General features: G+C 71.9%; 51 protein-coding genes and 2 pseudogenes (1 of these 53 running past the window's edge). 29 read left to right on the forward strand and 24 right to left on the reverse strand.

What is annotated here, in order from left to right:
• Nucleotides 1–131: 131 nt before the first annotated feature.
• Nucleotides 132–749, reverse strand: coding sequence for a hypothetical protein (locus ACZ6C1_RS00005; RefSeq protein WP_469236316.1), 618 nt, complete (start codon nt 747–749; stop codon nt 132–134).
• A 111-nt stretch (nt 750–860) separates the two neighbouring features.
• On the opposite strand from ACZ6C1_RS00005, the gene ACZ6C1_RS00010 reads away from it, so the two are divergent.
• From ACZ6C1_RS00010 to ACZ6C1_RS00025, 4 genes are all read left to right on the forward strand, one after another.
• On the forward strand, nt 861–2,993 hold the full coding sequence (locus tag ACZ6C1_RS00010) for a Tox-REase-5 domain-containing protein (protein WP_469236317.1): 2,133 nt from the start codon (nt 861–863) through the stop codon (nt 2,991–2,993).
• Between the two features lie 50 nt (nt 2,994–3,043).
• Complete coding sequence (locus tag ACZ6C1_RS00015) at nt 3,044–3,727, forward strand: Imm52 family immunity protein (RefSeq protein ID WP_469236318.1); 684 nt, start codon at nt 3,044–3,046, stop codon at nt 3,725–3,727.
• A complete protein-coding gene (locus ACZ6C1_RS00020) occupies nt 3,724–4,260 on the forward strand; it encodes a hypothetical protein (protein ID WP_469236319.1) in 537 nt (178 codons plus the stop codon). Before ACZ6C1_RS00015 ends, ACZ6C1_RS00020 begins: the two co-directional genes overlap by 4 nt.
• Before the next feature lie 267 nt (nt 4,261–4,527).
• The gene (locus ACZ6C1_RS00025; protein WP_469236320.1) at nt 4,528–5,643 is read left to right on the forward strand and encodes a hypothetical protein; all 1,116 of its coding nucleotides are present in this window, start codon (nt 4,528–4,530) and stop codon (nt 5,641–5,643) included.
• On the opposite strand, the gene ACZ6C1_RS00030 is transcribed toward ACZ6C1_RS00025, so the two are convergent.
• On the reverse strand, nt 5,615–5,995 hold the full coding sequence (locus ACZ6C1_RS00030) for a DUF192 domain-containing protein (RefSeq protein WP_469236321.1): 381 nt from the start codon (nt 5,993–5,995) through the stop codon (nt 5,615–5,617). The two genes, ACZ6C1_RS00025 and ACZ6C1_RS00030, sit on opposite strands and share 29 nt — an antisense overlap.
• Before the next feature lie 89 nt (nt 5,996–6,084).
• Between ACZ6C1_RS00030 and ACZ6C1_RS00035 the strand changes: the two genes are divergently transcribed.
• The 4 genes from ACZ6C1_RS00035 to ACZ6C1_RS00050 all read left to right on the forward strand — a co-directional run bounded on the left by ACZ6C1_RS00035 (nt 6,085) and on the right by ACZ6C1_RS00050 (nt 9,758).
• Entirely contained in the window at nt 6,085–6,870 is a 786-nt protein-coding gene (locus ACZ6C1_RS00035; RefSeq protein WP_469236322.1) for a prepilin peptidase, read from the forward strand.
• A gap of 56 nt (nt 6,871–6,926) precedes the next feature.
• The gene (locus tag ACZ6C1_RS00040) at nt 6,927–7,325 is read left to right on the forward strand and encodes a cupin domain-containing protein (RefSeq protein WP_469236323.1); all 399 of its coding nucleotides are present in this window, start codon (nt 6,927–6,929) and stop codon (nt 7,323–7,325) included.
• A gap of 577 nt (nt 7,326–7,902) precedes the next feature.
• Entirely contained in the window at nt 7,903–9,345 is a 1,443-nt protein-coding gene (locus ACZ6C1_RS00045; RefSeq protein ID WP_469236324.1) for a DUF2079 domain-containing protein, read from the forward strand.
• A gap of 53 nt (nt 9,346–9,398) precedes the next feature.
• The gene (locus ACZ6C1_RS00050) at nt 9,399–9,758 is read left to right on the forward strand and encodes a winged helix-turn-helix transcriptional regulator (protein ID WP_469236325.1); all 360 of its coding nucleotides are present in this window, start codon (nt 9,399–9,401) and stop codon (nt 9,756–9,758) included.
• A 412-nt stretch (nt 9,759–10,170) separates the two neighbouring features.
• Here the strand turns inward: ACZ6C1_RS00050 and mgrA are convergent, their stop codons facing one another.
• Nucleotides 10,171–11,208, reverse strand: coding sequence for an L-glyceraldehyde 3-phosphate reductase (mgrA, locus tag ACZ6C1_RS00055; RefSeq protein WP_469236326.1), 1,038 nt, complete (start codon nt 11,206–11,208; stop codon nt 10,171–10,173).
• Between the two features lie 176 nt (nt 11,209–11,384).
• On the opposite strand from mgrA, the gene ACZ6C1_RS00060 reads away from it, so the two are divergent.
• The 5 genes from ACZ6C1_RS00060 (at nt 11,385) to ACZ6C1_RS00080 (ending at nt 17,015) form a co-directional block, all read left to right on the forward strand.
• Entirely contained in the window at nt 11,385–12,146 is a 762-nt protein-coding gene (locus ACZ6C1_RS00060) for an isoprenyl transferase (RefSeq protein WP_469236327.1), read from the forward strand.
• A 311-nt stretch (nt 12,147–12,457) separates the two neighbouring features.
• Nucleotides 12,458–13,780: a PhoH family protein gene (locus ACZ6C1_RS00065; RefSeq protein ID WP_469236328.1), complete on the forward strand. Its 1,323-nt coding sequence runs from the start codon at nt 12,458–12,460 to the stop codon at nt 13,778–13,780.
• A 383-nt stretch (nt 13,781–14,163) separates the two neighbouring features.
• Nucleotides 14,164–14,880: an aggregation-promoting factor C-terminal-like domain-containing protein gene (locus ACZ6C1_RS00070; RefSeq protein WP_469236329.1), complete on the forward strand. Its 717-nt coding sequence runs from the start codon at nt 14,164–14,166 to the stop codon at nt 14,878–14,880.
• 120 nt (nt 14,881–15,000) lie between these two features.
• Nucleotides 15,001–16,323 (forward strand): AI-2E family transporter, encoded by a 1,323-nt coding sequence (locus ACZ6C1_RS00075; protein ID WP_469236330.1) that lies wholly within the window; start codon nt 15,001–15,003, stop codon nt 16,321–16,323.
• The gene (locus ACZ6C1_RS00080; protein WP_469236331.1) at nt 16,320–17,015 is read left to right on the forward strand and encodes a hypothetical protein; all 696 of its coding nucleotides are present in this window, start codon (nt 16,320–16,322) and stop codon (nt 17,013–17,015) included. The genes ACZ6C1_RS00075 and ACZ6C1_RS00080 overlap by 4 nt, the downstream gene beginning before the upstream one ends.
• Nucleotides 17,016–17,084: 69 nt before the next feature.
• Here ACZ6C1_RS00080 and ACZ6C1_RS00085 read toward each other — a convergent pair whose 3' ends face one another.
• Complete coding sequence (locus tag ACZ6C1_RS00085) at nt 17,085–17,618, reverse strand: alkyl hydroperoxide reductase (protein ID WP_469236332.1); 534 nt, start codon at nt 17,616–17,618, stop codon at nt 17,085–17,087.
• Between the two features lie 18 nt (nt 17,619–17,636).
• On the reverse strand, nt 17,637–18,191 hold the full coding sequence (locus ACZ6C1_RS00090) for a peroxiredoxin (protein ID WP_469236333.1): 555 nt from the start codon (nt 18,189–18,191) through the stop codon (nt 17,637–17,639).
• Between the two features lie 131 nt (nt 18,192–18,322).
• Here ACZ6C1_RS00090 and ACZ6C1_RS00095 point away from each other — a divergent pair, with 131 nt between their 5' ends.
• Entirely contained in the window at nt 18,323–19,276 is a 954-nt protein-coding gene (locus ACZ6C1_RS00095) for a LysR substrate-binding domain-containing protein (RefSeq protein WP_469236334.1), read from the forward strand.
• Between the two features lie 6 nt (nt 19,277–19,282).
• Here ACZ6C1_RS00095 and ACZ6C1_RS00100 read toward each other — a convergent pair whose 3' ends face one another.
• The 5 genes from ACZ6C1_RS00100 to ACZ6C1_RS00120 all read right to left on the reverse strand — a co-directional run bounded on the left by ACZ6C1_RS00100 (nt 19,283) and on the right by ACZ6C1_RS00120 (nt 24,049).
• Nucleotides 19,283–21,601 (reverse strand): ABC transporter permease, encoded by a 2,319-nt coding sequence (locus ACZ6C1_RS00100; RefSeq protein ID WP_469236335.1) that lies wholly within the window; start codon nt 21,599–21,601, stop codon nt 19,283–19,285.
• Nucleotides 21,598–22,275: an ABC transporter ATP-binding protein gene (locus tag ACZ6C1_RS00105; RefSeq protein WP_469236336.1), complete on the reverse strand. Its 678-nt coding sequence runs from the start codon at nt 22,273–22,275 to the stop codon at nt 21,598–21,600. Before ACZ6C1_RS00105 ends, ACZ6C1_RS00100 begins: the two co-directional genes overlap by 4 nt.
• Nucleotides 22,272–22,796 carry a PadR family transcriptional regulator gene (locus ACZ6C1_RS00110; RefSeq protein WP_469236337.1) on the reverse strand — a complete coding sequence of 175 codons (525 nt, stop codon included), beginning with the start codon at nt 22,794–22,796 and terminating at the stop codon, nt 22,272–22,274. Before ACZ6C1_RS00110 ends, ACZ6C1_RS00105 begins: the two co-directional genes overlap by 4 nt.
• A gap of 90 nt (nt 22,797–22,886) precedes the next feature.
• Complete coding sequence (locus tag ACZ6C1_RS00115; protein ID WP_469236338.1) at nt 22,887–23,114, reverse strand: type II toxin-antitoxin system antitoxin; 228 nt, start codon at nt 23,112–23,114, stop codon at nt 22,887–22,889.
• On the reverse strand, nt 23,111–24,049 hold the full coding sequence (locus ACZ6C1_RS00120) for an SPFH domain-containing protein (protein WP_469236339.1): 939 nt from the start codon (nt 24,047–24,049) through the stop codon (nt 23,111–23,113). Before ACZ6C1_RS00120 ends, ACZ6C1_RS00115 begins: the two co-directional genes overlap by 4 nt.
• 219 nt (nt 24,050–24,268) lie before the next feature.
• Between ACZ6C1_RS00120 and ACZ6C1_RS00125 the strand changes: the two genes are divergently transcribed.
• The gene (locus ACZ6C1_RS00125; RefSeq protein ID WP_469236340.1) at nt 24,269–26,542 is read left to right on the forward strand and encodes a transglycosylase domain-containing protein; all 2,274 of its coding nucleotides are present in this window, start codon (nt 24,269–24,271) and stop codon (nt 26,540–26,542) included.
• Between the two features lie 74 nt (nt 26,543–26,616).
• Here the strand turns inward: ACZ6C1_RS00125 and ACZ6C1_RS00130 are convergent, their stop codons facing one another.
• From ACZ6C1_RS00130 to ACZ6C1_RS00140, 3 genes are all read right to left on the reverse strand, one after another.
• Nucleotides 26,617–28,815, reverse strand: coding sequence for a SpoIIE family protein phosphatase (locus ACZ6C1_RS00130; protein WP_469236341.1), 2,199 nt, complete (start codon nt 28,813–28,815; stop codon nt 26,617–26,619).
• A gap of 233 nt (nt 28,816–29,048) precedes the next feature.
• Entirely contained in the window at nt 29,049–29,738 is a 690-nt protein-coding gene (gene fomD / locus ACZ6C1_RS00135; protein WP_469236342.1) for a cytidylyl-2-hydroxypropylphosphonate hydrolase, read from the reverse strand.
• 82 nt (nt 29,739–29,820) lie between these two features.
• Nucleotides 29,821–31,221 (reverse strand): class II fumarate hydratase, encoded by a 1,401-nt coding sequence (locus ACZ6C1_RS00140; RefSeq protein WP_469236343.1) that lies wholly within the window; start codon nt 31,219–31,221, stop codon nt 29,821–29,823.
• 138 nt (nt 31,222–31,359) lie between these two features.
• Here ACZ6C1_RS00140 and ACZ6C1_RS00145 point away from each other — a divergent pair, with 138 nt between their 5' ends.
• On the forward strand, nt 31,360–32,889 hold the full coding sequence (locus ACZ6C1_RS00145) for a ricin-type beta-trefoil lectin domain protein (RefSeq protein ID WP_469236344.1): 1,530 nt from the start codon (nt 31,360–31,362) through the stop codon (nt 32,887–32,889).
• A 60-nt stretch (nt 32,890–32,949) separates the two neighbouring features.
• Here the strand turns inward: ACZ6C1_RS00145 and ACZ6C1_RS00150 are convergent, their stop codons facing one another.
• Nucleotides 32,950–34,617: a fumarate hydratase gene (locus ACZ6C1_RS00150; RefSeq protein ID WP_469236345.1), complete on the reverse strand. Its 1,668-nt coding sequence runs from the start codon at nt 34,615–34,617 to the stop codon at nt 32,950–32,952.
• Between the two features lie 183 nt (nt 34,618–34,800).
• Between ACZ6C1_RS00150 and ACZ6C1_RS00155 the strand changes: the two genes are divergently transcribed.
• Together ACZ6C1_RS00155 and ACZ6C1_RS00160 are read left to right on the forward strand one after the other, a co-directional pair.
• On the forward strand, nt 34,801–35,469 hold the full coding sequence (locus ACZ6C1_RS00155) for a DUF1707 SHOCT-like domain-containing protein (RefSeq protein ID WP_469236346.1): 669 nt from the start codon (nt 34,801–34,803) through the stop codon (nt 35,467–35,469).
• 135 nt (nt 35,470–35,604) lie between these two features.
• Nucleotides 35,605–35,979 carry a WhiB family transcriptional regulator gene (locus ACZ6C1_RS00160; RefSeq protein WP_469236347.1) on the forward strand — a complete coding sequence of 125 codons (375 nt, stop codon included), beginning with the start codon at nt 35,605–35,607 and terminating at the stop codon, nt 35,977–35,979.
• Between the two features lie 135 nt (nt 35,980–36,114).
• Here the strand turns inward: ACZ6C1_RS00160 and glpX are convergent, their stop codons facing one another.
• Entirely contained in the window at nt 36,115–37,146 is a 1,032-nt protein-coding gene (glpX, locus tag ACZ6C1_RS00165; protein WP_064068324.1) for a class II fructose-bisphosphatase, read from the reverse strand.
• Nucleotides 37,147–37,273: 127 nt separating this feature from the next.
• Between glpX and ACZ6C1_RS00170 the strand changes: the two genes are divergently transcribed.
• Nucleotides 37,274–37,801, forward strand: coding sequence for a DUF4245 domain-containing protein (locus ACZ6C1_RS00170; protein ID WP_469236348.1), 528 nt, complete (start codon nt 37,274–37,276; stop codon nt 37,799–37,801).
• Nucleotides 37,802–38,325: 524 nt separating this feature from the next.
• Here the strand turns inward: ACZ6C1_RS00170 and ACZ6C1_RS00175 are convergent.
• From ACZ6C1_RS00175 to ACZ6C1_RS00190, 4 genes and pseudogenes are all read right to left on the reverse strand, one after another.
• Nucleotides 38,326–38,916, reverse strand: a complete 591-nt coding sequence (locus tag ACZ6C1_RS00175; RefSeq protein ID WP_469236349.1) for a malonic semialdehyde reductase — start codon at nt 38,914–38,916, stop codon at nt 38,326–38,328.
• 127 nt (nt 38,917–39,043) lie between these two features.
• On the reverse strand, nt 39,044–39,274 hold the full coding sequence (locus ACZ6C1_RS00180) for an exodeoxyribonuclease VII small subunit (RefSeq protein WP_073754070.1): 231 nt from the start codon (nt 39,272–39,274) through the stop codon (nt 39,044–39,046).
• Nucleotides 39,275–39,284: 10 nt separating this feature from the next.
• Nucleotides 39,285–40,514, reverse strand: coding sequence for an exodeoxyribonuclease VII large subunit (gene xseA / locus ACZ6C1_RS00185; RefSeq protein WP_469236350.1), 1,230 nt, complete (start codon nt 40,512–40,514; stop codon nt 39,285–39,287).
• Nucleotides 40,515–40,654: 140 nt separating this feature from the next.
• Nucleotides 40,655–40,850 (reverse strand): annotated as a pseudogene (locus ACZ6C1_RS00190) (amino acid permease); the annotation flags it as partial.
• Nucleotides 40,851–40,989: 139 nt separating this feature from the next.
• Here ACZ6C1_RS00190 and ACZ6C1_RS00195 point away from each other — a divergent pair.
• Together ACZ6C1_RS00195 and ppgK are read left to right on the forward strand one after the other, a co-directional pair.
• Nucleotides 40,990–41,988: a 4-hydroxy-3-methylbut-2-enyl diphosphate reductase gene (locus ACZ6C1_RS00195; RefSeq protein ID WP_469236351.1), complete on the forward strand. Its 999-nt coding sequence runs from the start codon at nt 40,990–40,992 to the stop codon at nt 41,986–41,988.
• A gap of 44 nt (nt 41,989–42,032) precedes the next feature.
• The gene (gene ppgK, locus ACZ6C1_RS00200) at nt 42,033–42,773 is read left to right on the forward strand and encodes a polyphosphate--glucose phosphotransferase (protein ID WP_469236352.1); all 741 of its coding nucleotides are present in this window, start codon (nt 42,033–42,035) and stop codon (nt 42,771–42,773) included.
• Between the two features lie 117 nt (nt 42,774–42,890).
• On the opposite strand, the gene ACZ6C1_RS00205 is transcribed toward ppgK, so the two are convergent.
• Nucleotides 42,891–43,325 carry a DUF6542 domain-containing protein gene (locus ACZ6C1_RS00205; RefSeq protein WP_469236353.1) on the reverse strand — a complete coding sequence of 145 codons (435 nt, stop codon included), beginning with the start codon at nt 43,323–43,325 and terminating at the stop codon, nt 42,891–42,893.
• A 497-nt stretch (nt 43,326–43,822) separates the two neighbouring features.
• Between ACZ6C1_RS00205 and ychF the strand changes: the two genes are divergently transcribed.
• Nucleotides 43,823–44,911 (forward strand): redox-regulated ATPase YchF, encoded by a 1,089-nt coding sequence (gene ychF / locus ACZ6C1_RS00210; RefSeq protein WP_469236354.1) that lies wholly within the window; start codon nt 43,823–43,825, stop codon nt 44,909–44,911.
• A gap of 353 nt (nt 44,912–45,264) precedes the next feature.
• Here the strand turns inward: ychF and ACZ6C1_RS00215 are convergent, their stop codons facing one another.
• Entirely contained in the window at nt 45,265–45,513 is a 249-nt protein-coding gene (locus tag ACZ6C1_RS00215; RefSeq protein ID WP_469236355.1) for an SCO4226 family nickel-binding protein, read from the reverse strand.
• A gap of 64 nt (nt 45,514–45,577) precedes the next feature.
• The gene (locus ACZ6C1_RS00220; RefSeq protein ID WP_469236356.1) at nt 45,578–46,690 is read right to left on the reverse strand and encodes a threonine synthase; all 1,113 of its coding nucleotides are present in this window, start codon (nt 46,688–46,690) and stop codon (nt 45,578–45,580) included.
• 190 nt (nt 46,691–46,880) lie between these two features.
• On the opposite strand from ACZ6C1_RS00220, the gene ACZ6C1_RS00225 reads away from it, so the two are divergent.
• The 7 genes from ACZ6C1_RS00225 to ACZ6C1_RS00255 all read left to right on the forward strand — a co-directional run bounded on the left by ACZ6C1_RS00225 (nt 46,881) and on the right by ACZ6C1_RS00255 (nt 55,301).
• Nucleotides 46,881–48,458, forward strand: coding sequence for a S8 family peptidase (locus tag ACZ6C1_RS00225; RefSeq protein WP_469236357.1), 1,578 nt, complete (start codon nt 46,881–46,883; stop codon nt 48,456–48,458).
• 286 nt (nt 48,459–48,744) lie between these two features.
• Entirely contained in the window at nt 48,745–49,779 is a 1,035-nt protein-coding gene (locus ACZ6C1_RS00230; RefSeq protein WP_469236358.1) for a DUF4190 domain-containing protein, read from the forward strand.
• Between the two features lie 200 nt (nt 49,780–49,979).
• Entirely contained in the window at nt 49,980–50,732 is a 753-nt protein-coding gene (locus ACZ6C1_RS00235; protein WP_469236359.1) for a GntR family transcriptional regulator, read from the forward strand.
• Between the two features lie 221 nt (nt 50,733–50,953).
• The gene (locus tag ACZ6C1_RS00240) at nt 50,954–51,133 is read left to right on the forward strand and encodes a hypothetical protein (RefSeq protein ID WP_073754082.1); all 180 of its coding nucleotides are present in this window, start codon (nt 50,954–50,956) and stop codon (nt 51,131–51,133) included.
• A gap of 44 nt (nt 51,134–51,177) precedes the next feature.
• Nucleotides 51,178–51,603 (forward strand): (deoxy)nucleoside triphosphate pyrophosphohydrolase, encoded by a 426-nt coding sequence (locus tag ACZ6C1_RS00245; protein ID WP_469236360.1) that lies wholly within the window; start codon nt 51,178–51,180, stop codon nt 51,601–51,603.
• A 580-nt stretch (nt 51,604–52,183) separates the two neighbouring features.
• Nucleotides 52,184–52,612 (forward strand): ATP-binding protein, encoded by a 429-nt coding sequence (locus ACZ6C1_RS00250; protein ID WP_469236361.1) that lies wholly within the window; start codon nt 52,184–52,186, stop codon nt 52,610–52,612.
• A gap of 148 nt (nt 52,613–52,760) precedes the next feature.
• On the forward strand, nt 52,761–55,301 hold the full coding sequence (locus tag ACZ6C1_RS00255; protein ID WP_469236362.1) for a SpoIIE family protein phosphatase: 2,541 nt from the start codon (nt 52,761–52,763) through the stop codon (nt 55,299–55,301).
• 89 nt (nt 55,302–55,390) lie between these two features.
• Here ACZ6C1_RS00255 and ACZ6C1_RS00260 read toward each other — a convergent pair.
• Nucleotides 55,391–55,504: pseudogene (locus tag ACZ6C1_RS00260) on the reverse strand (PspA/IM30 family protein); the annotation flags it as partial.
• Between the two features lie 38 nt (nt 55,505–55,542).
• Nucleotides 55,543–56,657, reverse strand: partial view of a TPM domain-containing protein gene (locus tag ACZ6C1_RS00265; protein ID WP_469236363.1) — the 3' portion only. Its footprint extends 1,012 nt past the window's final position; 1,115 of the gene's 2,127 nt are visible here — the last part of the coding sequence; its start codon lies beyond the right edge, outside the window — the gene reads right to left on this strand; its stop codon occupies nt 55,543–55,545.

The following is a 56,657-nucleotide window of genomic DNA, read 5'->3' on the forward strand; positions in this document are numbered from 1 at the left end:
CCCCCCCCCCCCCCCCCCCCCCCCCCCCCCCCCCCCCCCCCCCCCCCCCCCCCCCCCCCCCCCCCCCCCCCCCCCCCCCCCCCCCCCCCCCCACCGGGCGTCAGGCGCCAGGCGGCGTCGCTGTCGTCGCCTCAGCTCTTGACCGGCCACTCCAGCGGTTCCTTGTAGAAGCCCCGCGTGAGCTCCACCGCGGCGGCCTTCTGGCCCGCCGGGATGAGGAAGGCGGTGCAGATCTTCTCCGACTGGCCCGCGTTCAGCTTCTTCTGGCTGTCCGTCGCCGGGCAGTTGGGCCACTTCGCCTCGCCCATGAGGACGAGGAGGGCGCGGGTGCGCTGGCCCTTGTCGGTCCGGATGACCAGGTCGTCGTCCATGTCGCCGACCTCCATGGTCTTACCGCTCTTGTGAGTGAGCGTCGACCACACGTAGACGGGGATCTGCGGACCGTCCTCCTTGTCCTCCTCCAGGCCGGAGTTGTCCATGTCGGCCTTGGTGCCGGTCTGCACCTTCGTCGGGGTGACCGTGTACTTGGCACCCGACGAGGCCTTCATGTCGCTCTCCTGCTCGGGACTGGCCTCACCCAGGCGGAAGGTCTGCTTGTCGTCGTCCGACGTGCCGGAACCGGACGCGTGGGAGCCGGAGCTGCCGCGGCTCTTCCCCGAACTCGACCCCGAGTCGTTGCAGCCGGTCAGTGCCAAGGCGAGAGCCAGGACACCTGCCGCAGCCGGCGCGGTGCGAGTGAACGTACGCATTTCTTTCTCACTTTCCCCGTTGCAAGGTTGGGCCCTGGGGCCCAAGACCGTGGCGGTGGATCACCCTAGCGTCGTGGTATGTCCACGACCGGGGTAAGTGGTGGAGGAGTTGTGCCCCAGCGGCGGCCGATGCCGCGGGCGCTGGGGGCCGTGCTGGTCCTGGTGCGGCTGGTGTTCGGGATCACGCTCCTCGGTGGGTCCGGGGTGCTCCTGCTGGCCGTGTCGCTGGACGGCGTGGACGGTGAGCTGCTCGCGTGGGTGCTGTACGGGGCGTTGCCCGGTACGGCGGGGTTCCTGGTGAGCCGGCGGGTGTGGACGGGCGGCGTATGGGTGTGGCGCGGGCTGCTCGCCGTACAGGGGTGGTTCGTCGTCGGCGCCCTGGGCACCCTGGCGGACGGCAACGGGCGTGGCGTACCGCAGTTGGTGATCCCCGTCGTCGTCACCGTGCTGCTGTGCCGGCGGTCGTCCCGTACGTGGTTCCTGCTGTCGGCCCGGGAGCGTGCGGCGCACCGGCCGTTCCGGTGGGCCCGCATGGTCATGTGGCGTACGCAGGGCGGTCAGACGACGACCGAGTACGTGGGCCTCGTCCTGCTCGTCGCGGCGATCGTCGCAGCGCTGGTGCTGTCCGGTGTGGGCGGGCAGGTGGGGGGAGGGCTCCGGTCGGCGGTGTGCGCGGTTGTCGGCGCCGGCTGTGAGGCGGATGGAGGCGGCGTACAGGACGGGACCGGGCAGGACGGTACGGCCGCACAGGACGGGACCGGGCAGGACGAGCCCGCCACGACCGAACACGAAGAGAAAGAAGAGAAAGAAGAGAAAGAAGAGAAAGAAGGGAAGGAAGAGGGGAACGAGGACGAGGGCGAGAGCTGCACCTCGGGTGTCGGCGCGTTCCTCTCCTGCGGGGCACGCCAGGTCGGCGGGTTCTTCGAAGGCGTGTTCAAGGACGGCCTGTGGGGTGACATCACCGGCACGTTCGACACCGTCCTGCACCCCGCGAAGGCCTGGGAGGGCATCAAGGAGTACGGCAAGGGCCTCGGCGAGCAGTGGCTGAAGGACGCCGGGGGCGCCCTCGACAAGTGGGCGCGGGGCGACTACCTGGGTGCGGTCCTCGACGTGGGCCAGGCGTCCGTGGGGACGGGCGTGAAGGTCCTCGACGACGTGTTCGTCGGGGACGAGGTCCGCGACATGTGGGACACCGGTGACCAGGGCCAGGCCATCGGCACCGTGCTGTGGAACGTCGGGTCCTTGTTCATCCCCGGCTACGGCGAGGCCAAGCTCGTCGGGAAGCTCGGCAAACTGGGCAAGCTCGGGAAGCTCGGCGAGGTCGGCGAACTCGCCCAGAAGGCGTCCGAGGCGGCGGGCAAGGCCCGCAAGGCCGCCGACGCCGGGGACGTGGACGCCGCCGAGGCGGCCGCCCGCGAGGCGCGCCGCCACGCCGACGCGGCGGCAGAGAAGGCGGGCCTGAAGGGCTGTGTGTTCAGCCGAGGCGGCCCAGGCGTCCCGGGCGGCGGCACCGGCCTCCTCGCCTCCGCCCCGCCCGCCGCCGTCCCCGTACGGCTGCTCACCGAGCCGGCCTGCGGCGAGGGTGACGACCCGGCGAGGACGGAGGCCGCCCGGCAGGCCGACCGGGACGCGGACGCGGCCGAGCAGGCGGTTCAGGACGCCAAGAAGAAGCGGAACGGGCCCAAGGAGTGGCCGCCGCCCACACCCGGCGACAGGAACGACCCGCGCAACTACGCACCGCCCGGGTGGGCCGAGGACCTCAGGGACCCCGAGCTGGGGGACGCGGACAAGGGCGACGGTACCTGGCGCAGCCGTAACCGCAACCCCGAACCGACGTGGTTCAACGAGGCGTGGCTGCGCTACCAGGAGCAGGTCAGCGGCAGCGTGCGCGGCAAGGAGTACGTCGTACCGCATCCCGACGCGGGCAGGCGGCCGGTCGAGTTCGACGGCTGGGACGCCGACCGGCAGACGTTCCTGGAGGCCAAGCTCGGCTACACCGGTTACCTCGCCAAGCAGGACGGCAAGCCGATCGCGCAGCTGACGGAGTCGGGGAAGGCGAGGTTCCTGGAGGAGGCGCGGGGGCAGGTGGCCGCCTCCGGGGGCCGGGCCGTCGAGTGGCACTTCTCCGACCCGATGGTCGCCCGCGCGGCGCGGCTCGCGTTCCTCGACGAGGACCTGCCGATCAAGGTGGTCCATACGCCGCAGAAACAGCCGATCTCCGGGCCGATGAAGCCCGGCGGGTGAGAACCGGTCCCTAGGATGCGGAAAAGGGCAGGCTGCGGAGAGGACAGACCATGAGGCGCGTCGTACGGGGCTTCTGGGGGCCCAGGCCCGAGTCGGAACAGGAGCTGGCCGTCCGCTGGAGCACCTTCCTCACCCGGCTGTACGAGATCGCACCGGCCGTCTTCGGCACCTGGGAGCCGATCGGGGACACGACCGGCCCCGACGCCCTGGCGGCCCATCTGCGTGAGCGCAACGCCGGTGACGACTGGTCGGACCGCAAGGGGTACGCCATGGCGCTGTCGACGCCCGCCACGAACCCGGTGAAGGTGACCGTCAGCGGTACCGGGGGAGGGGTCTCGGACCACCTGGCCATGAGCGTGGTGGTCACGATCACCACCACGGACGACCACGGGTCCCTTCCGTACGCGGAGGTCCTCCGCGCCCTCGCGGAGACGTGGGACGTCGACTGGGGCGAGGTGACGGAGACGGAACTGCAGCTCGCCCTGGAGGACGAGGGCCGCGAGCCGGGCCAGGCGTGTGTCGGCTGGGCGGGCTACCTGTCGCGGCGGCGCGCCGCCCTCCTCGCGTCCGGGGACCTGCCGGGCAAGGCGGAGCCGACCGAGCGCGGCGGGCTGCTGCTGGACCTGTCCGGAAGTGCCTCGGGCATCGACGACATCGTCGCCGTCAACCGCGACGTCCGCGCCACCGGTGCCCTGGAGGCGCTTCCCCGGCCCATGGACAGGGCCAAGCTGTGAGGGCCACGGGAGCACCGTTCGAGGTGGCCGAAGCCGTCGCCGCCGTCGACGCGCTGCTCGGCCGGCCCGTGCCGGAGGACGGGCCCACGCGGTGGGAGCCGTCCGGGGAGCCGTCCAAGGGCGAGGGCTGGAGCGGCAGCTATGGCGCCGGTTTCCGGTTGAAACTCCTGTGGGAGAGCCGTGCCTATTTCGGCGTCCCCGGCCCGGAGTGGGACGCCGCGCAGGAGGAGGCCGAGGCGTACCTCTCCGCCCTGACGAGCATGCTGGAGAAGCGGTGGGGCCCGCACCGGCAGGTGAGCATGCGGGCGTTCCTCCTCGGGGAGGTCGACGACGAGTCGGTGCCGCCGCTCTTCGCCGAGCTGCGGGCCTTCGACCTGTACGGGGAACTGAGAGTGTGGGGCCCGGTCGGGTCCACGCACGGGCCGCGCTGGGTGGCGGTAAGCCTCGGGCAGTGCGACGAGGACGCCCCGCACATGATGGTCGCGGCCGTCTGCGACGCACCGGTCGAGGAGCTCGACGAGCCCGGCCGCTGACCGTCGGCACTGACCGTCGCGCTGCCGTCGGCGCCGAACGTCGCGCCGGCCGTCGGCGCTGTTTGTCGCACTGACCGTCGGCGCCGAACGTCGCGCCGGCCGTCGGCATTGACCGCCGCGCTGCCGTCAGCGTGTACCGTCGCGCGCTGACTGTCCGTGCTGACTGTCCGTGCTGACCGTCGCGCTGCCGTCGGCGCTGGCCGTCGAGCCGGCTGCCGGACCGGCTGCCGGCGCCGACTGTCGGTGCCGGCCGCCATAATCGAGCGCATGTCCCAGCCAGCAGACCGAAGAGCCTCCGCCGCGCCCGCCCTCTGGGGCTATGCCGCGGTCCGGGCGGTGGGGCTGGCCGTTCTCGCGGTTGCCGCCGCTGTGGTCGGCGAGGACGGCCTGCACCGGCTGAAGGGCCGCTGGGACTCCGTCTGGTACGCGCGGATCGCCGAGCACGGGTACGGCCACGAGGTCACGCTCCCCGACGGCAGCGTCCACTCCGACCTGGCGTTCTTCCCGCTGCTGCCCATTCTGGAGCGGGGTTTGTCCGCCGTCCTGCCGGTCGGTGCCGCGACGGCCGGGCTGGTGGTGTCGTGGACGGCTTCCCTCGCCGCCGCGTGGGGCATCTACGCGGTCGGTGAGCGGGTCGCCGGCCGGCGCGCCGGGGTGGTGCTGGCCGTGCTGTGGGGCGTGTACCCGACGGCGTTCGTGCAGTCGATGGCGTACACGGAGACGCTGTTCACGGCTTTCGCCGCCTGGTCGTTGTACGCGGTGCTGCGCGACCGGTGGCTGTGGGCGGGGGCGTTGTGCGTGTGCGCGGGGCTGACCCGGCCGTCGGCGGCCGCGCTCGTGGCGGCGCTCGGCATCACGGCGCTCGTGACCGTCGTCAGGGAGCGCCGGCTGGGCGTGCGGATGGCCGCCGGGGTGCTGCTCGCGCCGCTGGGCTGGCTCGGGTACGTGGTGTTCGTCGCGGTGCGGGAAGGCAGCGCGACCGCGTACTTCGAGGTGCAGGCGGCGTGGGGCAACAGCATCGACGGGGGCGTGGCGCTGGCCCGGTTCGTGTGGGCGAACCTGACCGGCCCGGTGCCGCTCGCCGGGGTGGCGCTGTGCGCGGCGCTCGCGCTGGTGGGCTGGGTGGTGTGGCTGTGCGTCAGGCAGCGGCAGCCGCTGCCGGTGCTGGTGTACACCGTCGGGATGGTCGTCGTCTCGCTGGTCGGCGCCGCGTACTTCGGTTCCCGGCCCCGCCTGATGATGCCGGCGTTCCCGCTGCTGCTTCCGGCGGCGGTGGCCCTGGCGCGGCTGCGGGACCGGACGCTGGTCGTGGTGCTGGCGGGGCTGGCCCTGGCGTCGGCGGCGTACGGGGCGTTCACCCTGCTGGGGGCGGGCCCGCCGTGATCGTCAGCCGGGTGCCGGGCCGGACGCCCCACCGTGCCATCGCCCCGGCCTCCGCCTCCAGGACGTGACGGGCCCGCGGGCGGGGCAGGCCCAGGCGGCCGGGCGCCATGGTGACCAGGTCGACGACCCGCAAGTCCCGGTCCAGGTACGCCACGTCGATGGCGAACCGCATCCGGAAGGTGTGGACGCTGTTGCAGGGGCTGAGCAGCAGCGCGCCCCCGATGCCGTCCCGCCCCAGCAGGCCCCGCCTCCGGGTGCCGTAGGAGGCGGCGATCTCGACGGGGACGGACTCGTCCCGGCCGGGCAGGGACAACAGGCCGGTTCCGTTGCGCCATTTCCGTCGGCTCCGCATGAGTGAGGACCGTAGCGTGGGCCCGGGTGCGGCGGCAGTGGGCCCGTGGGCCCATGACCGGGTGGCCGGCCCGTCCTAGGGTCGGGTGCGTGTACGCCACGCTGATCGCCGTCGCCGCCCTGTGGGGCGCCGCCACCGGCCTGCTCCTGCCGCGCGCCGCGTACCGCCTGTCCGTCGAGCCGGACGAGCCGTGGCGGGACGCCTGCCCCGCCGGCCACCCGTTCACCGGGCCCGCGCGCGGCTGGCTCGGGGCGCCGCGCTGCGTGGTGTGCACGGTGGCCGTCCCGGTGGGCGCCGGCCGGCCCGCGACCGCCTCCGCGTCCACCCCCGCGACCGCCACGGTGCCGGTCGTCACCGCCCTCGTCTGCGGGGCGCTCGCCGCGGCGACGGGGCCCCGGCCCGAACTGGTGGTGTGGGTGTCGGCCGCCCCCGTCGCGGTCCTGCTGGCCTTGGTCGACCGGGCCGTGCACCGGCTGCCGGACCGGCTGACGCTGCCGCTCGCCGCCGGGACGGCCGCCTTGCTGGGGGTCGCCGCGCTGCTGCCGGGGAACGCGGGGACGTGGCCGTCGGCGTTGCTCGGCGGTCTCGCGCTGGGCGCCGGGTATTTCGTGCTGTTCCTGGTGAACCCGAGCGGCATGGGTTTCGGTGATGTGAAGCTCGCCCTCGCGCTGGGTGTCGCCCTCGGCTGGTACGGCTGGGGCGTGCTGTTCGTGGGGGCCTTCGCGGGGTTCCTGTTCGGGGCGGTGTACGGGTTCGGCCTGGTCGTGCTGCGGCGGGCGAGCCGCAAGAGCACGATCCCGTTCGGGCCGTTCATGATCGGCGGGGCTCTGGTGGGCGTGCTGCTGGGCGCGTTCACGGCGGTGCCGCTCGCCTGAACGGTGACGCATGTATGTACGAGACACCGCGCCGGGAGCCGAGCAGTATGGGTGTCATGGATATGAAGCCGGTCAACCTCACCGAAGCCCTCGCCACCTTCGACGACGTGTACAGCCCCCGCATCGTGGCCCGCATGAACGATTACGACGTGCGGATCGCGCACGCCGCGGGCGACCACGTGTGGCACGTCCACGAGGACACGGACGAGTTCTTCCTGATCCTTGACGGGCAGTTCGACATCTCGCTGCGCGCGGCCGACGGCAGCGAGCGCACGGTCGAGCTGCGGCGCGGCGACACCTTCGTCGTACCGAAGGGCACCGAGCACAAGCCGTCCTCGCCGAACGGGGCGTCGATTCTGATGTTCGAACCGTCCGGGACGCCGACGACCGGTGACCGCCATGAGGGGGAGATTCCGCACAACGTCGACAGCACCACGGGCCACGACCTGAGCTGAGCCCCCCGCCCGCGTCCTAGCATGCGGGCGCATGCGGACATCTCCTGACAATAGGCCCCGCTCCGAGGGTGACGGCCCGCCCGTCACCCTCCCCGACCCCACAGCGTCACCCCCCGCCCCCGCCGCACCTCCCGGCTCCCCGGAGCCCCTAGCCCCACCCGAGGCCCCCGCCCCCGCGCGCACCACCGACACCCCGGCGGCCCCCGCGCCTACCCCCGAGGCCCCCGAGCCCCCCGCGCGCACCAGCAAGGCCCCGGCCGCGCCTGCGCGAACCACCGAGACCCCTGCCGGCCCCGCACGAACCACCAAGACCTCGGCGGCCCCTGCACGAACCACCGAGCCCCCGGTCGCCCCCGCGCGAACCCCCAAGGCCCCCGAGCCCCCTGCGCCTACCACCGGCCCCCCGGGGGGCACCGCCCCCGCGCGAACCGCCGAAGCCCCTGCGCCCCCCGCGCGAACCACCGACACCCCCGAGCCCCCCGCGCCTACCGCCGGCGCCCCCGGGGGCACCGCCCCTGCGGCCGGGGGCGAGGGCGGGGGCACCACCGCACCCAGCGCCGGGGGCGCGCTCGCCCGGGTGCCCGTGGCCCTGCTGTCCTGGGGGTGGGCCGCGGCGCTCTTCGTGCTGTACGCGACCGTCGCCGTGCGCCGGCACGTCCTCCTCCGGACCACCGGCTACGACCTCGGCATCTTCGAGCAGGCGGTGCGCGCGTACGCCGAACTGCGCGCGCCCGTCGTCCCGTTGCGCGGCGACGGGTTCAACCTCCTCGGCGACCATTTCCACCCCCTCCTCGCCGCCCTCGCCCCGCTCTACCGGCTCTGGCCGTCACCGCTGTGCCTGTTGGTCGCCCAGTCCGCGCTGCTCGCCCTCGCCGTCGTCCCGCTGGCCCGATGGGCGGCCCGTGCGCTCGGGCGGGGACCGGCCCATGCCGTCGCCGTCGCGTACGGCCTGAGCTGGGGCATCGCGTCGGCCGCCGCCTTCGACTTCCACGAGGTCGCCCTCGCCGTACCGCTCCTCGCCTGCTGCCTCGCGGCGCTGGCCCACCGGCGCTGGCGCGCGGCCGTCGCCTGGGCGGCGCCCATGCTGCTGGTGAAGGAGGACCTGGGGCTCACCCTCGCCGCCGTCGGCGCGTACATCGCACTCAAGGGCGGCCGCGGCCCGCGCCGGCTCGGCCTCGCCACCGCCGCCGCCGGGCTCATCGGCTCGGCCGTCGAGATCAAGCTCCTGATGCCCGCCTTCCACCCCACCGGCGGGTACGCGCACGGCGGCAACCTCGCCGAGGGGTACGGCTCGCTGCTCAGCACCCTCGCCCACGCGCCGCTCGACGTGCTGCGCCCCGACATCAAGGCCATGACCCTGGTCCTGGTCTTCGCCCCGTCGGCGCTGCTGTGCCTGCGTTCACCGCTCGCGCTGATCGCCGTGCCCACGCTCGCCTGGCGGATGATGTCGGACAACGGCTTCCACTGGGGCACCGCGTTCCACTACAGCGCGGTGCTGATGCCGGTGGTCTTCGCCGGGCTGATCGACGCGCTGACCGTCTGGCGCCGCACCGACCACCCGCTCGCCGCCCGCCACCTGCGGGCCTCGCTCGCCACCGTCCTCGCCGTGACGCTCGTGATGCTGCCGTCGTTCCCGCTGGCCCAGCTCCTGCAGCGCGCCACCTGGCGTACGACCGGGCACGTCGAGGCCGCCCGCGCGCTGCTCGCCAGGATCCCGGACGGCGCGACCGTCGCCGCTTCCAACCGCCTCGTCCCGCAGCTCACTTCGCGCTGCACGGTCGTCCTGTTCCCGACGTTCCCGGTGGAGGGGAAGCTGTACGAGTACGACAGGAAACGGCTCCCGCCGCCCACAGCCGAGTGGATCATCCATGACCGGCGGGCCCCGGAGGCCTGGCCGTACAGGACGGGCCACTGGCCCTACCCCATCGAGCGGCAGGAGGCCGAGCTGGCCGCCGCGCAGGAAAGCCAGGGCTACCGGAAGATCGCCGAGCGGGACGGGATCACCCTGCTGCGCCGGTGAGAGCTGCCGTACTGTCGATCGGGAAAGTGCCGTACGGGTGGGAGGAGTTGGCGATGGCCAGGGGCAAGACGTCGTACAGCTGCGGCCTCGACGCCGCGGTGGACGTGGTGGGCGGCAAATGGAAGCCGTTGATCCTGTGGGCCCTGCACAGCCACGGGCCGACGCGCTTCGGGGAGCTGCGGCGCGCCGTGCCGGGCGTCAGCGAGAAGATGCTGGTCCAGCAGCTGCGGGAGCTGGAGGCGGACGGGGTCGTGCACCGCGAGGTCTACCGGGAGGTCCCGCCGCGCGTCGAGTACTCGCTGACCGACCTGGGCCAGGCGCTGAACACCGCGCTGCTGCCGCTCGGCGAGTGGGGCGACATGTTCATGGACCTGATCCTCGCCCGGAAGGCGGCGGCCGACCGGGCCGCCTGACGGTCTGTGCCTGACCGTTTCTGCACCCGCCGGCCGGGCCGTCAACCCGGCGCCTTTCCGGCGGGGTCCCCCTTGGGGAGGACAGGGAACGCGGAGGCAGAACTCGGCAGAGCGGCCGGATCCCGTGCTCGCGGGGGGTGCCCCGTGGGGCACCGCATTTTCGGAGCGTAGTTGCGGCCTGTCGTGGCGCGCGGCATCACTTACGAAGGGTTATGGTGGAAACCCCCCCTCGGGCCGGTCCGTATCCCCCCCACGGACCGGCCCGTTTTTCTTTCCGCCGTCAAGAGCGGCCTTCGGCCGGCCACCGGCCGACCCACCAGGCCGCCCCCGCCCAGCCCCCCGCACGGCCTGCCCCTCCCCGCCGCCCCGCCCCCGCACGGCCCGCCCCGCCCCCGCGCGGCGTGCTCCGCCGTCAGCTCCGCGCGGCCCAGATGTTGGTGCCGGCGGTGTCGACCGCGTACGAGTCGATCTCCTTCAGCTCCTCGTCGGTCAGCGGCGCACCGGCCAGCGCGGCGATGTTCTCCTCCAGCTGGGTCACGCTCGACGCGCCGATGAGCGCCGACGTCATCCGTTCGTCGCGCAGCACCCAGGTGAGCGCCAGCTGCGCCAGGGACTGGCCGCGGCGCTTCGCGATCTCGTCGAGGCCGCGCAGCCTGCGGACGACCTCGTCGGAGAGCAGGTTCGGGTCCAGGGACTTGCCCTGGGTGGCCCGCGAGCCCTCCGGGATGCCCTTGAGGTACTTGTTGGTGAGCAGGCCCTGGGCGAGCGGCGCGAAGGAGATGCAGCCCATGCCCTGCTCCTCCAGGGTGTCGAGGAGCCCGTCCTCCTCGGTCCAGCGGTTGATCATCGAGTAGGACGGCTGGTGGATCAGGGCCGGGACGCCCATCTCCCGCAGCAGCCCGGCGGCCTCGGCGGTCTGCTCGCTGCTGTAGGAGGAGACACCGGCGTACAGCGCCTTGCCCTGCTGGACGGCGGAGGCGAGGGCGCCCATCGTCTCCTCGAGCGGGGTGTCCTTGTCGAAGCGGTGCGAGTAGAAGATGTCGACGTGGTCGAGGCCCATCCGCTTCAGCGAGGCGTCGAGCGAGGACAGCAGGTACTTGCGGGAGCCCCACTCGCCGTACGGCCCCGGGTGCATGAGATAGCCCGCTTTGGTGGAGATGACCAGCTCATCACGGTAACGGGTGAAATCCTGGGCGAAGATCTTGCCGAAGTTCGATTCGGCGGACCCGGGCGGCGGCCCGTAGTTGTTCGCCAGGTCGAAGTGCGTCACGCCCAGGTCGAAGGCCCGGCGAAGGATCGCGCGCTGCGAGGCGAGCGTGCGGTCGTCACCGAAGTTGTGCCAGAGGCCCAGCGAAATGGCGGGCAGCTTGAGCCCGCTGCGGCCGGTACGGCGGTATTCCATGGCGTCGTAGCGGTCGTCGGCGGGGCGGTATGCGGGGGAATCAGTCACGCCTCTCTCCTTATCACGGACTTGTGACAGACCGGGTTGGGCCGCCGTGACCCCCGCGCAGTAATGTGGCGGCTTCGGGGACAGCCGCGGTGCGCCGGGATCGAGCGTTGCCGCTTCCCCCTGTCTCCCTGGGCCGACGCCGTGGCGGGCCCGTACGCAATCGAGAGGTGAGATCGGTGAACTTGCGCGACCTGGTGTACAGGCTCTACGCACGCCGGGTGGAGGGCCGCCTCGACCACGCCCAGGTGCCCAAGCACATCGGCGTCATCCTCGACGGCAACCGCCGATGGGCGAAGGCGTCCGGCGGTACTCCGGAGCAGGGTCACAAGGCCGGCGCGAGCAAGATCCAGGAGCTGCTGGGCTGGTGCGACGAGACGGACGTCGAGGTCGTCACGCTCTGGATGCTGTCCACCGACAACCTCAACCGGCCCGAGGAGCAGCTGGTGCCGCTCCTCGGCATCATCGAGAACGCGGTCCGCGACCTCGCCGCCGACGGCCGCTGGCGGGTCCACCACGTGGGCACCCTGGACCTGCTGCCCGCCCGTACGCAGGCGGTGCTGAAGGAGGCCGAGGAGACCACCCGCGACCGCGCCGGAATACTCGTGAACGTCGCCGTGGGCTACGGCGGCCGGCAGGAGATCGCGGACGCGGTCCGCTCGCTGCTGCTGGAGCACGCCGAGAAGGGCACGAGCTTCGAGGAGCTCGCCGAGATCGTCGACGTCGAGCACATCTCCGAGCACCTGTACACGCGCGGCCAGCCCGACCCCGACCTGGTGATCCGCACCAGCGGCGAGCAGCGCCTGTCGGGCTTCATGCTCTGGCAGAGTGCCCACTCGGAGTACTACTTCTGCGAGGTTCACTGGCCGGCCTTCCGCAAGGTCGACTTCCTCCGCGCGCTGCGTGACTACGCGGCCCGCCACCGCCGCTACGGCACCTGACGGAACGTTCCCGAGGACCCTCCGCGAGCCGGCGCGCCCGCCCGCCGCGCCCTCGTCACCACCCGTTCACCGACGCGTCGTCATATGCCATGGCATGGCACCGGTCGTTCGAGGGAATACCACCTCCAGTGTGAGCGGCACGCCAGCCCGCTCACCCGGGAGGCCCTTTGCACCAGGACGACCGTGCGGACACGCACGGACGACGCGGAGGGCCGGAGCTCGGCCCGCGCATCGCGGCCAGAGCCCGGCCCCATCCCCCCGCGACGCCGTCGAAGTCGCACCCGACCTCACCTGAGGGGGTAGGTCCTTCCGTGGTGAACAGCACAAAGCGCCGCCTCAACGACAGGCGCACCTACGTTCTCGACACCAGCGTCCTGCTGGCCGATCCCGGCGCCATGGCCCGCTTCGAGGAGCACGAGGTCGTGCTCCCGATCGTCGTGGTCACGGAGCTGGAGGCCAAGAGGCACCACCCGGAGCTCGGGTACTTCGCCCGGCAGGCGCTGCGCCTGCTGGACGACTTCCGGATCCGGTTCGGCCGCCTCGACGCCCCGCTCCCCGTCGGGGACTTCGGCGGGACCCTGCGTGTGGAGCTCAACCACTCGGATCCCGGCGTCCTCCCGGCCGGCTACCGCCTCGGTGACAACGACTCACGGATCCTGGCCGTCGCGCGCAACCTCCAGGCGGAGGGGTACGACGTCACCGTCGTGTCGAAGGACCTGCCGCTGCGCATCAAGGCGTCGTCCGTCGGTCTCCTCGCCGAGGAGTACCGGGCGGAGCTCGCCATCACGGACTCCGGCTGGACCGGAATGTCCGAGCTGTCCCTCTCCGCCGAGCAGGTCGACCTGCTGTACGCGGAGGAGAGGCTGTACGTCCCGGAGGCCGCCGAGCTCCCCGTGCACACCGGTCTGGTGCTCCAGTCCGAGCGCGGCAAGGCGCTCGGCAGGGTCACGTCCGAGGGGAACGTCCGTCTGGTCCGGGGCGACCGGGAGGCGTTCGGCATCCGTGGCCGCAGTGCCGAGCAGCGGATCGCGCTCGACCTGCTCCTCGACCCGGACGTGGGCATCGTGTCGATGGGCGGCCGGGCGGGCACCGGCAAGTCGGCGCTCGCGCTGTGCGCGGGGCTGGAGGCGGTCCTGGAGCGCCGGCAGCACCAGAAGGTGATGGTCTTCCGGCCGCTGTACGCGGTCGGCGGCCAGGAGCTCGGTTATCTCCCGGGCACCGAGGCCGAGAAGATGAGCCCGTGGGCGCAGGCGGTCTTCGACACGCTCTCGGCGGTGGCGGGGCGGGAGGTCATCGAGGAGGTGCTGAGCCGGGGCATGCTGGAGGTCCTTCCGCTCACCCACATCCGGGGCCGCTCGCTGCACGACGCGTTCGTGATCGTGGACGAGGCACAGTCCCTCGAACGCAACGTCCTGCTGACCGTGTTGTCCCGTATCGGGGCGAATTCCCGAGTCGTCCTGACCCATGATGTGGCGCAGCGCGACAACCTCCGGGTCGGCCGGTACGACGGAGTCGTCGCCGTCGTCGAGAAACTGAAGGGGCATCCGCTCTTCGCGCATGTCACCCTGACCCGCTCCGAGCGTTCGCAGATCGCCGCGCTCGTGACCGAAATGCTGGAGGACGGTCAGATTTAACGCCCCAAATCCGACATGGAATTGGCGCCGCCCGGCAAAGCGCGAGAGCTTAGCCGGGCGGCGTCGTGCTGGGCGAGCGAATGCGCAAAACTCCTGGGACCGCTGGGGTGTGAGCTTTCACACGCAACGAAGAATTGCCTTGCGGTGTGGCCTTCGGGCAGAGTCTTGCTTCCGTCAGGCCCCGCATACGGCACACCTGTCACCGCGTGACACAACTCAACAGTCGTTCGCCGTATGCCGCCCGCAGCACCACGCGGCTCTCCTGCAGAGGAGTTGCCCACCGGGCCCGTGTCCCCCGTGACCCAGCAGTGGGGGGACCAGCGTCAGGGGCAAGATTTTCGCCCGCGAGGTCACCTAAGCGGACGATGCTGGAAGGAAACCGTGTGAGCCGGATCTCGGTCCGGGGATTCGCGGTGGCTTCGGCCACTGCGGTCACCACCGTCGGCGCCGTCGTGGGTGTTGCCTCGGGCAACACCCAGTCCTCGAACGACAACTTCGAGGCGGCCGCCGCCAACACGACGCTCCTGGCCGACATCCCCGTCGGCGAGCAGGCCCAGGTACAGGTCTCGTCGCTGACGCAGCAGGCGGAGGCCCAGGCCGCCGCCGCCGACTCGGCCGCGCAGAAGTCCGCCGAGGAAGCCGCGCGCATCCAGGCCGCCAAGGACGCGGAGGCCAAGAAGGCCGCCGCCGACGCGGAGGCCGAGAAGGCGGCGAAGGCCGAGGAGGAACGCAAGGAGCGGGAAGCCGCCGAGCGCGCCAGCCGCGACGAGGTCCGCAGCGCCTCCAGCTTCGCCACGCAGTCGTCCTACACCGTCGCCGAGGTCCAGGCGATGGCCCGCCAGATGGTCCCGGGCGACCAGTTCCAGTGCTTCAGCAACATCGTGGACCACGAGTCCACCTGGAACTACCGCGCGCAGAACCCCTCGTCGGGCGCGTACGGCCTGGTCCAGGCGCTCCCGGGCTCCAAGATGGCGTCCGCCGGCGACGACTGGCAGACCAACCCGGCCACCCAGATCAAGTGGGGCCTGAACTACATGAACGAGCGCTACGGCAGCCCGTGCGGCGCGTGGAGCTTCTGGCAGGCGAACCACTGGTACTAGGCGACCAGCCGCCCGGCTCAACTTTCCGGAGCCCCTCACCGTCCTACGGTGAGGGGCTCCGTGCGTGTACCGTCGGGGCCGTAACTCCCGGGGGGAGTGGTGGGGGGAAGAGAGAAGATCATGTCGAAAGTGCCAGGGTGGCTCGGCAGACTGGGAGCCGGCCTGACCCGGATGGGGCAGCGGTTGGACGAGCGCCGAGCGGCGGGCGCGTCCGGTGAGGAGCCCGGCGAGGAGCCGGCGGCCGTACCGGACAGCGTGCCCGCGCCTCCTACGTACGCCCCCGCCGTCGCCGCACGGCCCGATCCCGTGGCCGCCATTCCCTGGGGAATGCGCGTCGCGGCCGAGGCGGGCTGGCGGCTGCTGGTACTCGCGGGCACCCTGTGGGTGCTGATGAAGGTCATCAGCGAGGTGCAGCTGGTGGTCCTCGCCTTCGTGGCCGCGCTGCTGATCACCGCCATCCTCCAGCCCACCGTGGCCCGGCTGAGGACGTGGGGCCTGCCGCGCGGGCTCGCCACCGCCGTCACCGCCATCACCGGCTTCGTCATCATGGGGCTGGTCGGCTGGTTCGTCGTCTGGCAGGTGATGGACAACCTGGGCGACATCTCCGACCGCGTCCGGGACGGCATCGACGAGCTCAAGGCCTGGCTGCTGGACAGCCCGTTCCACGTCACCGAGCAGCAGATCAACGACATCGCCAAGAACCTCAGCGACACGATCGGGACGAACACCGAGGAGATCACCACCGCCGGTCTGCAGGGCGTGACCGTCATGGTGGAGATCCTCACCGGCATGCTGCTGACGATGTTCTCGACGCTCTTCCTGCTGTACGACGGGAAGAAGGTGTGGACCTGGTGGCTGAAACTGGTCCCCGCCCAGGCCCGTCCCGGGGTCGCCGGTGCCGGTCCGCGGGCATGGCGCACCCTGACCGCCTATGTGCGCGGCACGGTGGTCGTCGCGTTGATCGACGCCATCTTCATCGGCCTCGGCATCTACTTCCTCGATGTGCCGCTGGCCGTGCCGCTGGGTGTCTTCATCTTCCTGTTCTCCTTCATCCCGCTGGTCGGCGCGGTCGTCTCGGGTGCGCTGGCGGTCATCGTCGCCCTCGTCACGCAGGGCGTGTTCACCGCGCTGATGGTGCTGCTGGTGGTGCTCGCGGTGCAGCAGATCGAAGGCCATGTGCTGCAGCCGTTCATCCTGGGGCGCGCGGTGCGGGTGCACCCGCTCGCGGTCGTCCTCGCGGTCGCGTCGGGCGGTCTGGTCGCGGGGATCGGCGGCGCCGTGGTGGCGGTACCGCTGGTCGCGGTCACCAACACGGTCGTCGGCTACCTCCGCGCGTACAGCCAGGAACAGGCGCTGCGCACCGCGCCGCCGCCGCACGGGGCGACGGCCCACGGGGCGGCGCCGACACTCCCGCCGGGAACCGGGCCCAAGGAGGGCGAGTGATATCCGAGCCGGAACTCGTGGGCGAGGACGGCCCGATACCGGCGCCACCGCGGCCGGAGCCCGACGTGGAGCCCGGGCCGGAGCGTGAGCGGCCGGCCCGGCGCCCCTGGTGGTGGGCGCTCGGCGGCGCGCTGGTGGCCTCGGCCCTCTGGGCGGGCGGGCTGTACGCGTACCAGGCGATGGGTCCGGACCTGGGCGGCTACCGCACGAGCGAGGACCTGTGCGGCAAGGCGAAGCTGGAGGCCCTGGGTACCGCCTTCGGTGAGCGGGAGGACAGCGAGCCGGACCCGGAGCACCATGACGTCCACGAGGCGCTGGACCAGACCCGCTGCTCGGTGTCGTTCGGCACCGGCGAGCCGTCGTTCGCCGTCGACATCGCGTACCAGCTGCACAAGAAGACCGACCCGGGACCCGAGTTCGAGCCCGTCACCACCGCCGACACCTGGGAGGACTGGGAGTGGAAGCCGGTGACCGGTCTGGGGGAGAGCGCCTTCTTCGCGCAGGACGACGCGGGCTACGCCTCGCTGACGGCGCTCGACGGGCAGGCCGTGCTGTCCCTCACCGTCAGCATGCAGATGGAGCTGGGCCCGGAGGAAGTGGTTCCGTCGGAACCGGACCACTCCGCGATGGACGGCGTCAAGAACCACATGATCAAGGACATGAAGGCGCTGATGGCCGAACTGCGGAAGTGAGACGGACAGCGGAAGGGGCCCACCGACACGGGTGTCGGTGGGCCCCTTCGTAGCCCCGCGGGCGGGCGACTACTCGGCGAGGACGGCCTCGGCGTCGAGCGTCGCGCCGACCGCCTGGATCACCGAGGCGATCTTGAACGCCTCCTGGATCGTCTCGCGGTCCACACCGGCCTTGCGCAGCACCTGCTCGTGCGAGTCGAGGCACATGCCGCAGCCGTTGATCGCGGAGACGGCGAGCGACCACAGCTCGAAGTCGACCTTCTCCACGCCCGGGTTGCCGATGACGTTCATCCGCAGACCGGCGCGCATCGTCCCGTACTCCGGGTCGGAGAGCAGGTGACGCGTGCGGTAGAAGACGTTGTTCATCGCCATGATGGCGGCGGCGGACTTGGCCGCCTGGTACGCCTCGGGCTTCAGGTTCGCCTTGGCCTCCGGCTCCAGCTCGCGCAGGACCTTGGGCGAGCGCGACGCGATCGCGCAGGCCAGGACCGTGCCCCACAGCTGCTGCTGGGGGAGCTCGCTGTTGCCGATGACCGAGCCGAGGTTCAGCTTCAGGTCCTTGGCGTAGTCCGGTATGGCGGACTTCAGTTCGTCGAGAGCCATGTCAGATCAGTCGCCTCGTCACTCGCCGGACAGGAGCTTGACCGGGTCGAGGGTGTCCTCGCCCTTGCTCCAGTTGCACGGGCACAGCTCGTCGGTCTGCAGGGCGTCCAGCACCCGCAGGACCTCCTTGGGGTTACGGCCGACGGAGCCGGCGGTCACCATGCAGAACTGGATCTCGTTGTTCGGGTCGACGATGAAGACGGCACGCTGCGCGAAGCCGTCCGCGCCCTCGACGCCGCAGTCGCGCATCAGCTCGTGCTTCGAGTCCGCGAGCATCGGGAAGGGCAGGTCACGCAGATCGGCGTGGTCCTTGCGCCAGGCGTGGTGCACGAACTCCGAGTCGCCGGAGACGCCGAGGATCTGGGCGTCACGGTCGGCGAACTCGTCGTTCAGCTTGCCGAAGGCGGCGATCTCGGTGGGGCAGACGAAGGTGAAGTCCTTCGGCCAGAAGAACACCACGCGCCACTTGCCCTCGTAGGACTTGTGGTCGATCTGCGCGAACTCCTTGCCGCTCTCGAGCGACACGCAGGCGGTCAGGTCGTACGTGGGGAACTGGTCACCGACAGTGAGCACACGCTCTCCTTCGAGCTGGGAATTCCCTTTTGAGGTCTTCCGTGGGGGTTGGACGAAGCCACAGCATGGCACGGCGTGCATTGATCAGTGAAATAGCTAGACTGGGTCGTGTTGATCGAAGGTGGTTATCAGTGGTGTCCGTATATAAGGGTAAGCAGCCCAGTCTGGCCCAGCTCCGGGCGTTCGTGGCCGTCGCCGAGCATCTGCACTTCCGGGACGCGGCCGCCGCGATCGGGATGAGCCAGCCCGCCCTCTCGGGCGCGGTTTCGGCACTCGAAGAGGCACTCGGTGTCCAGCTCCTGGAGCGTACGACACGGAAGGTGCTGCTTTCACCCGCCGGTGAACGGCTCGCGGTGCGGGCCAGGGCCGTGCTGGACGCGGTCGGCGAGCTGATGGAGGAGGCCGAGGCGGCACACGCGCCGTTCACGGGCGTGCTGCGGCTCGGCGTGATCCCCACCGTGGCGCCCTACCTGCTGCCGACCGTGCTGCGGCTCGTCCACGAGCGGTACCCCGAGCTCGACCTCCAGGTCCACGAGGAGCAGACCTCGTCCCTGCTGGAGGGGCTGGCCGCCGGACGGCTGGACCTGCTCCTCCTCGCCGTCCCGCTGGGCGTGCCGGGCGTCACCGAACTGCCGCTCTTCGACGAGGACTTCGTGCTGGTCACGCCCGAGGACCACTGGCTGGGCGGCCGCAGCGACATCCCGCGCGACGCGCTGCGCGAGCTGCGGCTGCTGCTCCTGGACGAGGGCCACTGCCTGCGCGACCAGGCGCTCGACATCTGCCGCGAGGCGGGGCGCGAGGACGGCGCCGCGGTCACCACCACCGCGGCCGGGCTGTCGACGCTGGTCCAGCTGGTCGCGGGCGGGCTCGGGGTGACCCTGCTGCCGCGCACCGCCGTCACGGTGGAGACCGGGCGCAACGACCGCCTCGTGACGGGCTGGTTCGCCGACCCCGCGCCCTCCCGGCGCATCGCGCTGGCCATGCGTACGGGCGCGGCCCGCCAGGCCGAGTTCGAGGAACTGGCCGACGCGCTGCGGGAGGCGATGGCGGCCCTCCCGGTGCGGGTCACCGGACCGGGAGGGTGAGCGCGTTCACTCCGTGCGCAGGCCGTCCGGGCGCATCAGACGCCACAAGGGCGGCAGACTGAGCAGGGTCACCGCCAGGACCAGGCCCGCGCCGACCCCGGCGACCGGCCAGAACGCCCACCAGTCGGCCACGCTCTTGCCGATCAACCGCAGCAGCAGCGCGCCCAGGCCCAGCCCGCCGGCGACCGCCAGGGCCATGCCCAGAGCGACCGGAACGGCGGTCTGCCACAGCACCGACCACGCCAGCGTCGAGCGGCGCGTACCGAAGGCGACCAGCGCCGAGAGCAACCGCTTGCGGTCACGCAACTGCTCCACCATGGACACGAGCAAGGACACGGCGACCAGGGCCATGGTGAGCGTCGCGGCGGCGAACACACCCCGCCGGACGCTGGTGAACCGCTCGTCCCGCTCCATGTTCCGGACGGTGTCCACCCGCATGAGCGGGCTCACCCGGGCGGCCGCGTTACGCGCGTGCTCCTCGGCGTCCCGCACGGCCGGGTCCAGGCGGGCCCAGGCGGTCAGAGCCGGGGCGTCGAGTGTCGCGGCGTCGATCGCCGAGGGCGTGGCGAGGACGCCGAACGCCGTCCAGCCCATGGGGTCCCGCCGTCCGTCCACCGTGCGGGCGCCGACGGGGATGCGCCACAGCAGCGGCGACCCCTCGTCACGCAGGTCGACCAGGGCGCCGGGGCGCGCCGTCTCGGCCAGGTAGGCGTCGTCCGGGCCGTCCCCGCCGTGGGCGCGCGCGATGAACACGTCACCGTCCCGGCACGAGGGCAGTCGGCCCAGTTCCCGCAGCGAAGGACAGTCGGCGACGGTGAGGGAGGTGGTCGGGGCGAAGGACTCGCCCGCCTGCGGCGGCCCCGGCCGCCGTACGGAGGCCTCCAGCACCGCGGCCACCCCGGTGACGCCCTTCGCCGCCGACAGCTCGCGGACCACCGTGCGCGCGGCGTCCGGCTGCCCGCCGTCGAGCCGCAGGCTGAGCTGGGCGCGCGCGGAGTCCATGTTCGTCGGCCGCATGAAGTCGCTCTGCATGGCCCCGAACAGCATCTGCAGCGCGATCGCCCCGGCCGCCGCCACGACGATGCCGCTGACCGTCCTGGCCGCCGTCCCGCTGCTCAACTGGAGCCTGCGCACGGCGAGCTGCCACGGCACCGGACCACCCCGGAGCCGCCGGACCACCGTCTCGATCAGCCACGGCAGCAGCGTCGTCACGCCGGTGAGCGCCAGCAGCGCCCCCGCCGCCACCGGCGCCACCTCCCACGTGGTCTCCGCCAGGGCGACCGGCCCCCCGACCGGCAGCAGCGCCAGGCCGGCGGCGACCAGCAGCAGCCGCCACCACACCCGTCGCGGCCGGGACGCCGTCCGCCGCGCCACCCCCAGCGGTTCGATCGCCACCGCGCGCAGCGCGGCGAGCGTCACCACCACGGCGCACAGCGGCACCACCACCGCCACCAGCGCGGCCAGCGCGGGAACGGGCACGACGTCCGCCGGGAAGGCGTTGACGTCCCACACGGTCACCCGGCCCGCGAACCGCCGTGCCAGGGCGAAAAGTCCCGTACCGACCAGCAGGCCCAGCAGCGCACCGGCCAGGGCCTCGCCGGCGGCGACGCGGCGCGTCATGGCGATGTCCGCGCCGACCAGCCGCAGCACGGCCAGCCGGCGGTCGCGCTGCTCGCCGCCGAAGCGGGCCGCGGTGGCGACGAAGACGAGGACCGGCAGCAGCAGCACCACGCACGCCACCACGATCAGCAGCAGCAGGAAGGCGCTGGAGGGCCGGCCGACGCCGATGTTGTGGCCGAAGCCCGCGGCGCGGCCGTCGGCGGACGCGTCGGTGAGGGCCGCCCCGTGGGCGTAGTAGACCAGCTCCGTGGGACCCACCAGGCCCGCGTCGCCGATGCGGCCGGCGACCTCGTACGGCAGCCGCTCCTTCAGCAGTGCGCCCTCGGGTGAGGCGAGCAGCAGGCCCAGGGCCGGTGAGACGACCATCCGGCCCGGCCCCGGTATCGCGGCCACCCCGGGCGGGGCCGGGGCGTGCGCGCCGTCGGGACGCAGCAGCAGTCCGCGCACGGGCCGGTCGTGGAAGTGCGTGGACGTGGCCGCGTACAGGAAGGAGCGGTCGGAACGGGGTGCCTCGGACTCGCTGGACGTCAGGTCGCGCGCCTGGTGCCGGGTGTCCCGCCCGTCGAGGATGCTCGGTACGGACGCGGCGACGAGGAGCAGCGCCACGCCGAGGCCGACGCCCATGGCGGTGAGGGCGGTGCGGGCCCAGCCGGGCCGGCCGCCGGTGACGGCGAACCGGGCACCGAGGAACAGGTCGCGGATCACGGGGCGCCCGTCAGGTCGCGTATCCGTCCGTCCCGTACGACGACCTCGCGGTCCGAGTACGCGGCGACGCGGGCCTCGTGGGTGACGAGGACGACCGCGGCGCCGGTGTCCCGGGCGGCGTCGGCGAGCAGCCCCATCACGCGCTCGCCGTTGAGCGAGTCGAGGGCGCCGGTCGGCTCGTCGGCGAAGACCACGCGCGGTGCGGTGACGAGCGCGCGGGCGACCGCCACGCGCTGGGCCTGGCCGCCGGAGAGCTCGCCGGGGCGCTGGTCCCCGACGTCGGCGGCCTCCAGGCGCTCCAGCCACTCCCGGGCCCTGCCTTCGGCCGGCTTGCGGCGCTCGCCGCTCAGGCGGAGCGGCAGGGCGACGTTCTCGGTACAGGTCAGTTCGGGGACGAGCTGCCCGAACTGGAACACGAACCCGAAGTCGCCCCGGCGCAGCGCGCTGCGTCCCGCGTCGGACATGGTGGTCAGGTCACGGCCGTCGTAGGCGATGGTTCCGGTGTCCGGCCGGACGATGCCGGCCAGGCAGTGCAGCAGGGTCGACTTGCCGGAGCCGGAGGGGCCCATGACGGCGACGACCTCACCGGGGCGGACGGCGAAGTCGACGTCGACGAGGGCCGGGGTCCGCCCGTACGCCTTGCCGATGCCCCGGGCCTTCAGGAGCACGGTCACCGCGCGACGACCTCCGCGAGCTGCCCGAGGCGGGCGGCGGTCAGCTCCAGCCAGCGGAGGTCGGCCTCCAGGTGGAACAGGGCGTGGTCGCAGATGAGCTGGTCGGCGAGGTCGCCGTCCTTCTTGCGCCGGGTCAGCTCCCGCATCAGACGCAGGTGTTCGGCGCGTTGCGCGTCGAGGAGCTCGGCGGCGCTGCGGCCGGTGAGCAGGGCGAGGACGACCTTGGTGTAGAGCGTCGACTGGAGGTACGGCTCGGGCTTCTCGGCGTGCGTGAGCCACCGCTCGACGTCGGTGACGCCCGCTTCGGTGATCGCGTACCGCTTCCGCTCGGGGCCCTCGCCCGGTTCGATGCCTTCGACCTCGACGAGCCCGTTCTTCAGCAGGCGGGACATCGTGGAGTAGACCTGCCCGTAGTGCAGGGGCCGGTCGTGGCCGAACTTCTCGTCGAACGCCCGCTTCAGGTCGTAACCGTGCCGGGGTCCGGACTCCAGGAGGCCGAGGAGGGTGTGACCGATGGACATGGGCCGACTGTACAGCGTGCGTATACACGCGATGTATAGCCGACGCGGTGCCCCGGTCCCTCCCCGGCGCTCCGGGCGCCCCCGCCCGGGTCAGTCGGGGGGCGGCGGTGTCTTCGGAGGGCGACCGCGGCGGGGGAGGGGGGCGGGGGCGGAGGGCAGGCGGCCCGCGTCGGCGAGGGCCTTGCGCAGCAGGAACTCGATCTGGGAGTTGGCGCTGCGCAGCTCGTCCGCCGCCCAGCGCGCCAGCGCCTCGTACACCCCCGGGTCGAGACGCAGCAGCACCTGCTTGCGCTGGCGGCGGTCCGGCGGAGGCGTCACTGGTACAGCGTGCCCGTGTTCAGGACCGGCTGGGCCGCGCGGTCGCCGCACAGCACCACCATCAGGTTGGAGACCATCGCCGCCTTCCGCTCCGGGTCGAGCTCCACGATGTCACGCTCCTCCAGTCGGTCCAGCGCTGCCTCGACCATGCCGACCGCGCCGTCCACGATCTGCCGGCGGGCCGCGACGACCGCGCCCGCCTGCTGGCGCTGGAGCATCGCGGAGGCGATCTCCGGAGCGTACGCGAGGTGCGTGAACCGGGACTCGATGATGCGGACGCCGGCCGCCTCCACGCGCGCGTGGAGCTCGGCGGCCAGCTTCTCGGTGATCTCCTCGGCGTTGCCGCGCAGCGACAGCCCCTCCTCGTCGTGTGCGTCGTACGGGTACTCGATCGCGATGTGCCGTACGGCCGCCTCCGTCTGCGTGGAGACGAACTCGAGGAAGTCGTCGACCTCGAACATCGCCTGCGCGGTGTCCTCGACCTTCCACACGACCACGGCGGCGAGCTCGATCGGGTTGCCGTAGGCGTCGTTGACCTTCAGGACGGCCGTCTCGTGGTTGCGCACCCGTGTGGAGATCTTCGCCCGTGACGTGAACGGGTTGACCCACCGCAGTCCGTCGGTCCTGATCGTCCCCCGGTAGCGGCCGAAGAGCTGCACCACCCGCGCCTCGCCGGGCGCCACCATGTTCAGCCCGCACATGGCGAGGAAGGAGGCGATCCCCACCAGCACACCGGCCAGGATCAGCGCCACCTTCACGCCGGTGGAGCCGGTGGCGGCGCCCGCCACCACCAGGCAGACGCCGGCCGCCAGCCCGGCCAGGCCGAGCAGCAGTGCCAGCCCTCCGCCGATGCTGTTCGCCGCGAACTCCCGCACGCGCGGCTCGGGCATCTCGGGCAGGTCCTCCGCCAGGGCGGAGCGGTCGCTCGTGGTCATGTCGTCCCCGTCTCGTCGTCCGGCTGGTCTAGCAAAGTGATATCACTTTAACGCAGCGAGCAACCCTCCGCGCCTCTGAGGAGTCGGTTCCCCTGAGACGGGTGCTCATTGTCACGTCCGGAAAAGACCGGATCCGTTGAGCTTTGTCAGTACCCGTGGTGTTAGTTTGCTGAGCTGATTTCCGTACGGACGTACAGAGCAGAGCGGAGCGACGGAGCGATGGGTCGAGCGGAAGCGCGACGGGCGCGGGAACGCGGGGCGCGCGGGGCGAAGACCGAAGGCGGGGGCATACGCCGCTTCTTCACCTGGAAGAGACTGCTGGGCACCTTCTTCGGGTTCTGCCTGCTCGCGATGGGCGCGTTCTACGTGGTCTACCTGCTCGTCCCGATCCCCACCGCCAACATCCAGGCGACGATGCAGAGCAACGTCTACAAGTACAGCAACGGCAAGATCCTCGCCCGCACCGGCGAGATCAACCGCGAGATCGTCGGCCTGGACAAGATCCCGGACGACGTGGAGAAGGCGTTCGTCGCCGCGGAGAACAAGAGCTTCTACGAGGACTCCGGCGTCGACTTCATGGGCACCGCCCGCGGTGTGCTCAACACCCTCAGCGGCAAGGGCAAGCAGGGTGGTTCGACCATCACCCAGCAGTACGTCAAGAACTACTACCTGGACCAGGACCAGACGGTCAGCCGCAAGCTCAAGGAGCTGGTGATCTCCCTCAAGGTCGACCAGCGCATGAAGAAGCCGGAGATCCTCGCCGGCTACATGAACACCAGCTACTACGGCCGCGGCGCGTACGGCATTCAGGCCGCCGCCCAGGCCTACTACGGCGTGGACGCCGAGAAGCTGACCGTGGCCCAGGGCGCCTACCTCGCCGCCCTGCTCCAGGCCCCCAGCCAGTACGACTGGACCGCCGCCAGCCCCACCAGCCGCAAACTGGTGAAGGAGCGCTGGAACTACGTACTGAACAACATGGTCGAGGAGGGCTGGCTGGACCGGTCCACGCGCGCCGGGCAGACGTTCCCGGTGCCGCAGGCGCCCAAGGCCGCGCCCGGCATGGAGGGGCAGACCGGCTACCTCGTCGCCGCCGCCAAGCAGGAGCTGATCAGCCAGAGCATCAGCGAGGAGGACATCGACGCGGGCGGCTGGACCATCACCCTCAACATCGACGAGAAGCGGCAGAAGAAGCTCGTCAAGGCGGTCGACAGGCAGCTGGAGGAGCACCTCGACCGCAAGGACAACAAGGTCGACGCGACCGTCCAGGCCGGCGCCACCTCCGTCGACCCGAAGACGGGCAAGGTCGTGGCCCTGTACGGCGGCGTCGGCGCCACCGAGCACTGGATGTCCAACGCCACCCGCCGCGACTACCAGCCCGCCTCGACCTTCAAGCCCCTCGTCTTCGCCTCCGCCCTGGAGAACGGCGCCGAAACGCAGAACGGCGACGAGATCGGGCTCAACACGGTCTACGACGGCACCAGCCGCCGTCCCGTCGAGGGCAGTGACACCCCCTTCGCCCCGCAGAACGAGGACGACCGCAGCTACGGCCCCGTCACCGTCCAGGAGGCGATGAACAAGTCCATCAACTCCGTCTTCGCCCAGATGATCGTGGACGCCGACCCGGCCGAGGTGAAGAAGACGGCGCTCGCCCTCGGTATGAAGGACGACGAGAGCTTCGTCGAGCAGCCCGCGATGTCGCTGGGCACCATGGGCGCCTCGACCTGGGACATGGCCGGGGTGTACGCCACCCTCGACAACCACGGCAAGAAGGTCACCCCGACGATCGTGAAGTCAGCCGAGCACAAGGACCGCGTCTTCGAGCGCCAGGTCCCCCCGATCGGCGACCAGGTCATCAGCCGGGAGAGCGCCGACACCGTCACCGCGGGCCTCACCGGCGTCGTGAAGAACGGCTCCGGCCACGAGGCGAACACCTCCGCGTACGAGGCGGCCGGCAAGACGGGCACGTCCGAGAACAACAAGTCGGCCTGGTTCGCCGGCTACACACCCGAACTGACCACGGTCGTCGCCCTCTTCGGCGAGGACGCCGACAAGGGCAGGCAGGTCACCCTGACCGGCACCGCCAACTCCGGTCGCGCCAACGGTGGTGGCTTCCCGGCCCGCATCTGGGCCGACTACACGCTGGGCGCCCTCGGCGGCGGCTCCGACGCCCGGTTCGACCTGGACGTCACCGAGACCGCCCCGCCCGCCCCGACCGCGACCCAGTCGCCCACCGAGGAACCGACCGAGTCGGAGTCGCCGACCGAGGAGCCGACCGAGACCGAGTCGCCCACCGAGGAGCCGACCCCGACGCGTACGCCCTCCACCCCGACCCGTACGCCGTCGATCCCGACCCCGACCGAGACGCCGACCGACGACCCGACCGACGACACCAGCGGTGGTGCCGACGGCGGAGGCGACGGCGGCGACCCGACCGGCGACCCGGGCGACGGCGACTCCGCCGGCTCCGGCGACCTGAAGCCGCCCAAGCCGTGACGCAGGCGGTGTCATGACGGTGGCCGGGCCCCTCGCCGAGGGGCCCGGCCACCGTCATGTTCCGCCGGGGTGTCTCAGATCCGCGTCGGCAGCTCGAACCAGACCACCTTGCCGGTCGACAGCCGTGTCGCACCCCACCGCCGGGCCAGCCGGTTCACCAGGAACAGGCCGCGCCCGCCCTCGTCGGTGTCGCGGGCCCGGCGCTGGCGCGGGAGCTGCGGAGAGTCGTCACCGACCTCGCAGCGCAGCACGTCCGTCCGCAGCAGCCGCAGCGTCACCGGTCGTTCCGCGTACCGCACCGCGTTGGTGACCACCTCGCTGACCAGCAGCTCGACGCTGTCCGACAGGTCCTCCAGGTCCCAGCGGGCCAGTGCCCGCCGAGCCAGGCGCCGCGCCCGGCCGGGAGCCTGCTCCTCCGGCTCCAGGAACCAGTAGGCGACATCGCTCGGAGCGATCCCGTCGAACCGGGCGGCGAGCAGCGCGATGTCGTCGTCCCGGTCGCCCGGGCCGAGCATGTCCAGCACGTCGTCGCAGAGCGCCTCCAGCGGCGGCGAATGGTCGGGTCCGGTCAACTGGGCGGTCGCAGCGAGCCGTTCGCGAAGCTGCTCTATCCCCGTCCACACGTCGCGCAACCGCGACTCGACGAGCCCGTCGGTGTACAGGAGCAGGGTCGCCCCGGCGGGGGCGTCCAGCTCGACGGCCTCGAAGTCCACGCCGCCCACGCCGATGGGCGCGCCCGGCGGGACGCGCAGCACCTCGGCCCGGCCGCCGAGGTGGAGCAGTATCGGCGGCGGGTGACCGGCGTTGGCGATGGTGATGCGGTGCGCGACCGGGTCGTACACCGCGTAGAGGCAGGTCGCCATGCGGTTCTCGCCGAGCCGCTGGGCCTGCTCGTCGAGGTGGTGCAGCACTTCCTGCGGCGGCAGGTCGAGCCCGGCGAGGGTCTGCGCGGTGGTGCGGAGCTGGCCCATGATGGCGGCGGACGTCATGGAGTGGCCCATCACGTCGCCCACGACGAGGGCGACCCGGCTGCCGGGCAGCGGGATCGCGTCGTACCAGTCGCCGCCGACGCGTGCCGTCTCGGCCGCCGGGAGGTAGCGGGAGGCCAGCTTCACCCCGGTCGGCTGCGGGAGGTTCTCCGGCAGCATGGTGCGCTGCAGCTCGTCGGCGATGTAGGCCTCACGCCCGTACAGCACCGCCTTGTCGATGCCGAGCGCCGTGTGCGTGGCCAGCTGCGCGGCCACCAGCAGGTCGTTCGGCTCGAACGGCGGCCGGTCGGGGCGGCGGAGGAACACGGCCGCGCCGATGACCCGGCGCCGGCCGCGCAGCGGTGCCAGGATCGCCCGGTGCCCGGACGGTACGGAGCGTCCGTCGCCGAGCAGTTCGGGCAGGGCGGCGCGGGCGGCCGCCGAGTCGCCGAAGACCGGGCGTACGCCTCGGAGGACTTCGGCGAGGGCGCCGCCGGTCTGGACCTCGCACAGTTCGGCCGCCGGGCCGAGGTCGAGGTCGGTGTCCGGGTCGGCCGCCGACAGGCCGAGGTCGGCCTCGTCCTCGGTTAAACGCAGCCGGTCGGTACGGCGCAGGCGGAGGACGAACGGGTCGACGGGCCGCTCGTCGCCGACCGGGAGCGGGTCGCGCAGGTAGACGAGGATCGCGTCGGAGAACGTCGGTACGGTGGCCCGGCACAGGCCCAGCACGATCTCGTCCAGGTCGATGCCCCGGGCGATCCGGCGGGTCGCGGCGCCCACGAAGCGCAGCCGGTCGCCCTCGCGCCGTGCGGCCGCCACCGGCTCGTGGCCCGGAGCGGCGGCGGCCTGGACGGGCAGCCCGTCCACCGGCCCGGCCGCCCCGGCGGGCCCACCGCCCTGTCCGGCCCCGGTTCCGGGTGCGGCCCCGGCTCCTGGACCCTGCCCTTCCGGCCCGGCCCCGCGCGGGGAGGCCCCGGCGCCGTGCCCCGACGCCCCGCCCATGTGCCCCGACGCCCCGCGTACCGGCCCGCCGACGTGCGCCGACGCCCCGGTCGCGCGCCCGGACGCCCCGCGGCCCGGTCCGCCCGGTGCGGCTGGTCCGCCCGCCCCGCCCGGGCCGGCCTGTGCGGCGGCCGCGGGGGAGGGGGAAGGGGCCGGGGCGGCACCCGCGCGGGGCGCGGACGCGGGCGCGGCCGCGGGCGGCGCGGCGGGGGACGGGGGCGTCTCCTGCCGCGGCCGGGTGCGTTCCTGCGGCCGGGCAGCCAGGGGCTGTCGGCCTTCGTGGGAGGTGGGATGCTCCGTCACGCGTGGGATTCCGTCCGTCCGGGCCGGTAGTGCGATGCGATCGCTCTGTCAGGCGCTATACCCGCTCTGAGGGCGGCGTCGACAAGGGGAGACGGATCCGGGCACGGATCAGGCACGGTCCACCCCCTCATGGATGACTTACGGTCAGTTCCTGGTCTCTGCTCAGTCGTTACTGCTCCGCCAATGTGCGGAGGACGATCCTACGTTTGCACCCCAGGGGCGCATCAAGGGTCTCACGGAGCCGTGTGCGCCGGGGTGCGATCCCAGTCCGCGGGCAATTCCGGAACCGCCCAGTCCGGGTTTGGCCGCCAGTTCTCCCAGCCGTCCGCGAAAGGCGCGCCCCAGGCCCGGATCACCTCGACCGCGGCCCGCCCGGCATCCCGTACCCGCCGGGCCTGTGCCGGGCCCATCAGGCCGCTGCGCTGCGCCTGGGCGAACTCGTCCTCGTCGCGCCACAGCCAACTGCGATCGGGGTACACCGAGATGTCCAGGAAGTGGTCCTCGGAGTCCACGCCGTCCGCCCATCGGGTGCGGGGCTCCTCCAGGTTGACGTACCAGCTCCGGAACCGCCAGCCGCGATCCCAGAACAGCCACACCGACCAGGGCTCGCCCGGCCGGGCCAGCTTCAGCACGCCCGTACCCTCCCACCGGGTGCGCACGGTGGTGCGCGGGGCGGTGTAGCGGGTGGCGAGCGGCTCCTCGTGGACGGGGGAGCCGTCGGCGAGCACGGGCTTGACGCACTCGGTGCCCGGCGCCATCCACACGGCGAGCAGATCGTCGGTGTCCTGGACGACGGTCACGGGCCGGCAGATGTGGATGTGACCGCCGCCGTTGTCGCGGTAGCGCCACAGGATCCTCGCACCCGGCGCCCAGCGCGCGCCGCCGGAGCGCGCTCCTCTCCCTGTGGTCGTCTCGGCTGTCATGCGCAGATCTTAGAGGGGTACCGTCGGCCCCGCCGCGACGCAGATCACGGACGGCGGGGCCGGTGGAGTACGAAGTGCCAGGTCAGGGGCGGGTCATCCGCAGTACGTCGAGGGCCTCGTCGAGTTGCCGGAGCGTCAGGTCGCCCCGCTCCACGTAGCCCGATTCGATGACGACCTCGCGGATGGTCTTGCGCTCGGCGAGGGACCTCTTGGCGACCTTGGCGGCTTCCTCGTAGCCGATGTACTTGTTCAGCGGGGTCACCACGGAGGGCGACGACTCGGCGTACTCGCGCGCCCGCTCGACGTTGGCGGTGATGCCGTCGACCGTGCGGTCCGCCAGCAGCCGGGCGGCGTTCGCGAGCAGCCGGACGGACTCCAGCAGGTTCTTGGCCATGACCGGGAGCATCACGTTCAGCTCGAAGTTGCCGGCGGCGCCGGCCGCCGCGACCGTGGCGTCGTTCCCGGTCACCTGGGCGGCGACCATCAGGACGGCCTCCGGGATGACGGGGTTGACCTTGCCCGGCATGATCGACGAGCCGGGCTGGAGGTCGGGGAGGTTGATCTCGGCCAGGCCCGTGCGGGGCCCGGACGCCATCCAGCGCAGGTCGTTGGAGATCTTGGTCAGGGAGACCGCGATCGTACGGAGCTGTCCGGACGTCTCCACGAGCCCGTCGCGCGCGCCCTGTGCCTCGAAGTGGTCGCGGGCCTCGGTCAGCGGCAGCCCGGTCGTGCGGGCGACCTCGGCGATGACGGCGGCGGAGAAGCCGGGCGGGGTGTTGATGCCGGTGCCGACCGCCGTGCCGCCCAGCGGCAGCTCGGCCAGGCGCGGCAGCGAGGCGCGCAGCCGTTCGACCCCGTACCGGATCTGCGCGGCGTAGCCGCCGAACTCCTGGCCGAGAGTCACCGGTGTGGCGTCCATCAGATGCGTACGCCCGGACTTGACCACGTCCGCGAATTCGGCTGATTTCCGCCCCAGTGAGGCGGCCAGGTGCTCCAGGGCCGGGATCAGGTCCTGGGTGACGGCCGCGGTGGCGGCGATGTGGATGGAGGAGGGGAAGACGTCGTTGGACGACTGGGACGCGTTGACATGGTCGTTGGGGTGGACTGCGTCGGGGCGGCCGAGGCGCTCGCCGGCGAGGGTGGCGAGGACCTCGTTGGTGTTCATGTTGGACGACGTGCCGGAGCCGGTCTGGAAGACGTCGACGGGGAAGTGCTCGTCCCAGCGGCCGTCGGCGACCTCCGCGGCGGCCTCCTGAATGGCGCGGGCGATGTCCTCGTCCAGGACGCCGAGCTCCGCGTTGACCTTCGCCGCGGCGGCCTTGATGCGGGCCAGGGCCTCGATGTGGGCCCGTTCCAGGCGCTGTCCGGAGACGGGGAAGTTCTCCACCGCCCGCTGGGTCTGCGCCCGCCACTTGGCGTGGGCGGGGACGCGCACCTCACCCATGGAGTCGTGCTCGATCCGGTAGTCCGGCTCGTCCGTCATGGTCGTCAACCTCCTGCTGCGTCTTCCGGGGCGACCCCGAACCCCCCGAAAAAGGTGAGCACTTGTCTTGTTCCGCGTATTCCCAAGCTCCGTACCGGCCAGTAAAAACCGTGGGTAACCCCACTTCCAGGAGGCGCAATGACGCGCACCAGAACCCGAGCCCGGTTCGGACTCCGATGTACGGTCGCCGCCACGGCCGCGCTCGCGGCCGCCCTCGGCGGGACGACCGTCCAGGCCGCCGCGGCGGACGCTCCTCGTACCACCGCATCCGTACCACTGTCCCCCGAACTGGAGGCCATCCGCGCCGCCGAGGCCACCAAGCTGTACGGCAGTCCCGCCGAACGGCCTCTCGCCGACCGGAAGACCGGCCTCGTCTCGCTGGGCGACAGCGAGATATCGGGCGAGGGCATCGGCACCTACGAGCCGCCGACCAACGGCCCCGACAACTGGTGCCACCGCTCTCCCCAGGCCGCCATCCACCGCACCGGCATCCCCGCCGACGTCACCTACAACGTCTCGTGCTCCGGCGCCGCCACCCCGAACATCCGCATCGGCGGCAGCAAGCAGTACGCCGACGAGCTCGTCCAGAGCGACAATCTCGCCATCAAGGCCCGGAACACCCGCGTCAAGATGGTGCTGCTGGTGGCCGGCGCCAACGACGACCTCCAGTTCGGCCCCGTGATGACCGACTGCGTCACCCGCTACCTCACCCTCCAGGGCCCGTGCGAGCCCAAGTACGCACCCGGCTGGCAGGCCCGCGTCGACGCCCTCGTGCCCAAGGTCGAGCAGACCGTCCGCGACCTGCGCGGAGTGATGCGCGACGCCGGGTACGCCGACGGCGACTACAAACTCGTCGTCATGGGCTACCCGAGCCCCATCGGCCCCGACTTCCACGACAACCCGAACTTCCCCGGCAAACTCGCCTGCGGCGGCCTCGGGTACGACTCCGACACCGTCTGGGGCCGCAACACCGCCGTACCCGCCTTCGAACGCGGCATGCGGCGCGCGGCGGCGAACGCCGGGGCGGTGTACCTGGACAACTCACGGCTCTTCCACGGGCACGAGGTCTGCATGGAGGACACCTGGGCGCGCGGCCTCTACATCGACCTCTCCAAGCCCGGCACGCCGGACGAGAACTCCGTCCGCCAGTCCTTCCACCCCAACGCGGCGGGCCACGCCGCCTTCGCCTCCTGCCTCACCCAGCTCTACACCGCGGGTGTACGGGAGGGGAGTTGCGCCGACCCCGCGTCGACGGGCAGGCCCGTGCTGGTGCCGGGAGCCTGGGACGACAAGTTCACCCCGCTGCGGGGCGAGGCCACGGGCACCTGCGTGGACGTCACCGGGGCCGTCACCCGCAACGGCACGGCCGTCGGCGGCTGGGACTGCCACGCGGGACGGAACCAGGCCTGGTGGCACGACCCGGCACGCGGGTCCATCCACACGGCGCTGACCCATGACCGGTGCCTGGACGTACCGGGCGCCGCCTACCAGGCGGGCAAGGCCCTGGTGCTGTGGAACTGCTCGGGCGTGGCCAACCAGCGCTTCGTCCGCGAGGGCGCGACGCTGCGCCCGGCCGCGGCGCCGTCCTTGTGCCTCACCCTCGGCGCGGCGAAGGACCCGCTGCGGCTCCAGCCGTGCGACGGCACGGCGAGGCAGCGGTTCGCCTAGCCCCGTACGCGCGCGGGCCCGGCCACCGGGAGGGTGACCGGGCCCGCGCGCTCCGTCCGGTCAGGCCAGGCCGGGGCCGCGCACCGGGATCGACGTGAACGTCGGGGCCGGCGCCGGGTCCTGGAAGAAGTCGTTGCCCTTGTCGTCCACGACGATGAACGCGGGGAAGTCCTCGACCTCGATCTTCCAGACGGCCTCCATGCCGAGCTCCTCGTACTCGACGACCTCGACCTTCTTGATGCAGTCCTGCGCCAGGCGCGCCGCCGGGCCGCCGATCGAGCCCAGGTAGAAGCCGCCGTGCGCGTGGCACGCGTCGGTGACCTGCTTCGAGCGGTTGCCCTTGGCCAGCATGACCTTGGAGCCGCCCGCCGCCTGGAACTGCTCCACGTAGGAGTCCATGCGGCCGGCCGTCGTCGGGCCGAAGGAGCCGGAGGCGTACCCCTCGGGCGTCTTCGCGGGACCGGCGTAGTAGACCGGGTGGTCCTTCAGGTACTGCGGCATCTCCTCGCCCGCGTCCAGCCGCTCCTTGATCTTGGCGTGCGCGATGTCGCGGGCCACCACCAGCGGGCCGCTCAGCGACAGCCGGGTCTTGACCGGGTGCTTGGTCAGCTCGGCGAGGATGTCGTCCATCGGCTGGTTGAGGTCGATCGTGACGACGTCGCCCTCCTCCGCCAGGTGCTCGTCCGTCGTGTCGGGGAGGAAGCGCGCCGGGTCGGTCTCCAGCTGCTCCAGGAAGACGCCCTCCGCGGTGATCTTCGCGACGGCCTGGCGGTCGGCCGAGCAGGACACGGCGATCGCGACGGGCAGCGAGGCGCCGTGACGCGGCAGGCGCACCACCCGGACGTCGTGGCAGAAGTACTTGCCGCCGAACTGCGCGCCGATGCCGATCTTCTGCGTCAGCTCGAAGACCTTCTTCTCCAGCTCCTCGTCACGGAATCCGTGGCCCAGCTCGGAGCCCTCGGACGGCAGCGCGTCCAGGTAGTGCGCGGAGGCGTACTTCGCGGTCTTCAGCGCGTACTCGGCGGAGGTGCCGCCGACGACGATCGCCAGGTGGTACGGCGGACAGGCGGCCGTACCGAGGGAGCGGATCTTCTCCTCCAGGAACTTCATCATGGAGGTCTCGTTGAGGACCGCCTTGGTCTCCTGGTAGAGGAACGACTTGTTGGCGGAGCCGCCGCCCTTGGCCATGAAGAGGAACTTGTACGCGCCGCCGTCGGTCGCGTACAGCTCGATCTGGGCGGGGAGGTTGGAGCCGGTGTTCTTCTCCTCCCACATGGTGAGCGGAGCCATCTGCGAGTAGCGCAGGTTGAGGTTCTTGTACGCGTCGTGGATGCCGCGCGACAGGGCCTTCTCGTCCCCGCCCTCGGTGAGGACGTTCTGGCCGCGCTTGCCCATCACGATCGCCGTACCGGTGTCCTGGCACATGGGCAGGACGCCCGCGGCGGCGATGTTGGCGTTCTTGAGCAGGTCGAGGGCGACGAACTTGTCGTTGCTCGACGCCTCCGGGTCGTCGATGATCTTGCGTAGCTGCGCGAGGTGCGCGGGCCGGAGGTAGTGCTGGATGTCGTGGATCGCCTCTTCGGCGAGCTTGCGCAGCGCCTCCGGCTCGACCTTGAGGAACGTGCGGCCGTCGGCCTCGAAGGTGGAGACACCCTCGGCGGTCACCAGGCGGTAGGGCGTGGTGTCCTCTCCCAGCGGCAGCAGGTCGGAGTACGCAAACTCTGGCATGACGGCAGCCATTCCTCACTCGGCAGACAGCAGCGCGGCCTCCATTGGCAGCGCGTTCACAAGCGTAGAACGCCCGAAGCCGCCCGAACCTGTGAGGTAAGGCTCAGTTGGCGGGGACGATTGCGCCGGTTCGTCGTCTCGACCCCTAGTCGCGATGTATCGCGTTTCGCTAGGCTGTTCCCCGTGGACCTCGAAAAGCAGCCCAAGAAGCCGGCCGTGCCCGCCGATCCGCCCGCGATCCGGGCCTCGGACGCCGACCGGGACCGGATCGCGGACATCCTCCGGGACGCCCTGGCCGAGGGCCGGATCGACGCCGAGGAGCACGGGGAGCGGATCGACGCCGTCTACCGCGCCAAGACGGTCGGCGAGCTCGAACCCCTCGTACGGGACCTGCCCGCCGCGCGCCCCGGCCGGGAGCCCGCGGCGCAGCCGTACGCCTACCAGCCGGAGGACCTGGCCGTCCCGGACGACAAGCTGATCGCCGTGTTCTCCAGCGCCACGAGGAAGGGCCGCTGGCGCGTCGGGCGGCGGACCCACGCCTTCTCCGTCTTCGGCAGCGTCGAGATCGACCTCACCGAGGCGATCTTCACGCAGCGGCTGACCACGATCAACGCCACCTCGGTCTTCGGCAACGTCGAAATCCGCGTGCCCGAGAACGTCACGCTGCGGGGCGGCGGCGGCTCCGGCGTCCTCGGCAACTTCGAGGTGACCACCCTGGAGGCCACCGACCCCGAGGCCCCGGTCGTCGTGATCAACGGATTCGCGATCCTCGGCAACGTCGAGGCACGGCCGAAGAGCGGCAAGCGGATCGCCGACCTCCACGACAAACTCCGTAAGCACTTGGGTGGTTGACCCGCCACGGCCGGTTCGCGCAGGTCGGAATTCCACCCCCTGGAACCGAGTGCCACGCAGTGCATAGGCGCGCGCACAGCGGGTAGGGCTTGCTGCATCGTCTCTCGCTCGCGAAGCCGTCGTCAGGAGTAGACCGTGCTGCAACTGCCGCATCAGCCCCTCCAGGTCGCCGCCGCCCCCTCCCAGCGTCTTCCGGCGCGGGAGGACCAGGCCGGTCCGTGGCACACGGAGGCGGTCTGCCGCCGGGACGAAGCAGGCTTGTTCTTCGCCCCGTCCAAGGAGCCCACGGCCGCGAGGCTGGCGCGGGAGGAGGCCGCGAAACGGGTCTGCGCCCGGTGCCCCGTCATGGTCGAATGCCGGGAACACGCGCTGCTCCAGCCCGAGCCGTACGGCGTCTGGGGCGGCCTGACGGCGGCAGAGCGGCGTGTCGTACTGGCCCGGCGCAGGCGGCGCGAGGTGGAGCTGAAGAAGGCCGCCTCGACCGGCCCGCAGATCGCAGCCGCCGGCTAACCGGCACCGGGTCTCCTCCGGAGCGGATACGGATCCTCGGCGCTCGGACACGGATGCTCCGGCGCTCGGACACCTCGGACACGGAGAGGGGCGCCCCACCGCGGTTGGGGGCGCCCCTCTCCGTGTCCGCGTCGGCTACTTCGCGCGGTCGAAGTCGATCTGGCTGTACGCGCGCAGCTTCGACAGCCGGTGCGTCGAGTCGATCTGCCGGATCGTGCCCGACTTGGAGCGCATCACCAGCGACGAGGTCGTCGCCGTCTCCGCGCGGTAGCGCACGCCGCGCAGCAGCTCGCCGTCCGTGATGCCGGTCGCGACGAAGAACACGTTGTCACCGCTGACCAGGTCGTTCGTGGAGAGCACCCGGTCCAGGTCGTGGCCCGCGTCAAGGGCGCGCTGCCGCTCCTCGTCGTCCTTGGGCCACAGCTTGCCCTGGATGACACCGCCCAGGCACTTGATCGCGCAGGCGCTGATGATGCCCTCGGGCGTACCACCGATGCCCATGAGCAGGTCCACACCCGTGCCCTCGCGCACCGCCATGATCGAACCGGCCACGTCGCCGTCCGAGATGAACTTGATGCGGGCGCCCGTCTCGCGGATCTCCTTGACGATGCCCTCGTGGCGCGGGCGGTCCAGGATGACGACGGTGACGTCCTCGGGCGAGGAGTGCTTGGCCTTCGCGACGCGGCGGATGTTCACGGACACCGGGGCGTTGATGTCGACGTAGTCGGCGGCCTCCGGGCCGGTGACCAGCTTGTCCATGTAGAAGACCGCGGACGGGTCGAACATGGTGCCGCGGTCGGCCGCCGCCAGCACGGCGATCGCGTTGGGCATGCCCTTGGCGGTGAGCGTGGTGCCGTCGATCGGGTCCACGGCGATGTCGCACTCGGCGCCGGTCCCGTCGCCGACCCGCTCGCCGTTGAACAGCATCGGGGCTTCGTCCTTCTCGCCCTCACCGATCACGACGACACCGTTCATCGACACGGTGGAGACGAGGGTCCGCATGGCCCGCACCGCCGCGCCGTCGGCGCCGTTCTTGTCGCCGCGGCCGACCCAGCGGCCCGCGGCCATGGCGGCGGCCTCGGTCACCCGGACCAGCTCGAGGGCCAGGTTGCGGTCGGGAGCCTCGGGAGAGACCTCGAGCTCGGACGGCAGATGATTGTCGGTCATCGGAACGCACCTTTCTGTACGGCGACGGCCGCAAGTGAAGAGGGTGCTGCGACTCTATCGGTAGGTCGACATATTGAGCAGAGGGGCCCACGTATGAGCAGGCCACGCTGATGCGACCATAGGGGGCGTGGCAGGTATGCGTGGCAAGCAGACAGTGCGCGGGATGTTCCAGTCGATGGCGGTCATCTGCGCCGCAGCGGGCGTGATCTATCTCTTCATCCCGCACGACGACAAGGCGGACCCGATCAAGCCGGTCGACTACCGGGTCGAGCTGGTGACGGCGCAGCGCGCGGCGCCGTACCCGATCCTGGCGCCGGAGGGCCTCGCCGCGGACTGGACGCCGACCTCGGTCGCGTACGACCGCGAGGAGGGCGATGCCTGGCACCTCGGCTTCCTGACCCCGGACCGGCAGTACGTGGCGGTGGAGCAGTCGACGGCGGTGCCGGAGAAGTACATCGCCAAGGTGACCCACGAGGCGCGGGACACGGGCCGGACGCAGGCGGTGGCGGGCCGGACCTGGCAGCACTGGGAGGGCCCGAAGTACGACGCGCTGGTGCTGCGCGACAAGGGCGTCACGACGGTCGTGACCGGTACGGCGACGCGGGAGCAACTCGCGCAGATGGTGTCGGCACTCCAGCCGGCGAAGAAGGCCTGACCCCCCACCGGCACGTCCCGGGGACACGTCCCGTGGACACGGGCCGGTGACTCGCGGCGCCGGTGCTAGGCGGGCGCAGGTGTACGCGGCGGGGCGTACGCGGCTCCGTTGCGCGGCGCCGGTGCTGCGCGGGCGCCGGTGTACGCATCGGTGCCACGCGGCTCCGTCTCGTGGTGACGGGGGTACGCGGCGACGGTGTACGCGGCGGGGCGTACGCGGCCGGGCGACGGTGTACGCGTCGCTGCCAGGTGGCTCCGTCACGCGGCGCGGGTCCCGGCGGTGTACACGGGCGGCATGCGCCGGTGCACGGCGCGGGCCGCCGACGCGACGCGTCGGCACTCGCGGCGCCGGCACCCGGTGCCGTGCACGCGGCGGTACGCGGCGATGGCCGGTGGGCACCGGGCGGCGAAAGGTGACGCGAGGCGGTACGCGACGGCCGGCCCGGCACCCCGCGCGATGAACGGCGACGGCCCCGGGCACCAGGGGGATGGTGCTCGGGGCCGTCGGTCCGTGGGCCGGCGTCGTCAGACGGTGGTGATGACCTCGTCGTAGGCCAGGCGCGGGCTGCGCGGGAACCACGCGTCCTCGGCGGGCTTGCCGATGTTGACGATCATCAGCGGGGTGTGGTCGTCGTCGAGGAACTCCTTCTGCACGCCCGCGAAGTCGAAGCCCGTCATGGGTCCGGCGGCGAGGCCGGCGGCCCGGACGCCCACGATGAAGTACGCGGCCTGCAGCGCGGCGTTGACCCCGGCGGCCTGCTCGCGGACCGGGCGCTCGGCGAAGAACATGTCCTTGGCCTGCGGGAAGTGCGGCAGCAGGTTCGGGAGCTCCTCGTGGAACTCGTTGTCGGCGGCGAGGATGGCGACCAGCGGCGCCGACGCGGTCTTGGCGCGGTTGCCCTCCGCCATGTGCGGGACCAGACGCTCGCGGGCCTCGGCGGACCGGACGAGGACGATACGCAGCGGCGTCGCGTTGAAGGCCGTCGGGCCGTACTTCACGAGGTCGTAGATCGCCTGGACCTGCTCCTCGGTGACCGGCTCGTCGGTGAAGGCGTTGGCGGTGCGGGCCTCACGGAAGAGAAGGTCCTGGGCGGCGGGGTCAAGAACGAGGGACATGCTGCGTGCCTTTCGAGGGTCCGAAGGATCAAGCGATGTGGACCACCGTACGCCGGGGATAGGTTAACTTTCAACCAAACAGGCCCCGTGCTCGTCGTGAGACCCCTCACACAGTGATTCCGGAGGCTTACTCCTCTTGCCCGGCCGGAGCCTCCTGCTCGGCCAGCGCCGCGTCCAGGCGGGCGCGGGCGCCCTCCAGCCAGCGGCGGCACACCTTGGCCAGCTCCTCGCCCCGCTCCCACAGGGCCAGGGACTCCTCCAGCGTCGTGCCCCCCGCCTCCAGCCGGCGCACGACCTCGATCAGCTCGTCGCGCGCCTGCTCGTACCCGATCGCCGTCTCCGTGGTGTTCGCTGCCATGCGCACCACCCTACGGGCGGGGTACGACAGCGTCGGCGGCCACGCGCACGGCGAAGTCGCCCTCCGCGACCCGCGCGCGCAGCTCCTCCTCCGGTGCGACCTCCTCCGGCGACCGGACCACCGACCCGTCCGCCCGCTGGAGCACCGCGTACCCCCGCTCCAGGGTCGCCGCCGGCGAAAGGCCCACCACGCGCGCATGCGTGTGCGTCAGCTCCGAGTCCGCCCTGTCCAGCAGGTGGCCCAGGACCCGGCGGCTGCGCGCCAGCAGGGCGTCCACCTCCGCCTCCCGCTCCTCGACCATCCGCTGCGGGTGCTCCATCACGGGCCGGGCCAGCGCGTGCGCCAGCCCTCGCTCCTCGCGGTCGATCAGGCCCCGCACCGTGCGCAGCGCCCGGTCGCGGAGCGCCTGCACCCGGTCCAGCTCCTCGCCCACGTCCGGAACGACCTTCTTGGCCGCGTCCGTCGGCGTGGACGCCCGCAGGTCCGCCACCAGGTCCAGCAGCGGGGAGTCCGGCTCGTGCCCGATCGCGGACACCACCGGCGTACGGCACTCGGCGACGGCCCGGACGAGCTGCTCGTCCGAGAACGGCAGCAGGTCCTCCACACTGCCGCCGCCGCGCGCCACGATGATCACGTCCACGTCCGGCAGCTCGTCCAGCTCCTTGACCGCCTGCACCACCTGCGGCACGGCGTGGACGCCCTGCACCGCCACGTTCCGCACCTCGAAGCGGACGGCGGGCCACCGCCGCCGCGCGTTCTCCAGCACGTCCCGCTCCGCCGCCGACGCCCGGCCGCAGACCAGTCCGATCAGCTGGGGCAGGAACGGCACCGGCTTCTTGCGGTCGAGGGCGAACAGTCCCTCCGCGCCCAGCGCCCGCTTCAGCATCTCCAGCCGCGCCAGCAGCTCACCGATACCGACCGGCTTCATCTCCGTCGCCCGCAGCGAAAGCTGCCCGCGCGGCGCGTACCACTCAGGCTTGGCGCGCACGACGACCCGGGCGCCCTCGGACACGACGTCCGCGACCGCGTCGAACACCTGCCGGTAGCAGGTGACGCTCACCGAGATGTCGTACGACGGGTCGCGCAGAGTCATGAACACGACCCCTGCCCCGGGCCGCCGCGACAACTGGGTGATCTGTCCCTCCACCCAGACGGCACCGAGCCGGTCGATCCACCCCCCGATGAGCCGCGACACCTCACCGACGGGCAGGGGAGCTTCGGCAGACGTATTGAGACCCATGCAGGCGAGCGTACGCGCCCCCTGTGACAGGCCCCCACGACAACGCTTCCCCGCCCCACGTCCGCCCGGAGACCACGGCACGGCGGTCGGCGGCCTCCATGGCACCCCCGCAGATCGAGCAGCGGGGTGAGCACCACCGTGATCGCCATCCACCCGGCGACCGAACCCGGCCCCAGGGGCCACCCGACCATCTGGGCGTAGCTGAAAGCGGTGAACCCCCTCGCCATCGTCGCCACCAGATGGACCAGGGCGACGGCACCGTGCGACCTGGCGTCCATGGCGCCGGAAATCCCGACCGTCGCCCATGGGGGCGATGAAGAGCAGCCCGTGGACCACGAGGTCCCCGAAGCCCGGCTCCCGCCGCTGCCCGATGTGCGCGTCCGCCTCCCGCGTCCCGGCGGCGCCGGCCGTGCCGCTCAGTCTCAGCCACCTGGCGGATCTTCCACCGCTCGTACCCGCCCTTACGATGGGGGACATGACTGCTACGCCTGCCAGCCCGTCGTCCGACAAGCGCGTCCTCCTCGCCGCTCCGCGTGGCTACTGCGCGGGCGTGGACCGTGCCGTGATCGCCGTGGAGAAGGCTCTGGAGCAGTACGGTTCGCCGATCTACGTACGGCACGAGATCGTCCACAACAAGTACGTCGTGCAGACCCTGGAGAAGAAGGGCGCCATCTTCGTCGACGAGACGGCGGAGGTCCCCGAGGGGTCCATCGTGATGTTCTCCGCGCACGGCGTGGCGCCGACCGTCCACCAGGAGGCCGCCGAGCGGAAGCTCGCGACGATCGACGCGACCTGCCCCCTGGTCACCAAGGTCCACAAAGAGGCGGTCCGGTTCGCGAACGAGGACTTCGACATCCTCCTGATCGGCCACGAGGGCCACGAGGAGGTCATCGGCACCTCCGGCGAGGCCCCGGACCACATCACCCTCGTCGACGGCCCGGACGACGTCGAGAACGTCACCGTACGGGACGAGTCGAAGGTCGTCTGGCTCTCCCAGACCACCCTCTCGGTCGACGAGACCATGGAGACGGTCGACAAGCTGAAGGAGAAGTTCCCTCAGCTGATCTCGCCGCCGAGCGACGACATCTGCTACGCCACGCAGAACCGCCAGACCGCCGTCAAGCAGATGGGCGCCGAGGCGGACCTGGTCATCGTCGTCGGTTCGAAGAACTCGTCCAACTCCGTCCGGCTCGTCGAGGTCGCCCTCGGAGCCGGTGCCAAGGACGCCCACCTCGTGGACTTCGCCGACGAGATCGACGAGGCGTGGCTGGAGGGCGTGAGCACGGTCGGCGTCACCTCCGGTGCCTCCGTGCCCGAGGTACTGGTCGAAGGCGTTCTGGAGTGGCTTGCGCAGCGCGGCTTCGAGGACGTGGAGATCGTGAAGGCCGCCGAGGAGTCGATCACCTTCTCGCTGCCCAAGGAACTGCGCCGCGACCTGCGCGCCGAGGCCGCCGCCCTCCACAAGAAGCAGTGAGCGAAACGCCGTGACTGTCGGCGTCGCCCCGTAACGTTGAGTCCATGAACGTCTTCGGAGTGGACATCGGCGGGTCGGGGATCAAGGGTGCTCCTGTGGATCTGGAGCGCGGAGATCTGGCCGAGCCCCGCCACAAAGTACTGACACCGCAGCCCGCGACACCCGAAGGTGTCGCGGGCTGCGTCGCCGAGGTCGTCGAGCACTTCGCGTGGTCGGGCCCCATCGGCGTCACCTTCCCCGGCGTCGTCACGGACTCCACCATCCGTACGGCGGCGAACGTCGACAAGAGCTGGGTCGGTGTCGACGCGGCCGCGCTGCTCGGCGACCGGCTGACCGGAATGCCGATCACCGTCCTCAACGACGCCGACGCGGCCGGGGTCGCGGAGATGACGTTCGGCGCGGGGCGCGGACGCAAGGGCACGGTCATCGTGCTGACCTTCGGTACGGGCATCGGCAGCGCCGTCTTCACCGACGGCAGGCTCGTGCCCAACACGGAACTGGGGCACCTGGAGCTGGACGGCCACGAGGCCGAGAAGCGGGCGTCGACGAAGGCGAAGGACGACAAGGACCTGAGCTGGGAGGAGTGGGCCCACCGGGTCCAGAAGTACCTGGCCCATGTCGAGATGCTGTTCTCGCCGGAGCTCTTCATCGTGGGCGGCGGCGTCAGCCGGAAGTCGGAGAAGTTCCTGCCGCTGATCAAGGGTGTCCGCGCGGAGATCGTCCCGGCGGAGCTGCAGAACAACGCGGGGATCGTGGGCGCGGCGATGGCCGCCGCGGCCCGCTGACGCCCTTCCGGCGCGCTGACGCCCGTCCCTGCCCCGCCTGACCGCCCGCCTGGGCCGTTGACTCCCGTCGACGGGCCCGTCGAGGGGAGTCCCGGGCCGGGCTGTCCGGGCCGGGTGTCAGCGCTGGGTCGCCCGGGCGGCGGCCGCGGTCCGCTGCCGCCGCCCCATCTGCCGCACTTTGCGTACGGAGGTGATGAGGCCCGCCACCAGCGTCCCGCCGTACAGCCAGCCGGCGTGCACGGCGAGGGCCGTGACCACCGCCATGATCCGGCCGCCCAGGCCCCCGGTTCCCCCGGCGATCGGTACGACACCGACGGCGAACGCGATCGGAACACTGATCGGTGCCGTGACCAGGTCGGCGGACCGCACCCACAGCGCGGTCAGGGCACTGACGGGCAGGAAGAGCAGCCCGTACACCAGGAGCGAGCCGTCGAACAGGAGCCAGTCCAGGCAGCCGATCAGGAACATCGCGGCGCAGGCGAAAAGCCCGGCGCCGAGCCCGGTCAGCCGGGGCGAGGGCAGCCGGCGCAGCGCGAGCACCACGGGCGGCACGCCGCGCCGCCCGGGTCGGCCACCCGGCCGCCCGGGTCCGCCCGGGGGCTTGCCCGGCCCGCCGGCCGGCCCACTTCCGCCGGGCCGGCCACCGGGAGCCGCCTTGCCGCCCGGCCTCGAGGGTGGTCGCGCCGGACGTGCCCCGACGGGGCGGACGCCCGCGCCGTCGATGAGCGCGCCCTGGGGCAGGGCGCCCGGGGCCGACGGGGCCACCGACGCGGCCGGGCCCGCCGGACCCGCTGCTTCGGGACCCGCCGCTCCCGGACCCGCCGGGGACTGCGCCCGCTGCCGGCGCTGAGGGGGACTGTTCCTGTGCTGCTCCACCTGGACAACGTAGGTCGCGGGGGGCCGGGAATCCGGCATCGGACACGCCCTTTGGACGACCTTGGCCGAGAGTTCGCCCCGCGGTCGTCCCCCGGCTGCCGTCACGGCCCGCTTCCCCGCGCCCGTAAACTGGGGGGTCGGCCCACCATCCTCACTTCTAGGAAGTCGCCAACGTGTCGCTCACGATCGGAATCGTCGGCCTGCCGAATGTCGGCAAGTCGACCCTGTTCAACGCCCTGACCAAGAACGACGTGCTGGCGGCCAACTACCCGTTCGCCACCATCGAGCCCAACGTCGGTGTCGTCGGCGTTCCCGACGCCCGCCTCACCAAGCTGGCCGAGATCTTCAACTCGCAGCGCGTCCTCCCCGCCACGGTCGACTTCGTCGACATCGCGGGCATCGTGCGCGGCGCGAGCGAGGGCGAGGGCCTGGGCAACAAGTTCCTGGCGAACATCCGCGAGTCGGACGCTATCTGCCAGGTCATCCGCGCCTTCAAGGACGAGAACGTCGTCCACGTCGACGGCAAGGTCTCGCCGAAGGACGACATCGAGACGATCAACACCGAGCTGATCCTCGCCGACCTCCAGACCATCGAGAAGGTCCTTCCGCGCCTCCAGAAGGAGTCCCGGATCAAGAAGGACGTCGCACCGAAGGTCGCGGCGGTCGAGGCGGCCCAGGCGATCCTGGAGAAGGGCGACACCCTCTTCTCGCAGGGCATCGTCCAGGGCAGCGAGAAGGCCGAGCTCCTGCACGACCTGCACCTGCTCACCACCAAGCCGTTCCTCTACGTCTTCAACGTCGACGAGGACGAGCTGACGGACGACGCGTTCAAGGACGAGCAGCGCGCCCTGGTCGCCCCGGCCGAGGCGATCTTCCTCAACGCCAAGCTGGAGGCCGACCTCGCCGAGCTCGACGAGGAGGACGCCATGGAACTCCTCCAGTCCGTCGGCGCCGAGGAGCCGGGCCTCGCGACCCTCGCCCGCGTGGGCTTCGACACCCTGGGCCTGCAGACCTATCTGACGGCCGGCCCGAAGGAGTCCCGCGCCTGGACCATCAAGAAGGGCGCGACGGCCCCGGAGGCGGCCGGTGTGATCCACACCGACTTCCAGAAGGGCTTCATCAAGGCCGAGGTCATCTCCTTCGCCGACCTCGTCGAAACCGGCTCGGTCGCCGAGGCCCGCGCGGCGGGCAAGGCCCGCATGGAGGGCAAGGACTACGTGATGCAGGACGGCGACGTGGTGGAGTTCCGCTTCAACGTCTGATGCGTCCGGCGAAAGGCCGTCCGACCTGCGGTGGAGCGGGGCGGGCGGCCTTTGTCGTCCGCGTACGCCGGCATGCGACGGTGCCCTCGGCACGGCTCGGCTCCCAGCCGGAGTCAGAAGCCGCGCAGGGCCTACCGCCGCCGGTCAGCAGGGCCTGGGCCCGGTGTGTCCAGCCCGGTCGGCGTCCCGCGCGGCGGGGTGGGGCTTGCGCGCCTGGCGGGCGCCCATCCGGTCGGGGAGCGCGGTCATGGGGGCAACGTCAGCGATTCCGCCCGGCGCGGGAGGGGCTGCGCGACTGGGCGCTCGGCGCCATGAGGGGTGGGCCCGCAGGTCTGCCCCTCATGAGCCCGTCGTCAGACCGCGAGCGGCACCTCGTGGATCTCGTCGGCGGCGTGGCCGGTGCGTTCGTGGATGCGCAGGACGGCTTCGGCCGAGGGGCCGGTGGACAGGCAGTACACCGTGCCCGACTCCGGGTCCGCCCAGGCGTGCTCGAAGTGCACTCCTTCTTCCTTCTCTATGGCGAGGTCCGCCTGATGGGCCTCGTTGAGCTGCTCGGACGTGATGCCCTTCATTCCTCGGTGGACGTCCATGTACGTGCCCATGGCTCCCGCACCTCCGGCTCGCTGTTCGGTTTCGGGCCCCTCTTCCATGCTGCACCCGTGGGCCTCAAGTGGCGCGGGAACCGGCGAGGCCCGTTTTCGCACCCGCGCCGCACAGCGGCACGACCGTGCTGCCGGCGCGAGGCTCGGCGGTGATCGCCGCCCAGCACGCGACGCCCGTCGACTCGACGAAGAGCCCACGGGCTGCCAAGTCGAGCTGTGCGGACCGGATCTGGTCATCCGTCACCGTGAGGAAGGTGCCGCCCGACTCGCGCACCGCCCGCAGGATCTGGCGGGCGCGCGGGGGGTTCGGGATCGCGATGCCCTCGGCGAGGGTGGGCCGTGCCGGCGCGGGCGCGGGCAGGTCGTCGGCGCCCGTGCGGAACGCCTCCGCCAGCGGTGCCACCGCCTCCGCCTGCACGGCCAGCAGGGCGGGGCGTGCGGGGATCAGACCGTGCGCGTACAGCTCGGCCGTGGCCAGGGCGGCGCCCAGCAGGAGGGTGCCGTTGCCTACGGGGAGGACGAGAGTGTCGGGCAGGCGCCCGCCGAGGTCCTCCCACACTTCGTAGACGTACGTCTTCGTGCCGTGCAGGAAGTAGGGGTTGAACACGTGCGAGGCGTAGAAGGTGCCCGGTTCGCCGGCGGCCTCGCGGGCGGCCCGGGCGGCGGCCTCACGGTCCCCGGGGGTGATCGTGAGCCGCGCCCCGTGCGCGCGGATCTGCTCGAGTTTCTTGGGGCTGGTGCCTTCGGGGACGTACACCGTGCAGTCCAGGCCCGCGCGGGCGCAGTACGCCGCCATGGCGGTGCCCGCGTTGCCGCTGCTGTCGGCGATCACGCGGCGCGGCGCGAGGCGGCGGGCGAGCTCGGCGAGCATGACGGCGCCGCGGTCCTTGAACGACAGCGTGGGCATCAGGTAGTCCAGCTTGGCCGAGACCGTGTCCGTGAGGCGGACGAGCGGGGTGCGGCCCTCGCCGAGGGTGCAGTACGGGTCGGAGAGCGGCAGCGCCTCCTCGTACCGCCACAGCGAACCGACCCGGCCGGCGAGCGCGGCCGCGGGGACGGCGCCGGCGGTGAAATCCAGGTCCCAAGGCCCCTGGCATTCGGGACAGCACCAGGTCAGTGCCGATACGGATGATCCGGTACCGCATCGTCGGCACAGATAGCTCGCCGAAAGGGTCATGAAGGCCAGCATGTCACTTGTATGGCGGGTGTGTTACCGGAGCGTCAGGACCCTTGTGGGATTCCTATGGATCGGTCAACCTTTCGCTCGGTAGCGGTATTCGGATGACGCCGCGTACACGGCGGCGCTGTTTGTCATGCCTCTGCCAAACCCCCACAGCAACGCACCACCAATGAGGAGGACCCCTCACATGTCAGTGATGCGTACCCCGCGGCGAAGACTGGCCGCAGCCGGCGCCACCGTCGTCGCCGCCCTCGCGCTCGGCACCCTCTCCGCCCTCCCGGCCACCGCGGCCGCGGCCGCCCCGGAAGGTGTGATCGAGAACGCCGGAGCCCCCGGCGCCATCGCGGGCAGCTACATCGTCACCCTCGACGAGTCGGCCGCCGACGCCGAGTCCAAGGCGGGCAAGGCCATCGCCGCGCGCTACGGCGCGAAGATCGAGAAGACGTACACCTCCGCCCTCAACGGCTACGCCGTCGAACTGTCCGAGGCCCAGGCGAAGAAGCTCGCCGCCGACCCGGCCGTCGACTCCGTCGTGCAGAACCGCGTCTTCACGGTCACCGGCACACAGCCCTCCCCGCCCTCCTGGGGCCTGGACCGGATCGACCAGCGCGCCCTGCCGCTCAACCAGAGCTACACCTACCCCGAGCCGGCCGGCGAGGGCGTCACCGCGTACATCATCGACACCGGCGTACGCATCACGCACGGCGACTTCGGCGGGCGGGCCTCCTACGGCTACGACGCCATCGACAACGACAACACGGCACAGGACGGCCACGGTCACGGCACGCACGTCGCCGGCACCGTCGCCGGGTCCTCCTACGGTGTGGCCAAGAAGGCCAAGATCGTCGGCGTCCGCGTGCTCAACAACTCCGGTTCCGGAACCACCGCCCAGGTGGTCGCCGGCATCGACTGGGTGACCCGTAACGCCGTCAAGCCGGCCGTGGCCAACATGAGTCTGGGCGGCGGCGCGGACTCGGCCCTCGACACCGCCGTGCGCAACTCCATAGCCTCCGGCGTCACCTACGCCATCGCGGCGGGCAACGACGGCCGCGACGCCTCCAGCACCTCCCCGGCCCGTGTCACCGAGGCGGTCACGGTCGGCTCGACCACCAGCACGGACGCGCGTTCCAGCTTCTCCAACTACGGCAGTGTGGTGGACCTGTTCGCGCCCGGTTCCTCCATCACCTCCGCCTGGAACACCAACGACACGGCCACGAACACCATCTCCGGTACGTCGATGGCCACCCCGCACGTCGCGGGCGCCGCGGCCCTCTACCTGGCCAACAACCGGACGGCCACCCCGTCGCAGGTGGCGACCGCCCTCACCTCCGCCGCCACCAGCGGCGTGGTGGGCAACCCGGGCACCGGCTCCCCGAACCGCCTGCTGTACGTGGGTGACGGCGGAACCACGCCGCCGCCCGGCAAGCGCTTCGAGAACACCACCGACTACGCGATCAACGACAACACCACCGTCGAGTCGCCGGTCACCGTCAGCGACGTCACGGGCAACGCCCCGTCCGCGCTCCAGGTCCCTGTGAACATCGTTCACACGTACATCGGTGACCTCCAGGTCCAGCTGATCGCACCTGACGGCACCGCGTACACGCTCAAGGGCTACGGCACGGGCGGCAGCTCCGACAACATCAACACCACGTACACGGTCAACGCCTCCTCCGAGGTCGCCAACGGCACGTGGAAGCTGCGGGTGAGCGACAACGCCCGCTACGACACCGGGAAGATCGACTCCTGGGCCTTGCAGTTCTGAGGCGGTTGAGTGAGTGAGGGAGGCGGTCGCCATCATGGCGGCCGCCTTTCTTTTCGTGGCGAATGCTCCGAATGCCCTTTTCGAGGCCCGCATTCCGCCTCCTGTCGCCGACCGCGTACGATGCGCCAGCCGCGCGCGCATTCGATTCGTCCCGCCCCCGACAGGAGCACCGAGAACCGTGGAACCGTCCTCCCCGGGATCGCCCCAGGGGTCCCCCCAAGGATCCCCCCAGGGCTGGCCCCCGCCCCAGCAGCCGTATCCCCAGGCGCCCGCCCCGTTCTACGGCATGCCCGGACCGCAGCCGCCCTCCGCGAACGTCAACGGCCTCGCCATCGCCTCCCTCGTCGCCGGCATCGTCTGCCTGGTGCCTCCGCTCGGGATGATCCTGGGTGGGTTCGCGCTCGCGCGGATCAAGAAGCGGGGCGAGCGGGGCAAGGGGATGGCCATCACCGGCATGGCCCTGTCCCTGGCGAGCACCCTGCTGGTCGTGGCTGGACTCGGCACGGGCGCCTTCCGCGACTTCTTCGACGGCGTGCGCGACGCCGCCGGCGAGGCGTCCCGCACCCGCTCGACCTTCGACCTGCGCAAGGGGCAGTGCTTCAACAGCCCGGGCGGCGCCATCGAGGCGGAAACCACCGACGTCACCATCGTCGACTGCGCCAAGCCGCACGACGGTGAGATAACCGGCAGCTTCAAGATCACCGAGTTCGACAAGTGGCCCGGGGACAAGCCCATCGAGCCGATCGCCGAGCAGCGCTGCGACGCGCTGAACACGGCGTACGCGCTGGACACCTGGGCCGTCCCCGAGACCGCGTGGTTGTACTACTACCAGCCGAGCAAGGAGAGCTGGGCGCTCGGCGACCGCTCGGTGACCTGCGCCTTCGCCGCGGAGAAGGGCAAGCTCACGGGTTCGGTGCGCAGCGACGAGACGACCCTCGACCAGGACCAGCAGGCCTTCCTGAAGTCGGTCAACCGGATCGACGCGGCTCTCCTGGAGGAGCCCGAGGCCGACGTCGAGGAGGACCGGCCGGCCAACCTGGCCTGGGCCCAGAAGGTCTCCGCGGCCGTCGGTGGGGCGGCCGCGAAGCTGGAGGCGCACCCGTGGCCGACCGCCGCGGAGAAGCCGGTGGCGGACCTGGTCGAGGACCTGGAGGCGGCCCGGAAGCACTGGGCCAAGATGGCGGCCGCCACGGACCCGGACACCTTCTGGGAGCACTACGAACCCGCGTACGACGCCCTCCCGGCCGACCTGGGCCTGAAGGCGCGCGGCGCCCTGAAGCTGGCCGTCACGCCGCCCGAGGAAGCCTCGGGCACCGCCTGAGCGGCGCCGGTCGCCGCGCGGGGCGGAGGGGTTGCGCCCTGGGCGGAGTCTCGTCCGGGGCGCAGTTTCCCGCCGATACCCATGGCGACCAGGTGCTCAAACGGCAGTCATCACTTCGGGTGAAACCTTGGCCCATGCTTGCGGTAAGCAACCGACGGTTGCCACGCTGTTGCTGTCTGTCAACCTGATGGGAGTGGCCCGTGACCTTCGGTGAGCAGCCCGCTTATCTGCGCGTTGCGAGCGATCTCCGGGAAAAGATCGTCAATGGCTCGCTCCCGCCGCACACGCGGCTTCCCTCGCAGGCCCGGATCCGCGAGGAGTACGGGGTCTCGGACACCGTCGCCCTGGAGGCCCGCAAGGTGCTGATGGCCGAAGGGCTCGTCGAGGGCCGCTCGGGGTCGGGGACGTACGTCCGGGAGCGCCCCGTACCGCGCAGGATCGCCCGCTCGGGCTACGGACTGACGACCGGTGCCAACCCCTTCCGGCAGGAGCAGGCGGCGGAGGAGGCGCGCGGCACCTGGGAGTCCAGCAGCGAGCAGGAGCCGGCGGGCGTGGCGATCGCCGAGCGCCTCGGCATCGAGCCCGGGGAGCGGGTGATGCGCACCCGGTACGTCTTCCGGGACGCGGGCGAGCCGATGATGCTCTCCACCTCCTGGGAGCCGCTGGCCGTCACCGGGCGTACGCCCGTCATGCTGCCCGAGGAGGGCCCGCTGGGCGGCTGCGGGGTCGTCGAGCGGATGGCGGCGATCGACATCGTCGTGGACAACGTGGTGGAGGAGGTCGGCGCGCGGCCGGGGCTGGCGGAGGAGCTCCTGACGCTCGGGGGTGTGCCCGGCCATGTGGTGATGGTGGTGGAGCGGACGTACTACGCCTCGGGGAGGGCGGTCGAGACGGCCGACGTAGTGGTCCCGGCCGATCGCTACCGGATCGCCTACCACCTTCCGGTGCGGTGACCGAGGGCCCTTGACGGGCAATCAGTTCCGCGTTGTTCCGCGCAAGGGGGCGCACCCGGCCGGGTGCGCCCCCTCGTCGTACCGCGTCGCTGGCCGGATGCGTACCTCTTTGTAAAAACACGTATCCGCTCAGTAAAGGTCAGGCGTAAGCTCAGGCATATGCGGATTGCGGTTTCGTGGGGAAGCTTAGAAGCGGGCAGGCCGGCGGAGGGTGAGGCGTGATGAGTGAGAGTGGCGCGGTCCTTCCCTGGCTGGTGATCCGGCAGGACGACAACGGCAACCACTACCGGGTGGGCAGGTACGCGACCAGGGACGAGGCGCAGAAGATCGCCGACAGTCTCGATACGCGCGGACACAAGCAGCTCTACTGGGTGGAGCGCGTGGGCCAGCCCGCGAGCTGACCACGGGCGAGGATGCCGGTCCGCCGCGCGTTACGCTCCGGCGCATGACAGATCGTGTGGTGGTGGCCGGGGCCGTCGTCGACCGGGGACGCCTGCTGGCCGCACGCCGTAGCGCCCCTCCCGAGCTCGCCGGCCGATGGGAGCTGCCCGGCGGAAAGCTGGAGCCGGGCGAGACCGCGCGGCAGGCCCTCGTGCGCGAGCTGCGCGAAGAGCTGGGCGTGGAGACGGAGCCGGGTGAACGGATCCCCGGCGAATGGCCGCTGGCGCCCGGTTACGTACTCCAGGTGTGGACGGCCCGGCTTGTCTCCGGTGAGCCGCGCCCGTTGGAGGATCACGATGAATTGCGCTGGCTGTACCGGCATGAACTGGACACCGTCGACTGGCTGGATCAGGACCGTCCCGCCGTGGCCGAGGTGGCCCTCCGACTGCCCGCCGGATCCTCCACCGCCCGCCTCACCGACCCGTCCTGACGCCTCGCCTGTCCTGGCGTCGCCCGTCCTGACGTCCCGCTCGTCCTGACGCCCCGCCTGTCCCGGCGTCCCGCCTGTCCTGGCGTCCGCCTGTCCTGACGTCCCGCCTGTCCTGGCGTCCGCCTGTCCTGACGTCCCGCCTGTCCTGGCGTCCGCCTGTCCTGACGTCCCGCCTGTCCTGACGTCCTGCTCGGCCGGGCCTTCCCGCTCGCCCGGGCGCCCGGCCCGGCTGCTGGTGCTCGTCCTCCGACCGGGTGTCCGACCGGGTGTCCGTCCGGCTCCGGCGGTCGGTGTCCGCCCCGGCGGGACCTCCGGGCTCGAGCGGGGCGCCGGGGCCGGTCCGCGTGCGTCCGGCTGTGCCCTCGTCCCCCTCCGAGGCGGCTCGCTCCCGCACCGGAACGGGGCGCCCCCGCGGCGGGGCGGGGTGCGCGGGCGCGAGGAGTCGGTGAGGAGCGCGCGCCCGGGGTGTACGCCGTTCGTGCCACCATGCGCCTGCTCCCGCGATAGCCCGCCCCAAATATCGGGTATGTGCTGATTAACCCACCGAAATTGGACGTGGGTCTGTTGCTCGGTCTGGGAAGTGGTCGGCGTGATCGACACCGAAGGCGAGTGCGCCGAGTGGGCCTTTCCGGCTGAGCTCGACGCCGTACGCGCCGCCCGCCACGCGGTCCGTGACACGCTGCGCGCCTGGCGGCTGGACTCGGCGGTCTGCGATGTGACCGTGCTGCTGGTGAGCGAGCTGGTGACCAATTCCCTGCGCTACGCCTCCGGTCCCATCGGGGTCCGGCTGGCCCGGCTGCACCCGGACGAGGAGCCCTTCCCGTCGCACCCCGCGCTGCTGGTCGAGGTGTCCGATCCCCTTCCGGATCCACCCTTGGAGCGCGTCGCCGGCCCCGACGACGAGGGGGGACGGGGGCTGCAGCTGGTCGCCTGCTCCGCCCGCCGCTGGGGGACTCGAAAGGGCAGGTCGGGCAAGACAGTGTGGTTCGAGCTGGCCCTGCCTGGTTAGAAGAGTGAGGGGACAACGATCACCGCCGGGCTCGGCTCAAAACGAACGAGACCACCCTGTGATCGTGAACGGCGTGCCGCCGGGGGCCGTAGTGCTGAATACTGCGGGAATGGCCGGTCCGGTGCGGTGAGCTGGAGGGGACGGTCGCGTGAGCGAGATACCTGAGACGGCGAACAGCGTCGTGTGGCAGAGCAGTCCACCTGGCTCGATCTACGACTACATCAGAGTTGCCTCCTTCTCGATCGGCCCCGACGGGCTGGTCGACCAGTGGAGCATCCGTGCCGCGGACCTGTTCGGCATCACCGCCGAGGAGGTCAGGGGTAAGGATCCGGTCGAGGCGTTCATGCCGGCCGAGCTTCGGCCGCGCGGGCACCGTAAGGTCTCCGAGATCCTCGACGGCAAGGAGTGGACGGGCCTGGTCCCGTTCCGGATGCCGGGGGAGCGGCGGGCGCGCGGGATCGCCGAGGTCTATGTGATGCCGAGCGAGACCGAGGGCGGCGAGAAGGCCGCGCTCTGCATCGTCGTCGATGTACGTGCACTGCGACGGATAGAGACGGATCTTGCCGCTTCACAGGCGATTTTTGGTCAATCCCCTTTTGGGTTCCTCTTGTTCGACACGGACCTGACGGTCAAGCGCGCCAACCAGCGCTTCGCGACCGTCTTCGGCGGCGATGCCGAGGACCACCGTGGGCGCACCGTCCAGGACTACCTCTCCCGCCCCGAGGCCGAACGGATGACCGCCGCGTTGCGCCGGGTGCTGGAGACCGGCGAGTCCGTCACCGACCTCCAGCTCACCGGTGCGGTGCCCGGCAGCGCCGAAAGCCGGCACTGGTCGATCAACCTCTACCGGGTGCACAGCGGCTCCGGCCGGCCCGTCGGCGTCGCCGGACTCGGCACCGACGTCACCCGCCGCCAGATCGCCGCCCGCGAGGCCGCCAACGCCCGCCGCAACCTGGCCCTCCTCAACGAGGCCGGCGCCCGCATCGGCAACTCCCTCGACCTGGAGACCACCGCCCGCGAGCTCCTCGACGTCGCCGTACCCGGCTTCTGCGACCTCGCCTCCGTCGACCTCTACCAGGGACTGCTCACCGGCGACGAGGCGCCACCGGGAAGGGCCGACGGTTCCAGCGCCGAACTGCGCAGGGTCGCCTTCGCGAGCGCCGTCTCCGACGCCCCGCTGCTGAACCCCGGCGCCGCACCCGGGTGCTGTGAAACGACGCCCATAGACATGGGCGCCATCCACCGCTACCCCTTCAACTCGCCCTGCGCGAGCGCGCTGCGCACCGGGCGGCTGCGCACCATGCCCGGCGTCGACGGCAGCCTCGTGCAGTCGACCCTGGTCGTGCCGATGGTCGCCCACGACACCGTCGTCGGGCTGGTGCAGTTCTCCCGTGCCAAGGGCAGCGAGCCCTTCGGCGAACGGGACCGGGCGCTCGCCGTCGAGCTGGCCGCCCGCGCCGCGGTCTGCATCGACAACGCCCGCCTCTACCGGCGGGAGCACGAACGTGCCCTGATCCTCCAGCGCAGCCTCCTCCCGCCCGGCGATCCGGAGGCCGCCGGGCTGGACATCGCCTGCCGCTACCTGCCCGGCAACACCGCCACCGAGGTCGGCGGTGACTGGTTCGACGTCATCCAGCTTCCCGGCCACCGCACCGCCCTGGTCGTCGGCGACGTCATGGGGCGCGGGCTGCGGGCCGCCGTCGCCATGGGAGAACTCCGTACCGCCGTACGCACCCTGGCCCAGCTCGACCTGGAGCCGGCCGAGGTGCTCTCCCACCTCGACGAGATCGCACGGGGCCTCGGCACGCCCACCGGAGGCGGGCAGGCCTCACGGGTCGCCACCGCGTCACGCGGCCCGGAGCTGTCCGAGGTCTACCTCGCGACGTGCGTCTACGCGGTGTACGACTCGGTCACCCGCCGCTGTACGTTCGCCAACGCCGGCCACCTGCCGCCGGTGCTCGTCGAACCGGGCGAGGCGGCGCTGCTGCTGGACGTCCCGCCCGGGATGCCCCTCGGCGTCGGCGGCGAGCCCTTCGAGGAGGTGGAGGTGGAACTCCCCGAGGGCGCGCTGCTCGCCCTCTACACCGACGGGCTCGTCGAGTCCCGCCACCACCCCCTCGACGAGGGCCTGCAGGCCTTCCGCAGCGCGCTCACCGATCCGGGCCGGCCGCTGGAGGACGTCTGCGACCACGTCCTGAACACCCTCGACACACGGCACGGCGAGGACGACATCGCCCTGCTGATGGCCCGCATCCAAGGGCTGCCCTCCGAGGCCGTCGGGGACTGGCGGCTGCCCCGCGAGCCCCGCTCGGTGGGCCGCGCCCGCGAGCTGGCCCGCGCCCAGCTGACCGCCTGGGACCTCGAACCGCTCGTCGACACGGTCGAACTGCTCGTCAGCGAACTCGTCACCAACGCGCTGCGCTACGGCGAGGGGGAGATACGGCTCCGGCTGCTGCGCGACCGCAGCCTCGTCTGCGAGGTGTGGGACGCCGGCCTGGTCCAGCCCCGGCGGCGCCGGGCCCGCGACACCGACGAGGGCGGCCGCGGTCTCCAGCTCGTGGGTCTGCTCAGCGCGGGCTGGGGGTCCCGCCGTACACCGCGCGGCAAGACGGTCTGGTTCGAACTGCCGCTCCCGGACGGTGACGCCACCACGGAACCGACCGTCGACCAGCTGCTGAGCATGTTCTAGGGACGGGGCCCGGGGAAGGTCCTCGAACCTCCTCCGGGCCTGAAGGATCAGCCCCGCGCAGCCCTGCCGCGGCGCGCCCGGCCCCACGGGTCGGCCCGGAGCTGGTCCAGCATCAGCTGCGGGTTCTCGGCCTGGTCGAGAAGGGCGTTGACATTCGCCTTCGCCGGCTGGGCGACCCGGCCGAGGATGGTCTGCTTGGTCATGGCACGTCTCCTGGTACGCCGATGGAATGAGGACCGGGTCAGAACCGGCCGCCCCCGCCCAGCCGGCCGCGGGTGCCCCGGCCGCCGAAGCGGCCGGGCCCGCCGCCTCCGCCCCTGCCCCCACCCGGACCTCCACCGAAACCGCCGCCGTATCCCCCGCCTCCCCGGCCGCCACCGCCGAACAGGCCGCCCAGGAGGATCCCGCCGAGCACCGCGCCGCCCAGTCCGCCGCCCCCGCCCGCGCCGGAGACACCGCCCGGCCCGAACACGTTCCCGTACCCGGCCACGTCCTGTTCCGCGAGGCTCTGCGCCTGCCGGGCCAGCACGTCCGCCTGCCGCGCCTCCACCAGCGCGCCCTGCGCGTCACCCGCGCCGCCCACCGTGACGTCCGCCGCCGCCAGCTCCCGCGCCCGCTCCAGCCGCCGGTGCGCCTCGGCCAGCCGCGTACGGGCCTGAGCGCCCACCGCCCCGCGGTGGGTCGCGATGTAGTCCGCCGCGGCCTCGATCGTGGAGCGAGCCGTGAGCATCGCCCGGTCGAGGAGCCCACGCGCCCGCCGCGTGCCCTGTTCCCGCTCCCGCGCGCCCGCCAGCGCCTCGTCCAGCGCGGCGTCCGCCTCCTCGACGCGGCGCAGCGCGTCGATCGGGTCGTAGCGCCCGGCCCCGACCGCGGCCCGTACGTCCGCGACGACCGACTCGGCGCGGGCGGTCCGGCCCCGCAGATCGGCCACCGGTACGTTGCCGGCCGTGCCCTGCAACAGCCCGCCCGCGTCGGCGAGATCGTCCTCGATGTCGGCGAGTGCGGTCGGCAGCCGGCCCGCGGCCTCGGCCAGTTCCCTGGCGCGCCGGTCCACGGCGTCGACGAGGCGCGCCGCCTGGTCGAGAGCGCCCTCGGCGGCCCGCACATGCACCGCCGCCGTGGCGTTGTCGTCCCCTTCCACCGCCTCCCGCGCCCGTTCCAGGACGGCCGACACGAACAGGAGCCGGTCCCTGGCCTGCTCGACCCCGCCCGCGACGGGCGCGGCGGCCGACTCCGCGTACCGTTCGCGCATCGCGACGAGTCCGGCGTCCGCCAGGTCCGCCCGGCCGCTCACCTCCCGGAACGCCGACTCCACCGCGGCGAGCGCATCCGGTGCCGTCCGTTCCAGGGCGCGCA

The organism is Streptomyces sp. NPDC041796 (assembly GCF_055590785.1).

Excerpts from the sequence above, each read along its gene's own strand:
- ACZ6C1_RS00005 (WP_469236316.1), bottom strand. The coding sequence starts at position 749 with ATGCGTACGTTCACTCGCACCGCGCCGGCTGCGGCAGGTGTCCTGGCT.
- ACZ6C1_RS00015 (WP_469236318.1), top strand. The coding sequence starts at position 3,044 with ATGAGGCGCGTCGTACGGGGCTTCTGGGGGCCCAGGCCCGAGTCGGAA.
- ACZ6C1_RS00025 (WP_469236320.1), top strand. The coding sequence starts at position 4,528 with ATGTCCCAGCCAGCAGACCGAAGAGCCTCCGCCGCGCCCGCCCTCTGG.
- ACZ6C1_RS00030 (WP_469236321.1), bottom strand. The coding sequence starts at position 5,995 with ATGCGGAGCCGACGGAAATGGCGCAACGGAACCGGCCTGTTGTCCCTG.
- ACZ6C1_RS00040 (WP_469236323.1), top strand. The coding sequence starts at position 6,927 with ATGGATATGAAGCCGGTCAACCTCACCGAAGCCCTCGCCACCTTCGAC.
- ACZ6C1_RS00050 (WP_469236325.1), top strand. The coding sequence starts at position 9,399 with ATGGCCAGGGGCAAGACGTCGTACAGCTGCGGCCTCGACGCCGCGGTG.
- ACZ6C1_RS00075 (WP_469236330.1), top strand. The coding sequence starts at position 15,001 with ATGTCGAAAGTGCCAGGGTGGCTCGGCAGACTGGGAGCCGGCCTGACC.
- ACZ6C1_RS00085 (WP_469236332.1), bottom strand. The coding sequence starts at position 17,618 with ATGGCTCTCGACGAACTGAAGTCCGCCATACCGGACTACGCCAAGGAC.
- ACZ6C1_RS00110 (WP_469236337.1), bottom strand. The coding sequence starts at position 22,796 with ATGTCCATCGGTCACACCCTCCTCGGCCTCCTGGAGTCCGGACCCCGG.
- ACZ6C1_RS00120 (WP_469236339.1), bottom strand. The coding sequence starts at position 24,049 with ATGACCACGAGCGACCGCTCCGCCCTGGCGGAGGACCTGCCCGAGATG.
- ACZ6C1_RS00125 (WP_469236340.1), top strand. The coding sequence starts at position 24,269 with ATGGGTCGAGCGGAAGCGCGACGGGCGCGGGAACGCGGGGCGCGCGGG.
- fomD (WP_469236342.1), bottom strand. The coding sequence starts at position 29,738 with ATGACAGCCGAGACGACCACAGGGAGAGGAGCGCGCTCCGGCGGCGCG.
- ACZ6C1_RS00140 (WP_469236343.1), bottom strand. The coding sequence starts at position 31,221 with ATGACGGACGAGCCGGACTACCGGATCGAGCACGACTCCATGGGTGAG.
- ACZ6C1_RS00145 (WP_469236344.1), top strand. The coding sequence starts at position 31,360 with ATGACGCGCACCAGAACCCGAGCCCGGTTCGGACTCCGATGTACGGTC.
- ACZ6C1_RS00150 (WP_469236345.1), bottom strand. The coding sequence starts at position 34,617 with ATGCCAGAGTTTGCGTACTCCGACCTGCTGCCGCTGGGAGAGGACACC.
- glpX (WP_064068324.1), bottom strand. The coding sequence starts at position 37,146 with ATGACCGACAATCATCTGCCGTCCGAGCTCGAGGTCTCTCCCGAGGCT.
- ACZ6C1_RS00175 (WP_469236349.1), bottom strand. The coding sequence starts at position 38,916 with ATGTCCCTCGTTCTTGACCCCGCCGCCCAGGACCTTCTCTTCCGTGAG.
- ACZ6C1_RS00180 (WP_073754070.1), bottom strand. The coding sequence starts at position 39,274 with ATGGCAGCGAACACCACGGAGACGGCGATCGGGTACGAGCAGGCGCGC.
- xseA (WP_469236350.1), bottom strand. The coding sequence starts at position 40,514 with ATGGGTCTCAATACGTCTGCCGAAGCTCCCCTGCCCGTCGGTGAGGTG.
- ACZ6C1_RS00195 (WP_469236351.1), top strand. The coding sequence starts at position 40,990 with ATGACTGCTACGCCTGCCAGCCCGTCGTCCGACAAGCGCGTCCTCCTC.
- ppgK (WP_469236352.1), top strand. The coding sequence starts at position 42,033 with ATGAACGTCTTCGGAGTGGACATCGGCGGGTCGGGGATCAAGGGTGCT.
- ACZ6C1_RS00215 (WP_469236355.1), bottom strand. The coding sequence starts at position 45,513 with ATGGGCACGTACATGGACGTCCACCGAGGAATGAAGGGCATCACGTCC.
- ACZ6C1_RS00220 (WP_469236356.1), bottom strand. The coding sequence starts at position 46,690 with ATGACCCTTTCGGCGAGCTATCTGTGCCGACGATGCGGTACCGGATCA.
- ACZ6C1_RS00225 (WP_469236357.1), top strand. The coding sequence starts at position 46,881 with ATGTCAGTGATGCGTACCCCGCGGCGAAGACTGGCCGCAGCCGGCGCC.
- ACZ6C1_RS00230 (WP_469236358.1), top strand. The coding sequence starts at position 48,745 with ATGCCCGGACCGCAGCCGCCCTCCGCGAACGTCAACGGCCTCGCCATC.
- ACZ6C1_RS00240 (WP_073754082.1), top strand. The coding sequence starts at position 50,954 with ATGAGTGAGAGTGGCGCGGTCCTTCCCTGGCTGGTGATCCGGCAGGAC.
- ACZ6C1_RS00245 (WP_469236360.1), top strand. The coding sequence starts at position 51,178 with ATGACAGATCGTGTGGTGGTGGCCGGGGCCGTCGTCGACCGGGGACGC.